Raw genomic sequence first — 57671 nt, forward strand, 5'->3', positions numbered from 1 at the left:
AGGCGCAGAAAAATCTAGCTTATGTTTATACTGGGCGAGAAGACGGCACTTACATTGAATGGCCGGGAAGTGTATTTAAAGCGCCTTTTGATCCTCGGGGAAGGCCTTGGTACCTAAAAGCCAAAGAGGCTGACGGTAAGACAGTGATGACCAATGCGTATTACTGGAAAGGGGATGATGCTACCTATATTGCGATTGCCAAGGCAATGAAAAATGGGCAGAACCAGATTACTGGCGTCATGAGTCTTGATGTATCGGTGAATGAACTTACCGAGATCGTCAAAAATATCACCATTGGTGACAAAGGTTTTATCGTTCTTATCGAAGATAATGAAAATATCTTGGTTGATCCACTTCAGCCTGACAACAATTTTAAGTCAATCACTGCCATTGATACGCCATTCTACAAGTTGCTCGCTTCCCATCCCAACGATCTATTTACGATTAAACGTGGTGATACTGATTACTTTGGGCAGGTGGTGACTTCTAAATATTTGGGTTGGCGGTTCGTTGCTTTGGTACCAAAAGCGGAAGTTTATGCTGCCGCGGTAAAACAAAGTTATGCCACTTTTGCTATCGCCATTCCTTTGGTGATTCTGTTTATCGCGGTGGCTTCTTATGTCGCAAAGGTGCTTACTTCCCAAATCAGCCGAGTGGCAGAGGTGTTGCGCCAAATTTCCCAAGGTCATGGCGATTTAACGGTGAACTTGGATGTATCGACTAATGATGAAGTGGCGGATTTGTCCCTAGCATTCAATGGGTTTGTGTCTAAGTTAAATAGCTTGATTCGTGAGGTGGTGAGTTTAAGCTCCCAATTGAAGAGCATGGCGGATACTGCAGCCAGTAAAGCACATCAGTGGCAGTCTGATTCGGGTAGGCAGCTAGAGAAAGTAACCTTAGTTGCCGAGGCCATTAACGAGATGTCAAAAGCCACTGCTGAAATTGCCTCCAATTCAGAACAAGCTGCGGTTGTGGCTGAGCAGGGCTCGACATCCTGTACTGAGGGTAAAACGGTTGTAGAATCAACCCGTAAGTCCATCGAAACCTTGTCGAAAGAAGTAGAAACGACCAGCAATATCATAGGTAAATTAAATACCAACACCCAACAGATCACGACAATCTTGACCACGATTCAAGGCATTGCTGAGCAAACGAACCTGCTTGCACTTAACGCTGCGATTGAAGCAGCACGGGCAGGTGAGCATGGGCGTGGATTTGCGGTGGTGGCCGATGAAGTTCGTAATTTGTCACAGAAGACGACCTCTTCGACAGAAGAGATCCAACAGATGATTCATGAGCTGCAACAAACCACGCAACAAGCGACATCGGTGATGGAAAACAGTCGAAGCATGACGGGGGATGCTGTAGAACAGGCCAATCTCGCTAGCGACAGTTTGATCAAGTTAGCGGGTTCCATTGATGAGATCAAAGGCACGTCTATTCAAATTGCCACTGCGACGGAAGAACAATCGTTTGTGTGTGATGACATTACTAAAAATACTCAACAAATCAATGAAATAGCTAACCAGTTAACGGAAGAGGCTAAAGGTCAGCTGAGTACGGCAGAAGAGTTTCGGGCCTTGGCGCTCAATATGCACGAATTGGTTGGGAAATTTAAGCTTTAACGACGAGGGGCTACCATTTGGTAGCCCCTTGAGGTTATATCCATTTCAACACTGAATTGACTGCTTAGTGCTGTGCATTGTCACTAAGAACAATCAATTCCACGTCATGTTGTTCAATTTGTTCAAGTAGATTTTGGGGCGGTTTTTTGTCGACGATTAGGCAATCAATATGCTCCCAGCCACAAGATTGATACATTAACTGGGTATTAAACTTAGTTGATGTGCTAATACAGATCACTTGAGTTGATTGTTCTGCCATGGCGAGCTTAAGCCGTGCATCCATCTCGCTATTGGTGGTAATACCCGCATCCGACAGTGCGCTGACGCCAATAAAGGCGCGATTGGTGCGATATTTTCGAATATGCTCAATGGTCATTTCGCCCAAAATAGTATGAGAATAATCATCAAATCCGCCGCCGAGTACGCATTTACGAATTTGCGTTTTGCTGATCAGTTCATTCACACACTCAAGAGAGTTGGTAATCACACTCGATTCCACATTGAGGTAACTGGCCAGCAAGCTATTGGTGGTGCCTGCGTCCAAGAAGACGATGTCATTTTTTTCAATAAGGGACGCGCCATATTCTGCCAGTTGTTGTTTGACTGGATCGGGTTCATTGCGTTGAGAAAAGGAGAGATAGCTTTTGCTTTCATTGAGAATCGCGCCACCACGAATACGTAAGATTCCTGGCTGAGAACCCAGTTTTACTAGGTCGCGGCGTGCTGAATCATAAGAGATATTAAAGTGCTCACAGATAAACTCTAAAGTCACTTTGCCATGATTACGAATGTAGGTTGCTAGTTCAATTAAACGCTCGTCTTGGGTCATCTTATTCTTACTCATCACTTACTTTTGCCGATTATCATAAGGTTTTGTAAGTGATTGTGCACTATTTTTATCTTTATACTGGTTTGTAAGTGGTGTTGATAACTTACATTGACTTATGCCTTAATATGTTGGATATTGGCACTTAACGTATCCGTGAATGTAAGTGAAGGTAAGTTTTTATGCGTATAGGTGTGGTAGGTGCAGGTAACATCGTCAACATGTGTTTGGATGCTTTGGCACAAATCGATGACGTAGTGTGTGAAGCGTTGTGCGTTCGCGAAGCGAGCAAAACCAAAGGACAACAGCTGTGTGATCAATATGCGATTAACAAACTCTATACCGATTACGCAAGCATGTTGACGGATAGCCAGATTGATTTTATCTACATCGGCATTCCTAATAACATGCACTTTGATTACGCCCTGCAGGCATTGAATGCCAATAAGCATGTGGTGTGCGAAAAGCCATTTACCACAACGGCGGAAGAGCTGACTATCTTGATGGATACGGCAAAACAAAAAGACTTGTTTTTGTTTGAAGCGATCACCAATATTCATTCACCGAACGTGAAGTTATTTAGAGAAAAGTTGCCACTGATTGGCGATATTAAATTGGTGCAAGGTAACTATTCACAGCTATCCAGCCGTTATGCCGCTTATTTGCAAGGGGAAGTCCACCCTGCGTTTGACCCGAAAGCATCGGGCGGTGCGTTGTATGATATCAATATCTATAACATCCACTTGGCTTGCTTCATGTTAGGAGCACCCACCTCGATTCAATACACCTTTAACCGCGGTTTCAATGGCATTGATATGTCGGGTGTGGTTGTGATGCAACACGAGAAAGCTATCTCGATGTGCGCTGGCGCGAAAGATTCTGATAGTGAAGGGCGTTTCGTGGTGCAGGGCGATAAAGGATACTTAGCTATCCAAGGTATACCGAATGTGGCGGCATCGTTTGAGCTTGGCTTAAAAGGTCAAGAGGTGCAGACATTTAACTTAAACCATGCAGATAATCATATGGTTTATGAGTTCCAAGACTTTAATCAGATGTTTAAAGAGAACGACTTAGCGCAATGTTATCGTTATCTTGAACACTCTCTGGAAGTGATGAAAGTCTTGCAAGCTGGGCGAGATCAGGTTAATGCCCAATAATCATAGTGGTTGCTGAAACCGCATCTTGAGGTTACTTGGGTATAGAAAGCGGCACCTAATAAGGTGCCGCTTTGTGCTTATTTCACCAGTGAATCCAAAAGCTGATGCCACTGCGCTTGTTTTCCATAGAATTGCTCATGGGGCAATTTAATGAACTGATTGTTGATATTGGCAATTAAGGTCGGGTAACCAGAGACAGACCAGTGTGCCATCAATTCATGGCTATCTATTATTTCTTGCTCAATGTGGTCGGCGCTCTCTTGCATTTTGCGTTGCCACTCTACCTCATTCAGCCCAAAGCGTTGCGCCAGTACAGCGAGGGTTGCTTCATCAGACACCACCAAACCTTCTTGATAATGAGCGTTTTGAATGGCTTTGATCATTTTGTATGCCTCAATGCCCATCGATTGAGCGATCGAGATGGCGCGAATCGGTAAGTAAGAATCCAAAATGAAAGGCTGCTCGCTTTTTAGACGTTCGATGTAGGCTTCACCGAAAGATGCCCCTGTTAAAGCGGCGATGCGGGGATCCGCTTGCAGGACATGCTGCTTAAAGCCCTCGGTGAGCGCTTTTCTTTCGATCATGCCGCCAGGGTGATACACCAAGGTAAATTGTGGATGTTCGGCAATGGCCTGAATCAACGAGGTTGCGCCGTAACACCAGCCACACATAGGGTCATAAAAATAATGGACTTCATTCATCTTGTTCTCTCCTTCAGATCGATACGCTCGCAGTATTGTGTTTTAGGCTTGGGAACCTGTTTTAGGTGCTGCGTTATGTCACTACTATAGAAAATTGATTCGCTCAGATAAATGCATCAATATAGACAATAGTGTTTCTTAAATCGTGCAAATAAGATGGATAGATTAACTGCCGCCAAGGTTTTTGTAGATGTTGCGCATTCTGGTAGCTTTACCGATACCGCAGACCGATTAAATATGTCTCGCCCGATGGTGACGCGCTATGTCGAAGCGCTGGAAAATTGGCTTCAAACGCGCTTATTGCACCGCACCACTAGACGAGTGACGTTAACGACGGCGGGGCAACAGAACCTTGAGAAAATCGAGAATTGGTTGAATGTGGGTGAAGCGCTTACTGATGTGGTTGGTGATGCGACCCTGTTATCAGGGCAGATTAAAGTCTCGACCAGTATGTCGTTTGGTTTTGCCCAGTTGGTGCCAGCAACCAAACATTTTATGCAGTTGCATCCTGAGATTAATATCGAAATATTTGTTGATGATTCCCATAACGATCTGGTTGAGCAGCAGATCGATTTATCCATTCGTATTGCCTCTAATCCAGACAGCTCGCTTATCGGTAAACCGATTGGGGTGTGTCGTTCCTTGCTGGTGGCTTCACCTGAGTATCTCAATCAATCAGCTCCCATTGAAAAACCGACCGATTTGTTGCGGCACTCTTGTTTGGGCTACAAACATTTTGAACGTCATACATGGCATTTAACCAATGGCGAACAGTATGAAGCGATTGAGATAAAACCAAGGTTGTCGGCAAATGAAGCGACGGTGTTAAGGCAAGCCGCCTGTGAAGGGATTGGTATCTCTTTACAGCCTACTTATTTGGTGGAAAACGAGCTGGCGTCGGGGCAATTAGTGCATATTCTTCCTGAGTGGAAACCCAATGACTTACAGATCTATGCGCTTTACTCCTCGCGTAAGCATCTTTCATCCACTACCAGAGCCTTTATTGATTATTTGGCGGACTATTTTCAACAATCGTTAGCTCACTGATCAGCAACAGTTTCGAGAGTGATCGACAGCGAATCATTGGCCTACAACGCTCGTTTTTTCTTATTTTTAATACAGAGGTCAAAACTGACTTATCTCTGTGGTCTTTTCTTATAAAACGGTGATGAGTTAACTAAAAATCATCCAGTTATAGACTATGTTTAACATAGTTTCATAGCTTTTCATTGGACACCAATCAGGTGTTTGTCTGTGAGTACAACGCTTAAAAGCGATTTGATTAGGTTCTCTTGAGAGTGTGTCGTATGAGTAGTTACTTTAACGCACTAAAATCGGGCGTGATCTTCATTCTATGTTTGTACGGTATTCTTTTTGTCGCGGCGGGATTCTTAGCACTAGAAGGTGACGAGAACTTTTACGCTGAATGCAGTCGTATTTTGAATATTGAAATGACTGTGGCCATTTTATTACTTGGTTGTATCGCTTCGGTTATCTCATGGCTTGGCCATGTCTGGTCATACCCAAATAGGCGACGAAAATAGCCTGCTATCCCGTTGATCAGGTTCCTATTTTCAGAAAAGAAAAGCCAGCGAAATCTATCGCTGGCCTATTGTGTTATCGATCCTTTCCTATTCAGGATCTATGCTAAACGTAGAGACTTAAAAGCACGCTTCTAGCACTTGTTGAATCTCTTCGGTGGTGATGGCATGGTAACCGCCACCGAGAATGATGGTAGATTCAGCAATTCTAGGTAGCATCTCTTTGGTTGCACCGAGTTCTTCTAGAGAGGTCACAATGCCACACTCTTTAGTGAAGGCTTCGAGTGCGTCGATACCTGCCAGTGCAATCTCTTCATCCGTTTTACCTTCAGCCGATACACCCCAAACTTGAGTTGCGAAACGGACGAATTTTTCTAGACCAAATTTGTAGATTAGGCGGTAGTAAGGCAGTGAAATTGCCGCTAGACCCATACCGTGTGCACAGTCAGTGTAAGCACCTAGTTGATGTTCAATCATGTGAACTTGCCAGTCTTGTGATTTAGACAGACCAGTTAGCGTGTTCAGTGCTAGGGTTGCGTTCCACATTAGGTTTGAACGAGCTTCGTAATCGTTTGGATCTTTTAGTGCAACACGGAGGTTGTCGATAGACGATTTTAGAAGACTTTCGATCACGTAATCTGTGGTGTTCGCGCCTTTATCCGAGAAGTATTGTTCCATGAGGTGCGACATCGTATCAAATACGCCACTTACCATTTGGTATTGAGATACAGTGAAAGTGTACTCTGGGTTTAGGATAGAGAATTTAGGGTACACGTGCGCAGGAAAAACACGGCCTGCTTTGTATTTGGTCTCTTCGTTAGTGATAACAGAACCCCCGTTCATTTCTGAGCCCGTACCAACCATGGTTAAGATAGACGCTACAGGCACGACTTCGTTATCCACGTCTTTGAATTCACACCAGTATTTTACGAATGGGTCTTGATCTTCACAGTATGCAGAAACCGAAATACCTTTGGCACAGTCAATCACAGAACCGCCACCGACTGCAAGGATAAGGCTTACGTTATGGTCACGTACGATTTGCACGCCTTCACGCATTTTTTCTAGAGTAGGGTTAGGCATCACACCGGATAGCTCAACCACTTTTTTGCCTGCTTGTTCAAGGATAGTAACCACTTTGTCGTAAAGACCGTTGGCTTTGATGGCATTACGGCCGTAAACCAACATCACTGTTTGGCCGTATTTTGGCGCTTCTTCTTTTAGTTTGGCTAGCGAGTCTTTACCAAAGTGAATGGTAGTTGGGTTGTAGTAAGAGAAATCTAATTGCATTGTCACACTCTTCTTGTTTGATGAGTTATCCGCCTTTTGGTGTGATGGTGTAAGCACATCACTAGCGACCTAAGGTGTCGTTATCAAGGCGTTATTATTGGATATATCGGTACTGGAGGTATCCGTTGTTGATGTGGGTATATTACGAACAACTAATGAATTGGTTAATATCCAATCATCCTTATTTATTGCCTAAAATTCCAAAATGATGGTTCTTGGTTTGAACAAAAAGCTGCTGATGGCTTGGTGACTCTACGTAACGGATTGTTTATTTGTCCGTTATTTTGAATTTGTGCTGTGGTTGAAAAAGGTCAACGGACGATATTTTCCAATTAACCAAGGTTTACTCAATGTTGATGGATGAAGGCTAGTAGAAATTTTGGATAAAAAAACAGGCCATACAGGCCTGCGTAATTGCTCATTCCATTGAACCAAATCAGTGGATTTAACATTATTTAGTTTGTAGCGCCGCCTGATACTCTTTATCTGAGACTTTCTCTTTCCAGACGACATTCTTACCTTGATCGTCAGAAGCGGTAACGACAAAGTGAGTCATAGCTGCGTTAGCAGTGGCACCGTGCCAGTGATCGACATCTGGTGGACACCAAACGGCTTCACCAGGATGAAACGCAAGGACTTTACCATCGCGGGTAACGGTCAGTGCGGTTCCTTGGGTCACTATCATATGCTGACCCGCCGGGTGCGAATGCCAAGAGGTTCTTGCACCCTGTTCGAAGGTAACAAAAGCACCTGAATAGTGGGCCACCTCATTGGCAGGAAATGCCATTTTTACATGTACTTTACCAGTGAAATACTCCGCTGGGCCGTCAAACTCACCTTGAGTTTCAGCAGTATAGAGAGATTGTTCTGCAGCCATTACTGCGGGTGTAGCGATGCCAAATAGGGTTGCTATGCCTGCCAGTAGCCATCCATTAAGTCGTCGTTGCATGATGATTCCTTATCGATTGATGAACTAGAACGTATCTCAACGTGTTGACTGCAGTCAGTTAAGACATAACTAGCTTAAGGGGTCATCAGGTAAGTCGTTATCTTGATAATCCACGATTGTTGCCTAATCGACTTAGCTTAGCGTTTGTTGTGTAACAAGATGTGGCAAAAGTGCTAGGTAGCAAAACAATGGCTAGATTCGCCAATGGTTTGCGTAGCAATCCTATTTAGCGGGATCTTGAGCCAACGAAGTTTGCGCGCGAAATAGCCATTTTCGCCATTGGATCGGCATCATTGGAATCACGATAAGCACAATACCGATACAGGTCAGCAGATCAGGCATTTCCGCAAACAAGACAAAGCCCAAAATGGTGGCAAAAACCAATCCAGAATACTCGGCCAGTGCAATGCGGTTTGCTTCGACAGGACGATATGCCATCACGACTAATGCATGATAGCCCAATACCAACAGGTTGATGAGTACGATCCAGCCCACTTTTGTCCAACGTATTGGCTCCCAATGTGGTAAAGCGAGTAGTAAAGAGATGGGTAAGGTCATTAGCCCAGTCCAAAACAGGGTTGATACTAAAGCTTGCTGTGCCGGAAGGCGGCGAATTAACAGGTTACATAAAGCATTAGAGAGGGCACAGCCTAAGCCAGCCACCGCCGCCCATTGAAATTGTTCTGGGCGTAACACAATCAGTACCCCAGCAAAGCCCAGCGACGTTGCCAATATCTGTTTTAGGGTTGGTTGCTCTTTTAGCAGTAAAAAGGTGAGTGGCAACATAAGTAATGGCGCAACATAAAACATTGCGTTAGCCGTTGCCAGTGGTAAGTAAGTGACCGCTATCATGGCACAAGCGCTGCCTAATAGAATGAGCTGAGCTCGAGAAAACGTAATCCAACTTAGTCCTTCTTGACGTTGCTCCTTCGGTAGTTTCCACCAAAAAGGAAACAGTAATCCCGTGCTTATCAGTTGACGGATAAATACGTATTCAAAAATCGGCACTTCACCGTTCAATACTTTTAACGTGACATCAGAAAAGGCGGCCAGAAGGTTAGCCCCAACAAGCAACAGAATTGAACGAGAAACGGCGTTAGACATCAAGATTACTCAACAGGGACAGAAGCGCCATTTTAGCGAATTTGTGTAAATTGAAAAGGTGTTTTAAAAAACAAATTGAGAGAGATGAGGGCGTTCAGAATTCTGTGTCAGGTTCATCTTCCTTTTAGTTTTATGAAATAGAATTAACAAGACCGTCCTCTTAAATAAAAACGTTTATGTTTGTTGGCCCAATGTAATCGAATGTTGTCCTTTTGCCTCATTTTGCCTTTTTGAGTGTCTTTTTATACTTACCTTAATGTTTTCTCGTACTAAGTACGCCACATCTTATTAGGAATATAATGAAAGTTACTCAAGTTAGAAACGCTACACTGTTAGTTGAAATTGCAGATACGACTTTTCTCATCGATCCGATGCTAGCAGAAAAGGAGTCTTGGGACGGTTTTGCTGAAACAGCGCGTTCGCACTTACGCAATCCAATGACGGAACTGCCTCTGCCTATAGATGAGCTGATTAAAGCTGATATTGTTATAGTTACTCATACTCACATGGATCATTGGGACGACGCCGCACAAAAGCAGCTTCCACCCAACAAGCTCATTTTTGCTCAAAGCGAAGAGGATGCGGACGTTATTCGATCCCAAGGATTTACCAACGTTCGAGTTCTACAAGATGAGAATAACTTTATAAATGGACTAACTATTCATAAAGTTGATGGTCAGCATGGTAGTAATGAAGCCTATGCTAATCCCGAGAAGGCTGAAGGGTTAGGTGACGCGTGTGGATTAGTATTCACTATGCATGACGAAAAAACGTTGTATATTGCTGGTGACACGGTATGGGTAAAACCTTATGTCTATACACTAAAAAAATATAAGCCTGACGTTGTTGTGATTAATGCTGGAGACGCACATATCGATGGATATGGCCCTATCATTATGGGGGCTGAAGACACGTTACGTACTTTACAGGTGCTACCAGACACCACCATTGTGGCTTCTCACTTGGAAGCTATCAACCACTGCCTATTGACTCGAAAAGAGCTACGCAGATTTACGCTAGAACATGGTATCGAGAACAAAGTGCTGATCCCTGAAGATGGCGAAGTGCTGAAATTCTAATTAATCTTACAAGGCTAGGAACAACCTAGCCTTTACTTTAAGTGCAATTCGAGGATTTTTATGTCTGTACTTTCTGTGGTTGTGGTTGCAACTCCTGGCGTCAGTTCCTTTCACTTATCAATCCCTTTCCAAGTCTTTGGGCAGCCCATTGATGGCCAGCATTATTTTGATGTTCAAGTATGTGCAGAGGAACCGGGTATTATTCAATCAGAAATGGGGCTATTCCTAGAAGTAGAACACGGATTAGAACTGTTACGACAATCTGACATCATTATCATTCCTTATTGGAATCACCCCGAAGAGAAGCCAAATCAATTAGTTCTGGAAGAAATTAGACGTGCATGGCATAGAGGTGCAGAAATTGTGGGATTATGTCTCGGAGCATATGTTCTTGCCTACGCGGGATTACTCGACAACCATCGGGCTGCAACGCATTGGGAATATGAGATAGATTTCAGGAGCCGATTTCCTAAGGTGCTTCTGGACAACAACTCACTATATACGTCTGATGAACGGTTAATCACCTCCGCTGGTACTGCCGCGGGTATTGATTGTTGTCTATACATCGTTAGATCTCACTGTGGAAGCAGCAAAGCTAATTATTTAGCAAGGCGCATGGTTGTTCCACCATATCGAGAGGGAGGGCAAGCTCAGTTTATTGAGCGGCCTGTTCCAGTGAACACCAGAGACGAAAAAATTAATGACCTTCTAGATTATCTTCGCCGTAACCTTGATAAACCTCATGATCTAGATACCCTCGCAGGGTTTACAAATATGAGTCGGCGTAGTTTTACCCGGCACTTCCATAAGGCTACAGGAATGACTGTCAGTGAATGGATTAATATTCAGCGTCTTCAGTTAAGCCAAGAATTGCTTGAAACGACTAGCATTAGCATTGAAAAAGTCTCAGAGCTAGCGGGATTCCAGTCTCCGGTATCATTTAGACAAAACTTCAAAACACAGTACAACGTTAGCCCAAGTGAGTGGCGACGTGCATTCCGTGGTCCTGAACCACTGTCTTGATATATTTGGTATGAACTAAATGTACGATTGGCCTGATTTCATCGAAAGATGACCAAGGTATGCTCACAACACATCCAAGCATTCCAATATGATTGTAGACAGTAACTGAGTACAAGTAGCTAATCATGAGCGCATCGATGAGATGCGTAAATGATTACTAACGAAAAGCTCTCAGTATTAATTATATTGGAGAAGTAAAATGCAACATATGCATAAACAAGTGCTGATACTTGCAGGCTCGCAAGCATTATTTCAGACAGTAACCATATTGTTAATGACCATTGGAGGTTTGGCAGGTTTGTATCTTGCCCCTAATCCATCACTAGCAACAATCCCTTTAGCTATGGGAAGTTTAGGGACGGCTCTTGTTATGTTTCCAGCCTCAATTTTTATGGGACGAAAAGGAAGAAAAGCTGGATTTTTGTTAGGAACTTTAGCTGGCGTGATCTCTGCAATCATCGCGATGTTATCGATGCAGGCACAGTCTTTCTGGTTATTATGTCTAGCCATGTTTATCTTAGGCGTTTATCAAGCATTTGCTCAATTTTACAGATTCGCCGCCGCTGAAATAGCGTCTGATGAGTTCAGAGCACATGCTGTCTCGCTAGTCATTGCCGGTGGAGTGGTTGCCGCGTTTGCTGGGCCATTTTTAGCAAAGGTAGGTAGTGATTTATTGTCAATTCCATACTCAGGTTCTTTTATTTTAATGGGCGTTGTGTCTCTAATAGGGATGTTTGCGCTATTGGGATTAAATACCCCTACAAAAACTAATAAAGCTAGTAATGACAATAGTGTTGGTCGCCCTTGGACACAAGTTATCACTCAACCCAGTTACTTAGTTGCTTTATTTTCTGCTGCATCCGCATATGGAATTATGGTTCTAGCTATGACGGCTACACCTATCGCTATGACAAATCATGGGTACTCTCTTGCAGATAGTTCAATAATTATACAGCTACATGTGTTAGGAATGTATGTTCCTTCTTTCTTTACAGGTCGCTTAATCTCACGCTTTGGCTCTATAAAAATAATGTTAACTGGAGTTGCCATGCTGTTGGGGTACGCATTGTTTTCTTCTCTTAGCACACAGATAGCATTTTTTGCTTGCTCGCTTATCCTAGTAGGCATTGGATGGAACTTTCTCTATATTGGTGCAACGGATCTATTGGCAAAAACATATAACAGTAAAGAGAAAAGTGTTGCTCAAGCTGTAAATGATATGAGTGTATTTGTTTTTACCTTGGTTTGCTCGGTCGCTGCTGGAACACTGCTCAATTTAGTTGGGTGGCAATCGATGAATAAAATGATTTTGCCTTGGATTATTATCTTAGCGTTACCTCTGTTATGGCTAATCATAAGAAACCACAAGAAAACCGTGGTAGTTGTAGTGGGTAAGTAAAATTAGCTAGTCGTATCTACGGCACAAATAAAAACGGCCTGGTTAAGGCCGTTGTTACAAAAATGAATCGCTAGAGCGTTATTTGATATAAATCCGTGGATTCGAATAACCCCAAATGGTGTAAAGCTCTGGGAAAATCACATCGGAGCTGCTTTCGATATCCGCAGCGATAATGGATTGTCCTTGCGAGTGACCAAAGAGGATCACTTCCATACCCGGTTTAACCCCTTTGATATTCGATACGTCTACCATGGTGGTGTTCATCGAAGCTACGCCAACCACTGGTGCCTTTTTACCGTTAATAATCACTTGTGCTTTATTGCCCATTTTACGTGGGTAACCATCAGAATAACCTACGGGCAAGTTCGCTAACACACTGTCATTTTTGGTGGTAAAAGTACTGTCGTAGCCTACTGTGTGATCTTTCGGTAAATGGTGAATAGACGCAATACGTGTTTTGAAAGAAACAATCGAAGGGTATTCTAAGTTGGTTGGCTGGTCACCATAAAGCGCGCCACCAGGGCGAACCATATCAAGTTGTGCCTCAGGAACATTCAACGAGGTAAATGAGTTGGCAACGTGAAGCGTGATTTCTTCTCGTTTCAAATTGGCCTCTTTCATCAGCCATGCTGAGTGCTCTTTAAATGACACCAATTTTTTACGCACATCGTCGGCTTCATAGGTTGGGAAGTGGGTCATAATGCCAACCACACGAATGTTTTTGTGGCTAGCAATTTGTACCGCTTCTTTTTTGCCTGCGTCGGTACTCATATCAATGCCGTTACGTCCCATGCCGCCATCGTTAAGAGCGATATGGACGCGAATTTCTTTGCCTGATTTTTGCGCTAGCTCTGCGAGAGCGTCGGCTTGTGCTTTACTGCCGATCAGCTCCTCCATATCGAGATGCAAAGCCGCTTTAATTTCGTTGATACTTGCGGAGCGTACACGCATCAACTCGCCTTTAAAACCACTATCGCGCACCATTTGGGCATCGGCATTACTCGCGACACCAACACACGGAATTTGCTGTTCGAGCACAATAGGCATAAGGCCTTGAATGCCATTTCCGTAAGCGTCTGCTTTCATGATGGCGCAAATCTTGGTGTGGTTATTCATCTTTGTTTTGAACTGTTCGATGTTCGAACGGAACTGACCAAGATTGATTTCGAGCCATGAGTTTGCAGATTCAATATCCGTTGCTTGTTTATCCACACCCAACAACGCCATAGGGGCGCTGTGCACTGGCATGATTGGGGCTAAAGTTGCAGCGGCAATGGAAAGGGCAAGTAAGGTTTTTTTAATGCGCATGAAAACTCCAAATAGGGTCGTTTTAGTTGTGCAATCTAGATTGGTAAAAATTCATGCTGTGGGTAAATACCACAGCATGAAGATAAGATTAGTTCAATTTGAAGCGTCGCATCGCTTCTTGTAGTGAAGAGGAGAGACGGCTCAACTCATGGCAAGCTTGAGAGGTCTTTTGTGAACCTTCTGCAACTTCTTGAGATGCCAAGTGAATTTGTTCAGTGCTGCGGCTTAGGTCTTCGGCAACTGAATCTTGTTGAGTACATGCAGTCGCAATTTGAGTACTGGTATCTGAAATATCAGCAATCGCTTGGCCTATGTGGCTCATCAGTTGTTTCGAACGCACACCTTGCTCGGCACATGCGGTGATATTGTTACGTGACAACTCAGATGCTTGCTGTGCTTTCTTGGCTAAAGATTGCAGTTGTTCGATGATTGCCGTGATTTCACTAGTCGAATGCTGTGTACGGCCCGCAAGTGTGCGAACTTCATCAGCTACCACCGCAAAGCCGCGACCCGATTCTCCTGCACGCGCTGCTTCAATGGCTGCGTTTAAAGCAAGAAGGTTGGTTTGATCAGCAATATCACGAATAACATCAAGGATCACGTTGATTTGACTTGATTGTTTTTCTAATTCAGTGACAGTGTCACCTGCGACACCGATAACTGTCGCCACTTCTTCAATCGAATCGATGATGCTTTGTGTTTCGCGCACGCCCATTTGAGTTTGGTCATTCGCGTGACTTGCTTTGCTCGCAGACGCTTGTGTATTCTCTGCCACATCAGCAACGGTGGCTTTCATCTCAGTCATTGCGGTCGCAATGTGCGTGATCTGCAATTGTTGCTCTTTCATTCCTGTTGCTGATTGTTGCGATATGTGAGTCATCTGTTCAACCGATTGACTCAGTTGGTTGACTGCATCGACCACATTATGAATAACGGTACGTAAATCATTTTGCATTTTTGAGGTGGCATCGGCTAACTCGCCGAGTTCGTCATTACCAATTGAGCTGCGGTCGAGTTTCTTAGATAAGTCTCCTTTAGCGATAGCATTGGCTTGCGCAACAACGATTTTGAGTGGACCACAAATTAGGCGAGCCAAAACAACGGTCATCACAACCATCAACAACAGGATGAAGGCATTACTTACAAATGCCGTGACATTCATATTATCCACAGATGACAGAATAGCATGTTTGTTACGATCCATTGCCTGTCTTAGGATGTTTGTCAGTTTGCCTAATTCAATGTCAATGCGGCCAAATGTTTCTAATGACGGCGCGATCGTTCCTCTTGCGGCGTTTCTGTCACCTTTAAGCATTGCTGCGTAGTAGGTTTCTACAATTCCTTTATAAGAGCCCCATTCTTTGATAAGGCGATTGAACGTTTCTTGCTCTTCACCGGGCCAAACCGTTTTGCCATAGGCAGCGATTTTTGCTTCAACGTTACGGCGTTTTTCTATGTTGTCATTAATACGTTGTTGAATATCTGCTGGGTTACCTTGGGTGTACACGGCGATTTGCCATGCACGTAGGCGAGATAAGTCGTAACGAATCGAGTTTACCGCATCAACAGCTGGCAAGGTGTCGTCGGCAAAATTGATGAGTTCTGCTTTGATGGAATTGAGTTTTAAATTCAAAAAAACGCCGAAAAGGATGTTAATCAGCGCAATGAGCAAAAAAGAAAGGGAGATCTTTTTTGCTATAGATAGGTTTTTGATCAGCATGGTGTTGTTTTGCCTTGTTTTCTTTAATTTGCAAAGAGTTACTTATCCCTAACTATAACCAGTATCCATGTGTTTACTGGGTTAATTATAACCTTGTCAATATAGTTTTGGATACAAAACAAAGCAAACCACGCGAAAAAAAATTGTTTAAGAACGTAAAAAAGCGAGCTTTATTTAGGCAATATTTTGATTTAGCTAAATAAAAGATGAATTGGTGAGCATGGGCGTTCTGAGAAACTAAGAATTAGCAATCGTTCTGAGCTTGCTTAGTCTCGAGGGGCAAGATCATGGCATTTTTCTAGAGCTCATCCAATTAGGAAAAACTGCTCAAAACTGGTAACGAAAACCGATGGATCTAACGAGAGTTTTCCATCAACCAAGCAGCGGCTTCTAAGCGGGAGTGTAAATCGAGCTTTTTCAGTAGATTTTTCACGTGGACTTTGGCGGTTGCTTCAGAAATCTTTAATTCAGTGGCGATAAGGCGATTACTCATGCCTTTAGTTAATAAAATGAGGGTTTGATGTTCGCGCTCGGTAAGGCTTGAAAGCTTGTTGGGTTGCTGCGTTTTGGGTTTATGCCATGACTGGGCGAGCACTTGCGTGAGCCGATCAGACAGCGCCAATTTGCCGAGCACGGCTTGTTTGATGTTGGCGACAATATCTTCGGGTTCCATATCTTTAAGTAGGTAGCCATCAGCACCATATCGCATGGCGGTAAGCACATCTTCTTCCGTATCAGAAACGGTGAGCATCACGATTCTTGCGGTGACGCCTTTCGCGCGCATTTGGCGCAGGGTTTCTAACCCATCCATCCCTTGCATGTTCAAATCAAGCAAAATTAAATCAGGATCATCTTGCAGCGCACTCTCTAACGCTTCAGCACCGGAGTGACATTCCTTGGTCACTTCTAAGTCTTCTTCATAGGCGATAAAACGCTGTAATCCTTTACGAAATAAGGGATGGTCATCGACGATCATGATAGTAGATTTCCCATTACTCATTTGGCTCTCCTTTGCTGCTTGAGTGAAAGGTGTTAGTAAACATCAAACGATGATGTTGTGGCATAGTCTACCCAAGTTCCTTGTTATTGTTGAGGTAATTCGGGGTAAACACCAAACTCACTTCGGTTCCGCCATCGAGTAAGGTGTTGATCGCCAATGTTCCTTTCAGTGAATGACAACGCTCTTGCATAATTTCAGTGCCGTAATGGTTAAGCACCCGCTCGGTTTGAGTAAAGCCTATTCCATCGTCTTGTACCAACAGGACGACGTTTTTCTCCTCGTTTTCCGTTAGAGAAATGGTGATGTGTGAGCCTTGCGAATGTTTGACGGCGTTCTGCACCGCTTCTTTGGTGATTTGTAATAGGTGAATTTCTTCATTGGGCTCAAAGGGCACATGGCGACAGTCGTAGTGCAGTTGGATTTGCATGGCACTGTGTTTTGCTAAGGTCTGCACGGTATCACTCAGTGCCGCTTGCAAGCCGCCACTGTCAATCTGTAAACGAAAGGTAGTGAGGAGCTCGCGCAGTTGACGATAAGCCGAGACGACACCTTCTTTGAGTTCATAAACAGGGGTAGTGACTCGCTCGCTCACTGGCTCTTTCTCAATGCCTTTTTCAATACACGCGACCTGAAATTTGAGGTACGAAAGGGATTGAGCCAAAGAATCATGCAGCTCACGCGCAATAATATTTCGTTCACTCAGTAGCGCGATGCGTCTCTCTTGGTTGAGTTGGTTCGAAAAACTCAGTGCAATGCCCAATTGATCCACCAAGGATTCCACCAAATCGCGCTGCCAATTTGCCATTGGCGATTGGGTAAATACACGGATGTCACCATAGTGGTTGTCATTGCGTTCTATTGGAAAGTGAACGGTTTGGCTCGATGCGCTATTTCCCAGCTCTGAACCAATGAGCACTTGGTGATAAGGCAGTTCAGGCTGCGAGGTAAAGAGTGTCAGCTGTAGGTTATTGAGTTGGCTAACGGCGCTTAATTGCTGCAAAATCGACTCAAAATCGAGTTGACCATAATGAGATTGGTTGACCTGTTGAGCTACGTTGTACAAGAACGTGAGCATCTGATTGCTCTGGCTGAGCGCTTGGGTCTTTTCAGCAATGCGCTGTTCAAGATCTTGATGAATCGACTGCATGCTTTGATTGGCTTTGTTGATGGTTTTGGCCAAAAGACCAAGCTCATCATCGCGATGCACCAAACAGCGTTGGCTCCAATCACCTTGTGACGAGCTTTCCGCCACGTCGGTTAGCTCGCGCAGCGGGCGCGCGATGTATTTGTGAATCGAGTAAATCGAGAGAAGAATAAGGCCCAATGTGATGGCTAGTGTAATGGTCTGAATGATTTTTAACTCTTGCAGGCGCTCTTCCAACACCTTTTGATAGCCATAGACTAGACGGTCAATGGATTGCACAAAGCTTTCGAGTTTGGGCAGAAACGGCCCTAGTTGAAATTGAGCGTTAGCGTTCGCCAGTGTTGGTTTAATCTCTTGGTTCCACGTGTGTGCGACTTGATCGTATTCATCTTTAATCGCCACCTGATGAAAGCGAATAAAATCCTTTTTTAACACAGGGTCGTTAAACAGGGTTTCAAACTGTTGAATCAGTTGCTGTACTTTGTGGCGATTCTCTAGGGAATCCTCGCTTTGTAGTAGCGTTACCTGAGTGGTGATGCGGTAACTCATCATGCGCAGAGAGCCAGAAAGGTTGATGGTTTTGCCATCGTACTCACTTATTTGCGACATATACATTGATGAGAAAATACTGACGAACGCCATCAAGATCAAACTGACCATGATCGCGGTGATCTTCATGACAATTGAGCGGCTAAGTTTGGGCAATCTAACGTCCTTTTTCTTTTAACACATCCATTTTCTCGCCGTTTTTTTCACTCTTTTTCTTTGACCGTCCTGATCGTTACGCACAGCGAGAACCTAGTGATTTAGCAAAAGCAGCGCCTCTACGATAGCGACAAACAGTGCTGCAAGGGAAATCATTTTCCAAAATAGCACAGGATTGCGAGTCATTAATGGTCGATTGCTTGGACTATTGATGAGTGCGGTATTGGGTGTGCTCAAATCGGTAACAAAATCGCCTAATGCTTGATAGCGCTGCTGAGGTGACTCTTCGGTTGCTTTGCGAAAGGCCAAATCGACCCAAAGCGGAATGTCGGCACGATGAGTTTGTAGCGACTGATAATGCCATTTGGTATGACGGGCACTTTGAATCGCTTGCGAGGTATTTTCTTTAAAGGGTAAGTAGCCGCTCAGCATCTCATAACCAATAACGGCAATGGAGAACAGATCCGATAAGGTGGTGGCGCGCCCTGTATTGATGTATTCCGGCGCAATGTAGTTCACCGTGCCAAGTGGGAACGGGTCATTTTGATGTGCTTGTGCTTCTTTGATTCCCAGTACGTCGACGGTACCAAAATCGATCAATTTCACTGTCCCTTCTGGCGTAATCATGATGTTCTCGGGCTTGAGATCGCAATGAACCATATCAGCGCGCTGCAACACTCGTACCGCTCGCACCAATTCGGTGAGTATTGTCCGAACCTCATTAAGAGAAGGATTGGGGTGATCAAATATCCATTGGCGTAGTGTTGCTCCGGGAATCCACTCACTGACTTGATAGAGAAACGGCGTTTCTGCTGGGGGGGCGTACATCTTCATTAAGCGTGGGCTATTGAGCTGTGAGGCAATCCAATATTCGTTAGCGAATCGGCGTAACGTCGGCAGATCATCGCTGGCATTGACTGATGGCGCTTTAAGTACTCGCTGCTCTTTTATGTGTGTATCTTCCACCAGATAGACATGACTACGCGAGCCTTCGTGCAAGGTGCGCAGCACTTTAAAGTGGTCGAGGCTCATTCCGGCTTTGAGTACCGGAGGAATGCGGCGGCTGAGAAGTTGCTGTTCCAGTTCGGGCAAGCTCTTTTCTGGCAACGCCATGATATCGAAAATGACACAGGTGCAGTTATCTTGACTGCCATTGTCAATGGCGAGTTGGCAAAGCTTAGCACTCAGAACTTCGGCACTGTCTTGCTGCGCTAACACTGCGCTTATTTGCTCAGGGGAGAGTGTTTGGTGGACTCCATCGGTGGTGAGCAAAAATCGATCATGTCGATTTACTTCCAGCGTTTGATAGTCCACATCGGCATTCTCATCCATGCCGAGAGCTCGGGTGAGATGGCCCGTTCCTTTGGCGGTCATGCGTTGATGGTCACGGGTCAATTGGGTGAGCTTGTGGCGGCGATAGCGATAGATACGGCTATCGCCAATATGAATCAAATGAGCGGTATTGGATTTGAGGATTAGCGAGCTAAACGTGGTAACCATACCGTTATGGCGCAGCGCATCTTGGCCTTGGGTATAAAGCCATTGATTGAGTTGACTTAAAAGCGAAGTAACAGAATGAGAGACGCTCCAACTATGAGGCGTGGCGTAATAGTCTTGGATAAATTGTGTGGTGACCGTGTGGCTGGCTTGCTGACCTTGGTCGCTGCAACTGACGCCATCGGCAATGCAGACAACGGTGCCTTTGAACGTCAGTTCATCTTGTCTTTGCGGGTGTTTAACAATAAAGGCATCCTGATTTTCAGCGCGAACACCGGTGAGCGATGTACCGCCGAAGGTGACCCGTTGGAGTGATTTATCCATTCTCAAACTGCTCCTTGTGGTGTGAACCATCAATAACGAAAGCTCCTCAGCCATCGACTGAGGAGCTAAGGGAACATCAACCTTAAGAGACTTTGATCAGAGTGACTGAACCGTCTTCGTTCACTTCAGTTATTTCACCTTTAGGCTCTTCCATAAAGAACAGCGTAGCAAAACCAACCACAGCGGTTGCTGCAATCACGTAGAAGAAGGTTTGGTAGCTCACAAAAGAGAGAATCGTCAGATAAACTACTGAACCCACATTACCGTAAGCGCCTGTCATCCCTGCAATTTGACCTGTCATGCGACGTTTAATCAGTGGAACGGTAGCGAAAACGGCCCCTTCACCAGCTTGGACGAAGAACGAACACGCCATCGCTGCCGCAACCGCCAGCCATAGTGGCCACGAGCCGTTCACTTGTCCCATCAAGAAGTAACCCACAGCCAAACCCGCAGTCAAAATCAGCAGTGTCATCTTACGACCGTATTTGTCTGACAAAAGGCCGCCACCAGGACGAGACATTAGGTTCATAAAGGCGTATGAAGAGGCTACCATCCCCGCCATTACGGGCGTCAGTTGGAATGTGTCGGAGAAAAACAGCGGTAGCATTGATACCACAGCAAGCTCAGAACCAAAGGTGGCAAAATAGAGTACGTTTAGCACTGCGACTTGTTTGAATTTGTATTGGTGTGCAGGTTCAACTGGAGTGGTGAAGATGGTTTTGTTCACTTTCCAAACTTGCAGCGCATCGAAAAGATAAAGTGCCGTTAGGCCAGCATAAATACTGATCACCATCCCTTCACTGAGCATATTGATGCCGCTTGGAGAGAGTTTCCATGCCAGTAAACCAAGCACAGCATACATGGGAATTTTCATCAGCAGTAGGAAAACAAAATCGCCTTTAGAAGTCACTTCCATCGCCGACAGATGTTTAGGACGAAAATAGGTGGCGCCTTTGGGTGTATCGGTGACGTTACGATAGAAAATAACAGAGAACACCAAACTCATTAAGCCCGTTAATGCAGTCGCATAGCGCCAGCCGTCATCACCGCCGAACGCTAAAGCTAAAGCAGGTAGAGTAAACGCGGCAGCGGCTGAGCCAAAGTTACCCCAACCGCCATAAATGCCCTCTGCTGTGCCCAGTTGGTTGTGCGGGAACCATTCAGAGACTAAACGAATACCCACCACGAAACCGGCACCGATAAAGCCAAGCAAGAAGCGGGCAATCGCCGCTTGAATAAAGCTGTCGGCAAAGGCAAAAGCAAAACAAGGAATGGAGCAGATGGCGAGAAGCGCTGAGTAAACTGCGCGTGGACCAAAGCGGTCGGTAAACATACCAATCAGCACGCGAGCAGGAATGGTTAGGGCGACGTTGAGGATCAGCAAGGTTTTGATCTCTTCCGATGAGAGCCCAAGGGAGGTTTTGACCATTTGCAGCATCGGCGCAAAGTTAAACCAGATAACAAAGGTGATGAAAAAGGCGATCCAGCTGAGGTGGAGGATCTTCATCTTGCCGCTAAATGAAAACAGCGAAAATTTAGTATTGTCCATAATCTAATTCCTAACTGTAGAGTGTGCTGGTCCGCACAGTGCTGTAGCCAGCACTGTGTGTACGAAATAGTGATAAACGATGTAAGTAACTAGATTCTTATTTGAATCTCATCATTGGCTTGCTGAACTTCATAGGTGGCGATGCTCAGTTCCGGCTTTTCTAAACAAGCCCCCGTCACCAAATTCCAGTGTTGTTTATAAAGAGGGGACGCCACATACAGTTGATCGTCGATTGAGCCGATGATCCCGCGCGACAGTACATTGGCTTTGCCAATCGGGTCATAGTTGCCAATCGCATAGAAGTGGTTGGTGCGTTGACTAAAGAAGATAGCGACCTGTTTATCGCCCACCTTGGCACAAACGCCACTGTTTGGTGCGATATCGCTGGTTTTACAAATGGTTTTCCATTGACTCATCTTGTGCTTCCTTCTTTAGCCAATTATTGAACTTGGGTGATTTCGATAGCGAGATCATCGCGGTGCGCTTTAGGGGCAATTTGTCCGCGAATATCGACAAACTGGACGTTATCATCACGGTCATCACTGTTGATGAAGTGGCTAAAGCGTTGCAATTTTTCGGGTGTTTCTAGGGTGGTTTTCCATTCGCATTGGTATTTGGCGATGTTGTCTGCCATGGCTTGCTCGAGTTCGGTGCAAAGACCAAGTTTGTCGTCAATCACCACCTCTTTTAGGTACGCTAGTCCACCTTCTAGGTTTTCTAACCAGACGGAGGTGCGTTGCAGGCGGTCGGCGGTACGGATGTAGAACATCAGCACGCGGTCGATGTATTTCACTAAAGTAGCTTGGTCGAGGTCGGTCGCGAATAGGTCTGCATGACGAGGGCGCATACCGCCGTTACCACAGATATAGAGGTTGAAGCCTTTATCGGTGGCAATCACGCCGATGTCTTTGGATTGCGCTTCAGCACATTCACGGGTACAGCCTGAGACGGCAAACTTGAGTTTGTGTGGTGAGCGTAGCCCTTTGTAGCGATTTTCTAAATCAATCGCGAGCCCCATGCTGTCTTGTACTCCGTAGCGACACCAAGTTTGTCCCACACAGGATTTGACGGTACGTAGAGATTTGCCGTAAGCATGACCGGTTTCAAAGCCTGCATCGACCAAACGTCGCCAAATTAGCGGCAAATCGTTAAGTTGTGCGCCGAACAGGTCGATACGTTGTCCGCCGGTGATTTTTGTGTATAAACCAAAATCTTTGGCGACTTCGCCCAGTACAATCAGTTTTTCTGCGGTGATTTCGCCGCCCGGAATCCGTGGCACAACTGAGTAAGTGCCATCTTTTTGCATGTTGCCCAAGAACAAATCGTTGGTGTCTTGCAGCTCAATGTGCTCTTGGCGCAGGATGTAATCGTTCCAGTAAGAGGCAAGAATTGAACCCACGGTCGGTTTGCAAATTTCACACCCTAAGCCCGAGCCGTATTGAGCAAGCAGTTCGTCGAAGGTTTTGATTTGATGGACACGAATCAAATCGCTCAGTTCTTGGCGTGAGTAGGCGAAGTGCTCACATACATGGTTGTTGACTTCGACGCCCAATTTCTCTAGTTCACTGTCTAACACTTGTTTAGCTAGAGCACTGCAGCCACCACAACCGGTCGAGGCATTGGTGGTCTCTTTCAGCTCTGCCATGGTAGTGCAGCCGGCTTTTACCGCTTCAACAATAGTACCTTTGGTGACATCAAAACATGAACAGATCACTGCGCTATCAGGCAGGGCGTCGACACCCATGGCAGACGATTCATCTTCTGCCACGTTCGGCAAAATCAGCACTGATGGGGTTTCTGGCAGCGTCATGTTGTTTTGACGCAGTTGCAGTAAGTTAGAGTAGCATTGCGCATCACCGACCAAAACGGCACCGACAATCGATTTCTTATCGTGAGAGAGAATCAGACGTTTGTAGACTTGCTCAATGTCATCTTTGTAGGTGTACGACAGCGCGCCTGCGGTTTTATCGTGCACTTCACCGATACTCGCCACATCGACCCCGAGCAATTTGAGTTTGGTACTCATATCTGCGCCGGTAAATTCTGCAGCTTGTTCAGGCGTTAAGATATGTTGCGCGGCGACTTTTGCCATTTGATAACCCGGTGCGACCAAGCCAAAAATTTGGTTATTCCACAGGGCGCATTCGCCAATGGCATAAATATCGTCATAGTTGGTTTGGCAGTGATTGTTGATCACAATCCCACCACGTTCACCGATGCTAATGGTGGAGTTGCGTGCCAGTTCATCACGCGGACGAATCCCAGCGGAGAAGACAATCATGTCGGTTTCAAGGTGTGAACCATCGGCAAAGTTCATGCGATAACGAGCCGATTCGCCTGCAACGATTTCCGTGGTCGCCTTTTCGGTGTGCACATTGACGCCCATGGCTTCAATTTTACGGCGTAATAATTCGCCACCATCGTGGTCAAGCTGTACTGCCATGAGGCGTGGAGCAAATTCCACCACATGAGTTGTAAGACCTAAATTCTTAATCGCATTCGCTGCTTCTAAACCCAACAAGCCACCACCGACAACCACACCGCTGGTGCTGGATTGGCTCGAGGCTTCAATGGCATCTAAATCTTCAAGAGTGCGGTACACGTGGCAGTGTTCGCCATCGTTACCCGTAATGGGGGGCACAAATGGGAATGAGCCGGTCGCTAAAATCAGTTTGTCGTAGGCTAGGGTTTCACCGTCAGTGAGTGTCACGGTGCGATCATCGGGATTGATCGTCGCTACCTTGGCATTAAGGCGATATTGAATGCCGTGAGTTTGATAATACTCTTCGGTGGTGAGCGCTAAATCGGCAGCCGTACTGCCTGTGAGATAAGAGGTTAAATGCACACGGTCATAGGCTAAACGGGCTTCTTCACAAAAGGTGATGATCTCATACTCATTGCTGCCAGATTGAATCACATTGTCGATAAACTTATGACCGACCATGCCGTTGCCTGCCACAATAATGCGTTTTTTGCTCATGATGATTTCCTTTTATTTGCTTCTCAGAGTCAGTTTTTTCATTACGCGGTGAGGCGAATAGTGGAGGTGTCTGACTTTGCTTCCCGTTCTGTTAATTGTTCTAGCCACTCCATTTGTGACGCCACTTTGACCACTTGACCGATGACGATCAAGGCAGGCGAACAGACTTGGTGGTGTGTTGCTAAATGGTGTAATTCGGTTAATTCGCCAGTGAAGGTGCGTTGGCGAGTGGTGCAGCCATTCTCAATAATCGCAACAGGGGTGCTTTGATCCATACCATGCTCGATTAAGGTCTCTTGAATCCATTGCGCTTTCGATAAGCCCATGTAAATGACTAAGGTTTGGTTCAGTGACGCCAGTGCGCCCCAATTCACATCGAGGGATTTATCTGCGTGGGCGGTGATAAAGGTGCAACCTTGTGCGAGCCCTCGATGAGTTAAAGGAATATTGGCGTAAGTGCTGCAACCTGAAGCGGCGGTGATACCCGGCACCACTTCAACTCGGATCCCTCTTTGAGCCAGAAACAGCATCTCTTCACCACCGCGGCCAAAGACAAACGCATCGCCGCCTTTGACTCGACACACTTGCAACCCCTGCATGGCATAGCTGGCAATCAGCTCGTTGATCTCTTCTTGCTTCATGCTGTGGTGGCCTTTGGCTTTTCCCACATAGACATGCTGAGCAGCATGCGGAAAGGTTGCTTGAATTTCACGACTCACCAAATTGTCGTAAATGATGACGTCCGCAGCATCAATGGCTTTGACCGCTTTCATAGTGAGCAAGTCTGGATCGCCAGGACCTGCGCCGACCAAAGCCACATTACCGAATGTGATCGTTGAGCTTGTGATTGTCTTCATCATTCCAGTGCCTCGTCATGGTGATTAAGTTTGGGCGTCGATTGTTCCGACTGTGCTTTTTTCCTCTAGAGCAAGTTGAATGCCAAATAGGTGAGGTAATGAGAGAAGACTTTTTAAAATACTATTTTTCAATATGTTAGATGAGGTGATTGCCAGAGAATTACCATAAATGAGTCACCAGCGAGAATGGGTGAGATTGAGAAAAATGGTCCATGAATGTGCGACGATTTCTTTTCATGGTGAAAAATACATAAAAGTGGGTAGTAGCCTTGGGTAACCATCTCTACCTAATAGTGGGTAGATAAATTATTTTATTTAATTAATTCAATTGGTTGGTTGGTTTATGTGAGGGTATTGGTCTATAAATTGCTTTTCTATGCTGAAAGTAGAAATAGTAAGGGGAATGTATGGTGACGCATGATGGATGGACCAAGTCAACGTGTGCTTACTGCGGAGTCGGTTGTGGTATTGAAGCCCGTGTTTTAGGCAGTGGAAAGCTAGAAGTGCGTGGTGATAAAAGCCATCCTGCCAACTTTGGCAAACTGTGCACCAAAGGCATAGCCTTGGGCGATACGGTCATTGAAGATGGTCGTTTACTCTATCCTCAGCAATGCGTTGCGGGGGAATGGCAAAGAGTGGCTTGGGATGAAGCCCTGACTACCGTTGCTGACAAATTTGCGCAAACCATCGCGGAATATGGCCCTGATTCCGTTGCTTTTTATGTTTCAGGTCAGCTCCTTACCGAAGACTACTATGTTGCTAATAAATTGATGAAAGGCTTTATTGGCAGCAGCAATATCGACAGTAATTCGCGTTTGTGTATGGCATCGTCAGTCGTAGGACACAAGCGAGCCTTTGGTATGGACACTGTGCCAGTAGTTTATGAAGATTTAGAACAAGCGGAAGTGGTGATTCTGGTCGGTTCGAACCTCGCATGGTGCCATCCAGTGTTGTTCCAACGTTTGCGTGTCGCCAAGGAAAACAATCCAGAGCTTAAAGTGCTGGTGGTGGATCCTCGGCGCAACGAAAGCTGCGATATCGCCGATCAACATTTGCCCATTCATTCCGGCTCTGATGTCGCGTTGTTTAATGGTTTATTGGGTTATCTTGCGGATCAGCAAGTGCTCGATATGGAGTTTATTACTAAGCACACCAACCAGTTTGAGGCTGCGTTAGCCGCAGCGCAGCAAGAAACCAATACGCAAGATGTGACGGGATTATCAAGCGGTGAACTGGAGCAGTTTTATCGAGCGTTTGCTGAACATAAAAGGGTAGTGACCATTTACTCACAAGGGGTCAATCAATCCACTCAGGGCTCAGATAAAGTCAATAGCATCATCAACTGTCACCTTGCGAGTGGCAAAATTGGCTATGCGGGGTGTGGCCCGTTTTCGGTGACGGGTCAGCCCAATGCGATGGGCGGACGAGAAGTGGGGGCTTTAGCCAGCACCCTTGCTGCGCATATGGTGTTTGATCAGCCGGAAGAGATGGCGGCGATTCGCGAGTTTTGGCACACCAACTCGCTCGCCACCAAATCGGGACTCAAAGCCGTGGATATGTTTGATGCGCTTGCTGAGGGAAAGATTAAAGTGATTTGGATTATGGCGACCAATCCGGTAGTGAGTTTACCGAACAGCGACAAAATCAAAACCGCACTGGAGAATTGCCCATTTGTGGTGGTATCCGACTGCATTGCCGATACCGCCACGACGCGCTGTGCGGATTTACTGCTACCTGCCCAAGGTTGGAGTGAAAAATCTGGCACGGTGACCAACTCTGAACGCCGTATCTCGCGCCAACGAAAATTGCTCGCCAGTCCGGGGCAGGCGAAGCCCGATTGGTGGATCGTCAGTCAAGTGGCGCAGCGTATGGGGTTTAAAGAGCAGTTCGATTATCACCACGAAGGGGAAGTATTTCGCGAATATGCAGAGATGACGGGGCTGAATCAGCATGTGAAACCACGGGATTTGAACTTGATTGGTTTGGCTAAACTGACCGATCAAGAGTATCACCACTTGATGCCACAGCAGTGGCCCGTGCTTGAGTATCAATCGGAGTTAGTTAATCAGCGTCTCTTTACCGATAAGCAGTTTTATACCGCTAATGGCAAAGCAAATTTTTTAGCGGTGAGTCATCGAGTGCCTCAACGGCAGATCTCAACGCAATATCCGTTGTTGCTCAATACCGGACGAACCCGGGATCATTGGCATACAATGACACGTACCGGATTATCAACGCGCCTAGCCTCATTTCACGGCGACCCTTACCTTATGATCCATCCGGATACTGCGCAGCAATATAAGCTCAATGACGGGCACATTGCGACAGTGAGTAATCAGCAAGGTAAAGTGCGGGCTAAGGTGATGTTTAACGATGGGATGAAACGCGGTGAGCTTTTTATGCCCATTCATTGGAATGAATTAACCGCTGCGGATGCCAAACCTTGCAGCTTAGTTGACCCACGAGTTGATGCCTATTCGGGACAACCGGAATTTAAATGTACTCCAGTCGAGATTGCTCCAGAGCTAACGCCCCATTCGGTCGTGGTTGCCACTGAAAATCCGCTAACGCTTGGCCGCAGCGACTATTGGTCGCGACAAAAAATCGCTGGTGGGTATCTTTACCATATCCGCAGTGGCCGAGACGTTGCGCAGATATTATCCGAGTTACCCAAGCAGGAAGGAGAAGAGGTCAGTTACCGTTCTGGCTCTTGGCATTTCAAAGCCACGCGGCAAGGTGCAAAAACAGTACGGTTAGTGGTGGTGAGTACTGTTGCCAACTTTACACCTGAGCACGTTTCTGATGTGGCAGAGCTTTTTGCGCAGACCGAGGAGAACATGTCGACTCAGCAGCGCTTTTATTGGTTAGAACAACGTTGGTAATTTCTCGGTTATCATAACAATTTATGTTGATATTTTTCGATGTGTTTTAGAGTATGAAGTAGGCTATCAATGATAAAAGTGACAAGATTAAGATGAAATATCCTCGTAAGGGCTGAAGATAAGAAAAAAAACTGCTACTATGTCACAAATTTAAAAGTTGGCTAATGCCAACTTTTTTTGTGTTTATCACGCTGTTTATTTAAAACGACATTAGGAATACTTGTGCTCTCAACTGCAAATATCACAATGCAATTTGGCGATAAGCCATTGTTTGAAAACATCTCCGTTAAATTCGGTGAAGGTAACCGTTATGGTCTAATCGGTGCGAACGGTTGTGGTAAATCAACCTTTATGAAAATTCTTGGTGGTGAACTAGAGCCTTCTGCGGGTACGGTGATGACCACTGATCCAAACGAACGTATGGCGAAGTTGGGTCAGGACCAATTTGCATTTGAACAGTTCACCGTTATCGACACGGTTATCATGGGTCACAAAGAGTTGTGGGCGGTGAAAGAAGAGCGTGATCGTATCTATGCGATGCCTGAAATGTCTGATGAAGACGGCATGCGCGTGGGCGACCTTGAAACTGAATTCATGGAGATGGACGGCTACTCTGCTGAAGCGCGTGCAGGTGAATTGCTGTTAGGTCTAGGTATTCCTGAAGAAGATCACTTTGGTTTGATGAGCCAACTTGCCCCTGGTCTAAAACTGCGTGTGTTGTTGGCACAAGTGCTGTTTGCTGAACCTGATATCATGCTGCTTGACGAACCAACCAACAACTTGGATATGGGAACGATTGCATGGTTGGAACAAACGCTATTGGCGCGTAACTGCACCATGATCATCATTTCCCACGACCGTCACTTCCTAAACACTGTATGTACGCATATGGCTGACTTGGATTACGGCGAACTGCGCATGTTCAGCGGTAACTACGACGAATACATGATTGCTGCAGAGCAAGCGCGTGAACGTCTATTGGCTGATAACGCGAAGAAAAAAGCACAGATTGCGGAACTAAAAACCTTCGTAAGCCGCTTCTCTGCTAACGCATCGAAAGCAAAACAAGCCACATCTCGTCAAAAGCAAATTGACAAGATCCAACTAGATGATGTGAAGCCTTCAAGCCGTCAATCTCCATTCATTCGTTTCGATCAAGCGAAAGAGCTGTTCCGTAACGCTCTTGAAGTGACTGAGATGAAACAAGGTTACGATGACAACATCCTATTCAACGATGTTAATATGATGGTTGAAGTGGGTGAGCGCATTGCGATTATCGGTGAAAACGGTATTGGTAAATCCACCATGTTGAACACCCTAGCCGGTGCGATGGAGCCGATGCACGGTGAAATCAAATGGTCGGAGAACAGTAATATTGGTTTCTACGCTCAGGACCATGCTTACGAATTTGCTGAAGACATGAGCCTTCTTGATTGGATGGGCCAATGGAAAAAAGAAGGTGACGACGAGCAAGTGGTACGCGGTATTCTTGGTCGCATGCTGTTCTCGCAAAACGACATTAAGAAATCGGTAAAAGTGATTTCTGGTGGTGAGCAAGGTCGTATGCTGTTTGGTAAGCTAATCATGCAACAACCTAACATCTTGTTGATGGATGAACCAACCAACCACATGGATATGGAATCGATCGAAGCACTGAACTTGGCGTTAGAGAACTACAAGGGTACATTGATGTTTGTTTCTCACGACCGTCAATTCGTATCATCTATCGCGACACGTATCATCGAAATCACCAAAGATGGTGTGAACGACTTCCACGGTACTTACGATGAGTACCTAGCGAAGAAAGGTTTGATTGCCTAATCGTTGAGTCAACATTGAAATAAAAAGCGGCTGGATAGCCGCTTTTTTTGTCTTAGCTTGAAGGTGCTAGCGCGCCCGAGTCTTTAAGCTGTTTTATATCTTTAACTGGTGGCGCTCCAAATAGACGACTGTACTCACGGCTAAATTGCGATGGGCTTTCATAGCCAACCTTAAACGTGGTTGCGAGAGCGTCTAAGTTCTCTGTCAGCATCAAGCGACGCGCTTCGTTTAACCGCAGCTTCTTTTGAAATTGCAACGGTGTCATTGACGTTATGGAACGAAAGTGATTGTAGAACGCAGACTTACTCATGCCCGCGTAAGAGGCGAGTTCGCTCACATTTAAAGGCCGAATATAGTTTCGTTTGATCCACTCGATAGCTCGTGAAATATGGTGTGTGTGACTGCCATTGGTGACCAGTTGATGTAATCGCTTACCCTGTTCTGTAGAGAGTAAACGAAAGAAAATCTCTCGCTTAATCATGGGGGCGAGAATAGCAATATTATTAGGCTCTTCAAGTAGGTCGACTAAACGAACAAATGCATCGAGAAGTGGTTCTGTAAGCGTTCCTATCCCAATCCCTTTTTCTAACGAGTTTGAGTTTGAATAGCTCATTTCCGTATCGACCATCAGTTGTGAGATCTCTTGTAGATCTAGCTCCAAGATCAAACCTAAATAGGGGGCCTGGGGAGAAGCTTCGATGATATTGGCAATAACCGGCAAATTCACCGAAGAAATTAAGAAATGATTGGCGTCGTAAATATAGCGCTCGTCACCCAACACAACCTGTTTTTTACCTTGGGCAATCAAACAGATACTCGCATTGTGGGTATAGCTGGTGGGGGGCGTAGTCGACTCCCAACTCGTTAAAGTTAATCCCGGTATTGTCGTTTCTGTGTGGTTTCTGCTACCGCTCCATTTAGCTAAACATTGTGCCAGTCTGGTGGATGTTGTGGCAGCATTTTGCCCCGATGTATATACGTTTTTTGAGGTCATTGTTACACCATGTGTCTATAGCCAGACGAGATTGTGATTCTATCATTATTTCTGATTAACGGAATATTAGGCAACTTTCTAAGTGAGAGTGACTTGAGAATATGCATTAACCGCTTATTGCGTGACAGCCTGTTTTTATTGACTTTATCATTGAATTTATGAGTTGTTTCGCTTAAATCAATGAGTTTTTATCACTAATTAAACATAGCGAAGTACGGGATAATAGGCAATCTTCGCGAGAGTGGTTTGGAGTTTTAGGCAAGGAATAAAGGCGATTAGGCTACCGTCATGATATGCGGATTCGTTAGAGTACTTCTTATGCAAAGGGGAATATGTCATGAAAAGTCTAATGCAGTCATCCACGTTTTTACGAACCATCACTGTCGCTTTACTCATGCTTATTGGATTAACGGAGGCATATGCTATGTCGGCATCTACCTTAGATAAAAGACAGATCGCTATCATTCCAATTGCTGCACAAACAGCAAGCGGAGACATCGAAGGATTAAAAGTGAGTTTGAATAAGGGGTTGGACGCAGGATTAACTGTCAATGAAATCAAAGAGGTTCTGGTTCAAATGTACGCCTACACTGGCTTTCCACGCAGCCTAAACGGATTAGGTGCCTTTATGGGAGTTATGCAAGAGCGTCAAGAAAAAGGCATTCAAGATAACGTGGGGAAAGAGGCGTCATCGCTTCCCGCCGATTACAACAGCCTTAAAGATGGTGCTGCAAATCAAACGACATTGATAGGTGTGGAAGTAAAAGGCCCTCTGTTTGACTTTGCCCCTGCCATTGATGAATACCTCAAGGCTCATTTATTTGGCGACATTTTCGCCCGTGATGTACTTAGCTGGCAAGACCGTGAGTTAGCCACTATTGCGGCACTGGCAAATCTGAAAGGTGCAGGTAGCCAGCTCGGTTCCCATTATGCGATTAGCATGCACAACGGGTTAACTGAACCACAGATTCGCGCTTTCATCGAAGTGTTACGTGAAGCGATTGGTGAAGAGACAGCTAACCACGCTACAGAAGTGTTTAACCAAGTTATCGCTGCTCGTCGTTAATCTTCAAACCGCGCTGTGTGCAATACGCAGCGCTCTCACTCTTTTCGTTCAGTTTACGCCGTATGGCGACACTATTTAGTGATATACCGCATTCATTATACCCAAGTAACCTCAAGATGCGGTTTCAGCGAGAATGTATTCGCTCTTAGGCAAGGCACTGATTTGAATACATAGTTATTCTACGTAGAAAATCAGTAACGCAGCATAGGAGCGAATACAACTCGCCCCTTGGGAGCTCATCAACAAGCCCATTTCCGCGCCCAATGACGTTGAAAGGGAATAACCATTCCTTCCGTCATTGAGCTTGACCTGTGCTCGTTGATGAAGCTCTGAAGTCTGCATCTTGAGGTCATTTGGGTATATAAGCATTGAGCATATTTCAATGCTTCAGCTCGTTATGGGCAACAACTATTCAAGAGGACACTTTCCAAATGACCGTTATGACGTTGGAAAAACAATTGATCAAAGAGACCTTTTTTGAAGGTGAACGCCCATTATTTGCGTGTGAAAATACCACTTTGGAAAAAGTTCGTTTTTATCCTGGGGAGTCTGCGCTTAAACACTCAAAGCATATGACCGCCAACGAGTGTGAATTTATGGGCAAATACCCATTCTGGCATAGCGAAGATGTGGTACTTGAAAACAGCGTATTCACGGTTTATGGCCGTGCTGCGATTTGGTACACCCACAATATGGTGATGCGAAATTGTCAGGTTGATGCTCCAAAAATGTTTCGTAAGGTGTCGCACCTGAAGGTAGAAAACACCGTATTTTCGTCTGCTGGTGAAACACTTTGGTGGTGTGACAACGTGACATTAAATACGGTAAACCTCAAAGGTGCAGACTACGTGTTTATGCATGGCGAAAATATCGAAATTGACGATATGAACATGCAGGGTAATTATTCATTCCAAGAAGCCAAAAATGTCGTGATTCGAAATTCCTATCTCGATTCAAAAGATGCCTTTTGGGAATCAGAAAATGTGACGGTGTACGATAGCGTGATTGAGGGGGAATACCTCGGATGGCATTCGAAGAACCTGCGCTTGGTGAACTGTACCATTCGTGGAGAACAACCTTTTTGTTATGCAGAGAATCTCGTGTTGGAGAACTGCATTATGGGCGAAGATACGGAGCTTGGGTTTGAGTATTCAACGGTAGAAGCGGATATCCAATCCCATGTTATGAGTATTAAAAACCCTAAAGGCGGTTATATTCGTGCGCTTTCCGTTGGTGAGATCATCATTGATCAACACTGCATCAATCCCGGTGCATGTGTGATAGACGTTGCGGAGTAAATGGTATGGCCAACTTCCATTTAAACCAAGAGACCGATTTAGACCAACTCGCCAGTTTTGATCAAGTGACAGAGCGAAGAGGAAGCGGGAGTTATAAATGGGACTCTATTGAACAGGCGGATGCTTTGCCCATGTGGGTTGCCGATATGGATTTTCCAACGGCTCCGGCGATTATTGAGGCTTTAACTCGTCGTGTTCAACATGGCATTTTTGGTTATGCCAAGGTGCCCGACGTGTACTATCAACACCTTATGGGTTGGTTTGAACGTCGTTATGACTTTGCCATAGAACGTGACTGGGTGCTGTACACTTCCGGTGTGGTGCCTGCGATTTCCGCTGTGATTAAAGCCTTAACTCTGCCCGGTAACGGCGTGATTGTGCAGACACCGGTTTACAACTGCTTCTTTAGTTCCATTCGTAATATGGGATGCCAAGTAATTGAAAATACGTTGATTAATCGTGAAGGTTACTACGAAATCGATTTTGATGATTTAGAAAAGAAGGCTCAAAATCCGAACAATACGGTGTTATTGCTATGCAATCCTCATAATCCTGTTGGACGAGTGTGGACTGAAGCTGAGCTGCGAAAAATAGGGGAGATCTGTTTTGCCAACGGAGTCAAGGTGATCAGTGATGAAATTCACTGTGACCTTGTGTTTCCTGAGCACCATCATCAACCTTTTGCGGCTTTAGGCTCCGACTATCTTAGCAATTCCGTGACATGTCATGCTCCCAGTAAGTCATTCAATATTGCTGGATTGCAAATAGCCAACATCATTGTACCTAACCAAGCTCTGCGCTTGCGCGTGGATAAAGCGCTCAATATCCATGAGGTATGCGATGTGAATCCGTTTGGTATTGAAGCTTTGCTCGCCGCCTATGGTGAAGGTGAAAGCGAGGCATGGTTAGATGCATTGGTTAGCTATCTTTATGGTAACTACCAATTCGTTGCAGAGTTTCTTCAACAGGAAATCCCAGTGCTTAAGTTAACCAAACAAGAGGCAACGTATCTTGCGTGGATTGATTGCCGAGCTTTGGGATTACCCGCTGAAAAGTTAGTTACTATATTGGCGCAACAAGCAAAGCTTATTTTGAACCCGGGAACCTTATTTGGTGAAGCAGGTGAGGGATTCTTACGTTTGAATATGGCCTGTCCGCGTAGTGTCTTGGAAGAGGGATTACACAGGCTAAAAATAGGACTTATGGCGTGTGGACAGGCCGAATAGAAGTGGTCAATAGTTCTGCCAATTTGTGTGTTGAGTAATCGCTTATGGATTAAAAATGTATTCATTGGGGGAGTAAAGCAGTGCGGTATTTTGACTCTCGGCTCCCCCTTATCTAGGAGGTATGGCGTGATATAAAGCAAAATTACGCTAAGTTATTTAGATTAAGCTGCTTTTCTACCGCAAGCTGTTCTAATACCCAATGGATAAAACTCTCTGCGTCATCTGAACAACCGACTTGGGATCGACTTAAGAAAAAGGCATTCTCATAACATTCAACGGGGGGAGTTAAGGCAATAAGTTGTTCGCTTTCTAGTAATTCCGCTATGTGCCAATCCCAAGCTAGCGCGATTCCTGCATCATTAATAGCGGCTTGAATAACGCCAATCTGGTCTTCCATTAACATCATTTGTGTTGGTGATTGATACTTAAGTTGGGTATTTTGGGCCCATGATTGCCAGCTTTCCCAAAAACTTGGTGCGTCTTTTATTCCTAGTAGAGGTTGTTGCCAAAGTTTTGATAAATCACGGCATTCCGGGTTTTTCGCTAGAAAATCAGGACTACAGACTAATAACATACGTTCGTCGAATAATAAGTAATTTTCTTTTTGTTCGGAATCTATTGGAGCGTAATAGAACGCGACGTCATAGCTTGGCAAACCATGTTGAGTCATATTCCTTTCGTTATTAATCGATATATTGAGGTTGATATTGGGAAAGCGTGAGCGAAAGTCATCCAACCTAGGGATCAGCCAAAAATGCGAAAAGCAAGTTCCAATTTCCAGATTAAGAGCTTGCGATTGGGATGGATGTTTCATGCGATGACCAGCATCGGAAAGGATGCTTAGTGCTTGAGTGACATGGACGAGGTATTGCTCTCCCTCGTTGGTCAGCTCCAAGCCACGTTTACGACGGTAGAAAAGAGTAACGTCTAAAAAGTGTTCTAATTGCTTTATCTGCTTGGCAACAGCGGTTGGAGATATATGTAACTCCTTGGATGCCTTGGTAAAAGTGCCTAATCGAGCCGATGCCTCGAAAAAAATCAGCGCAGAAAGAGAAGGGATCGATTTATGATGAATAGGCATTCCATTCCTTTTATTTGAACTTTTAGTTCAGTTACTTTAACAAAATAGAGTTTTACTCTCAAATTGAGCGCCCTAATATAAAACGTTCATTTTTTTAATGATTGGACGCTTTTAGATGAACGATATTCATGAAATTCACCATGCAATGCTCACTCTACCCGATGGCACTCAGTTGGCCTATCGAGCATGGATGCCTAAAGACGCCGAACAAAACCCTGTCCCTGCAATTTTGGAGTTTTTGCCTTACCGTAAAAATGATGGAACCATTGTTCGTGATGAAATTACTATGCCTCAAACAGCTAAGCATGGGTACGCATGTATTCGGGTTGATATTCGAGGTTGCGGCGAATCTCAGGGGCTATTTGATGATGAGTACTCCGCTCAAGAATTACAAGATGGGCAAGATACCATTGCTTGGATTGCGTCTCAGCCTTGGTGTGATGGCAATGTCGGCATGGTAGGGATTTCTTGGGGAGGATTTAACTCTCTCATGTTAGCTGCGCTTAACCCGCCAGCATTGAAAGCGATTATTACACAATGTTCTACGGATGACCGTTATCGCGATGACATTCACTTTATGGGGGGCTGCCTATTAAATGACAATTTAGATTGGGCATCATTCTTTTGGGCTTATGCTCAGGGGCGAGCTCCTGATAAAGCACTGGTTGGTGACGATTGGAAAAAACTGTGGCTTAAGCGGTTTGAGAACATGCCATTTTTGGCCAAGCCTTGGCTTACAGAGCAACTTCGTAACGATTATTGGAAGCATGCTTCAGTGTGTGAAGATTATTCTAATATTAAAATTCCAGTTTATGCGATGAGTGGATGGGCTGATAACTATCGTAATACGGTATTTAGTTTGCTGGCTAATTTGGATGGACCACGCAAAGGTCTTGTTGGTCCCTGGGCTCATAAATACCCAAATATTGCGTATCCAAACCCTAAAATGGATTACGTTAAAGAGTCAGTTCGCTGGTGGGATCGATGGTTAAAAGACATTAAAAACGGTATTGATGAAGAACCACAACTCACATACTACTTGCAAGATAGCGTACGTCCGCAGACGGATTATGATCATCGTCCGGGACAATGGATAAGTGAGCCGACATGGCCATCGCCACGCACTCATACCCTATCGTTCTATTTAGACGATGGGCGTTTGGTTCAGACTCTTAACCCGGCAGCGCCAAAACAATCAATTTGTTCACCTCAATCTACCGGACTTAATGGTGGGCGTCTATGTGTCGGTATTCGTCAAGACATGGAGCAACCCGCAGACCAGCGTGCAGACGATGCTGGTTCGTTAACCTTTGATACTGCACCATTAGCAGAGCCATTAGCGATAACTGGTCAGGTGCTGGCAAAGTTGAGGATCATGGTCGATAAGCCTACTGCGCAACTCGCTATTCGTGTATGTGATGTTCATCCCGATGGCGCATCAACTCGCATCAGTGTTGGCACTTGGAACTTAAATCATCAAGATAACCATTCCCGATTTGAACGGTTAGATAATGATAGGGCTTATGACGTTACAGTGCCTGTTAATAATGTTGCTTATTTAGTTCCTGCTGGACATCGTCTTCGTATTTCCATTTCTACGGCTTATTGGCCTTTGATTTGGCCATCTGCTGATCGACCAACTGTCACGCTTGACCCTGCAGGGTGTGAAGTTACGGTGCCCTCTCGTTCTGAATGGACCAGTGAAATTACGCCGCCTAGTTATGATAAACCTGTTAGCTATGCTGGCCAAAGTTTACGTCCATACGATAGCCAACGTGTTGTTCATCATGATTACAAAAGTGGGAAAGTGTGCTTAGAAACTACGGATGATTTCGGGCGTCAACATTTTGATTCTTGTGATACTGAGATCGATTTACGGATGAAGCAACTGCAAACCATTCACCCTGAAAACCCGTTATCTGCTGAATCAGAGCTGTTTTATGAACTAGATATGGGGCGTGAAGGTTGGTGGACTGGTCTTACAGCTCATTATCATATGCGATGTGACTATAACTTTTTTTATATCACTGCTCATTGGCAAGCCCTAGAAGACGATCAAGTGGTATTCGAAAAGCAATTTGAAGAAACCATTAAACGAACGGGTGTTTAATTTAACCAATAAGGGATTATTAGGATGTTGAAATCACTTCGACCGTTGGTCTTCTTTCCAACATTTTTGATATTAGTCGGTGCGTTGATATTTAGTTTGGTCGACCTAGACGAGTTTCTTCACTATACCAACTTAGCGAACGGATTTGTTCTAGAGCATTTTTCATGGCTGTTTAGTTTAGGTAGTTTCTATCTGCTGCTATTAATCGTGGTTACCTACTGTTCAAAGCTAGGGGATATTCGGATTGGAGGTGACAATGCAAAGCCTCGGATAGGGAAAATACGTTGGTTCATGATTGTATTGTGTACCACTTTGGCTGTTGGCGTGCTGTTTTGGACTACGGCCGAACCACTTTATCACCTGCATACGCCACCGAAGAGTTTAGGTATTGAGCCGAATAGTCCTAATGCGATTCTATTTGCGCTTTCAGCAATGTTTTTACATTGGGGGCCGACACCGTATGCTATTTATGCTGTTCCTGGGTTGATTTTTGCCTTGGCGTTTTACAATCTAAAAATGCCATTTTCGATCACCAGTTCACTTAAACCTGTGTTGGGTAATCTAGTGAATGGCAAGCGCGGTGACATCATCGATGCTTTGGCGCTGTACTCGTTGGTTGTTGGTATGGCCTCTTCGTTGGGAACTGGTGCTTTAACTCTGGTTGGTGGGATCAGTCAATTCTTACCAATCGAACGCAATGCATGGTCATTAGGCATTGTGATCGCCATTATTGTTGCGGTGTTCGTTTTCTCTGCCGCGAGTGGCTTAATCAAAGGAATTGCACGCCTTTCGATGGTGAACTTTTGGTTGTTAATTGCTCTGTTTACGTTTGTTTTTCTCTTTGGCCCAACTCAATATATTTTGGGTATTGGTGTGGAAGGGTTTGGGGCTTACCTAGAAAACTTCTTCCGATTAAGTTTGTTTACAGGGCAAGCTGCAAATGACCCTTGGCCACAATCATGGAGTGTTTTCTATTGGGCTGTATGGTTTGCATGGGCACCGATTACCGCAATGTTTTTAGGGAAAATAGCGCGCGGTTATACAGTGCGTGAGTTCATCATGGTGAATGTGATTTTACCTAGCTTGTTTATTCTACTTTGGATTGCGGTTTTTTCCGGTACAGCAATTTTCATGGACCAAAGTTCAGGTGGTGCTTTATATGCAATTTTAAACGAGGAGGGTATTGAACAACTCCTTTATCATATTTTTGGTAAGCTGCCATTAGGCCTAGTGTCCACCCTTATTCTGGTATTTGTCTCGTTTGTTTCGTATGTCACTGCAGCAGATTCAAGTACTGATGCCATTGGCGATTTATGTGTTAAGGATTTCAATTCTGAATCTCAAGATAATACAGGCATGGGAATCAAAGTTCTTTGGGGGGTATTGATTGGTTTGGTCTCTTGGATCATGGTCAGTACCGTAGGAGTATCAGGAGTTAAATCTTTGTCCAATTTAGGTGGGCTACCAGCAACACTGATTATCTTATGTTGTAGTGCAACTTTGATTAAGTGGATTAAAAAGCCAGAGCTATTGAGTCGTTAATTGTATGACTTCAAAAACCGTGAAGATCAATATTCACGGTTTTTCATTTTCGAAGCTCTGTTGTCCTGCAATGAGCTTGCGGTTCAATATTTGACGTGTTCCAACTCATGCTTAATCGCGGTAAGAGCCTCAGCAACGAGAGCGTGATCGTCTTCGGCGCTTAATGCGGATGTGGTAATGGTTCCGATAAGGCCGCTACCCTGAATGCGGATTGGGAAAGCGCCACCATGGGCACAATATGTTTGATTGTCTATGTGTGGCATTTCTTCAAAAATGCGCTGTTTAGATTGATTGTATAACGCCAGTTGATAACTGCTTTTGTTGTAGCGTAATACCGTGTTGCGCTTACGTTGCATCCAGTCTAAATGATCCGCACAGGTGCCTTGCATCGCGTATTGAAAAAGTGTTTGTCCAAAAGCATACACTTCAATCACCACCGCCTGTTGACGAGATTCTGCCAGCTCTTTGATTTTCAACCCTAGCTGCCAAGCTATGTCGTTATTGAAACGAGGCAGTTGCAATTGCTGTTCTTGTTCTATTACTTCATTTAACGTCATCATTCTTTGTTACCTAAACATGTGTGTGAACGTATTCATCACAGCCTTTATACCCAAGTAACCTCAAGATGCTGTTTCAACGAGAAGGTATTCGCTCATAGGCAAGGCACCGATTTGAATACATCGACTCTAACACAATAACTACAATCACTTAAGTGTTTGTAGTTTTTTCTATGTGAATGTGCCTGTTTTTTTGTGTTAAAAACGCTCAAAATAAAGAGTTTAATGACAAAAAAGCCACCCTAGATTCGGTGGCTTGCTTTTTCTTAATGCGGTTTTTGGCGGCTTAACAAGACGTTAAGTGGTTAACTTTACTTAAGAGAATAGACCAGATGAAAGGTAGCGATCACCACGGTCACAAATGATAGCGACCACAACAGAGCCGGGGTTTTGTCTTGCGATTTGTAGCGCCGCATAAACTGCACCACCAGAACTTACCCCCGCACTAATACCTTCTTCGCGAGCGAGTTCACGGGCGGTTTGTTTGGCGTCGGCTTCTTCTACATCAAGCACTTGGTCAACGCGAGCTGCATCAAAAATACCGGGCAGATACTCTTTGGGCCAGCGGCGAATTCCTGGAATTGAACTGCCTTCTGCTGGTTGTAAGCCGACAATTTGCACTGCTTCACTTTGCGATTTTAGATACTTAGAAACCCCCATTATTGTGCCAGTGGTGCCCATGCTGGAAACAAAGTGAGTGATAGTCCCTTCGGTTTGTTGCCAGATCTCTGGCCCTGTAGTTTTGAAATGGGCATCTGGGTTATCTGGGTTATTAAATTGGTCTAGCACTTTTCCTTTGCCCTCAGCTTGCATTTGCAAGGCGAGATCACGAGCAACTTCCATGCCTTCAACCAGAATCAGCTCTGCACCGTAAGCTTTCATGGAATCAACCCGTTCTTGGGTTGAATTCGACGGCATGATCAGAATCATCTTGTAGCCTTTGATTGCCGCTGCCATGGCTAAAGCAATACCCGTGTTACCGCTGGTGGCTTCGATGATGGTGTCACCTTGTTGAATTTCACCTCTTGCTTCGTCTTGTAGAATCATATTAAGCGCCGGACGATCTTTTACCGAGCCTGCTGGGTTGTTGCCTTCCAGCTTGACCAAAACGGTGCTAGTGGGTTCGGTATTTAATCGTTGCAGACGTACCAGAGGCGTGTTGCCAACAAAAGATTCAATGGAGGGAAATTGTGCCACGTTAGGGTTCCTTTATTCCGTTGTTAAGGGAGGGATGCAAAGCACCAATAATAAAGCGGTCGATCGTGAGAGTACACCCTGTCAGTGGCTTTAAATCCGAATTTTCCTAATCATTTGTTACTTAAGAATACAATTAATAAGCTGAAAATATTCCAAAAGGTTATATTGATTCGTTTTATTATTCTATTCATTTACCATAATCTATCTCTCTGTTATCGCACTATTTTACCGTGATCACGGAGTAATCATGAAAAGTCATTTTGCCAAATCCCTTTTAAGTGCAGTGTTATTTGCAGGAAGCATGACATCTGCTTTTGCTGCAGACCAAACTCTGCTCAACTCCTCTTATGATATTGCTCGTGAATTGTTCGCAAGCTATAACCCTGTGTTCCAAAAGCATTGGCAGGAAAAGACCGGTAAAACGGTGGAGATCAAGCAATCTCACGCAGGTTCATCGGCTCAAGCTCGTTCAATTCTGCAAGGGTTACGTGCTGATGTTGTGACGTTTAACCAAGTAACCGACGTGCAAATTCTGGCTGACCGTGGTCACCTCATTCCAGCTAACTGGAAAGAACTATTGCCAAACAGCAGCTCACCTTACTACTCCACAACGGCATTTTTGGTGCGTAAAGGTAATCCCAAACACATTCAAGACTGGGGCGATTTGGCTCGAGATGATGTCTCTTCCGTTTTCCCTAATCCAAAAACATCCGGTAATGGTCGTTATACTTACCTTGCTGCTTTGGGTTATGCGCAAAAAACCTTTGGTAAAGACAATATTGCTCAACAGGATTCATATCTCAAAACCTTCTTAAAACATGTGGCTGTGTTTGATACCGGCGGCCGCGGTGCCACTACTTCTTTTGTTGAGCGTGGTATCGGTGATGTGCTGATTACTTTCGAATCAGAAGTTAATAACATTCGCAATCAATACGGTGCGGATAAATACGAAGTTGTGGTACCTAAAACCTCAATTTTGGCAGAGTTTCCAGTCGCTGTGGTTGAGCGTAACGCAAAACGTAATGGCACATTGGATGTCGCAAAAGAGTATCTATCTTACCTATACAGTGAAGATGCGCAGCGTCTACTTGCGGGTTTCAACTACCGCGTGCACAACGACAAAGTCGTGAGCGAATTTGCCGATCATTTTCCTAAAGTGGAATTGCTGACCGTTGAGCAAATTGCTGGTAGTTGGAACAATGCAATGAAAACCGAATTTGCCAATGGCGGCCGTTTAGACCAATTGCAACGTCGCTAATTTATATTGGTTACCTTCCCCGCTTATGATCTTAAGCGGGGATATTTTATTCTTTGGTATAGAAAAAGAGTGATTATGAGTCAATCCATTTCATCAGCCTCCCGCCCTAAAACGATGCGAGTGTTACCTGGGTTTGGGTTGAGCCTTGGGATTTCACTGCTGTTTGTTAGTTTAATTTTACTTCTTCCCATCACAGGACTGATTGCCCAAACCAGTCAGATGACGTGGTCGGAATATTGGTTTGTCATTTCCGACCCTCGAGTGGTTGCCAGTTATAAAGTGACTGTGTGGGGCGCGTTAATTGCTTCTGTATTTAACGGCTTCTTTGGTTTGTTATTGGCTTGGGTTCTTGTACGTTACGATTTCCCTGGCAAACGTCTATTAGATTCGTTGGTTGATTTACCTTTTGCTTTGCCAACGGCGGTGGCTGGGATCACGCTTGCAACTCTTTATTCAGCCAATGGCCCTTTAGGGCAGATGCTTGCAGCGATTGGCATCAAGGTCGCCTACACGCCACTTGGTATTATCGTGGCCATGGCGTTTACCAGTATTCCGTTTGTGGTTCGCACTGTGCAGCCTGTTCTTGAAGAACTCTCTATCGAGGAAGAAGAAGCAGGAATGACGTTGGGCGCTTCCGATTGGCAGGTATTTCGCCGTGTTATTTTCCCGTCTTTGTGGCCCGCTTTGCTGGTGGGGGTTGCACTGTCATTTACCCGTAGCCTTGGAGAGTTCGGTGCAGTTATTTTCCTTGCGGGCAACATGCCTTACGTCAGTGAAATTACCTCGCTAATGATCTTTGTTAAGCTCCAAGAGTTTGATTTTGCGGGCGCTAGTGCCATCGCTTCTGTAGTTCTGATGGCATCTCTCCTGTTGCTGTTTGCTATAAACTTGTGGCAGGGACGCTACCTGCGTCGGATTCATGGGCGTTAGGAGAGTAAAAATGAAGACCTTTTCTGTTCAGCGTGTGGGCGATAAACCTGTTGTTAAATGGACTTTGATAGCGCTTGCGTTAGTGCTCTCCTTTGTCCTGTTACTATTGCCCCTGTTAAGCATTTTTCAGCACGCTTTTTCCAGTGGATTTGCTGCTTATATTGATAATTTATCTGATCCCGATACGCGTAAGGCGATATTGCTAACGTTATTGGTGGCGGTCTTGACTGTTCCGGTCAATTTGGTGTTTGGTGTTTTGCTTGCATGGGCTGTAACGCGCTTTGAATTTGCTGGTCGCAAGGCTCTTATCACTCTGATCGATATCCCATTCGCCGTTTCTCCCGTCGTGGCGGGTTTACTCTACCTGTTACTGTATGGCAGCAGCGGTTGGCTAGGGGAGTGGATGTTTGAACACGACATCCAAATCATGTTCGCATGGCCGGGGATTGTACTGGTGACGGTATTTGTAACGTGTCCGTTTGTTGCTCGTGAATTGATTCCACTGATGCAACAACAAGGACGTTCCGACGAAGAAGCTGCCGTGATTTTAGGCGCTTCATGGTGGCAACTGTTTCGTAAAGTCACCTTACCTAATATTAAATGGGCGTTGATTTATGGCGTTATCCTAACGAATGCTCGTGCGGTTGGAGAATTTGGTGCCGTATCGGTGGTCTCTGGGCATATTCGTGGCGAAACCAACACATTGCCACTGCATGTGCAGCTTTTGTACGAGGATTATCAATCAGAAGCAGCGTTTGCCAGCGCATCACTGCTGGCCTTCATTGCCTTAATTACCCTAGGTTTAAAGACCTTTGTTGAATGGCGTCAACAGCGCGCCAAACTTGTCGATAACGAAAATTAAGTAGTGGCACCATGAGCATTTCAATTGAGAATCTTTCAAAAACGTTCGGTCAGTTTCAGGCGTTAACCCCATTATCGCTTGATATTCATGATGGTGAAATGATCGGCTTATTGGGGCCATCTGGCTCAGGTAAAACCACGTTATTACGTATTATTGCCGGTCTTGAGCACGCGAATTCAGGTACGATTAAATTCGGTGACCGTGATGTGACTAATCTGCATGTGCGCGATCGCCGAGTGGGTTTTGTCTTTCAAAACTATGCGCTGTTTCGTCACATGACGATTGAAGATAACGTCGCCTTTGGGCTACGTGTTATGGAACGCAAACAGCGTTTAAGCAATCAAGAGATCAATAAACGTGTGGCAGACTTGCTTGACATTGTTCAGTTAGGTCATGTGGCAAAACGTTATCCCGAGCAACTGTCCGGTGGGCAAAAACAACGTATTTCTCTAGCTAGGGCGTTAGCGACGCAGCCGGAAGTGTTATTGTTGGACGAACCTTTTGGCGCTTTGGATGCAAAAGTGCGTAAAGAGTTACGCCGTTGGCTACGCAGTTTGCATGATGAACTGAACTTTACTAGCGTGTTTGTAACCCATGACCAAGATGAAGCGATGGAATTATCAGATCGTGTGGTGGTGGTGAGTAATGGTCGCATTGAGCAAGTCGATACACCTGCACGTTTGTATGACCAGCCTAATAGCCGCTTTGTATTTGATTTCTTGGGTGGCGTGAACGTGTTTAAAGGTGAATGGGACAATGCAGAGCACTGGAGTAATGGTTCAGCTTTCATTACTCCCCATGATCAAGCGTCATTTAAGCACACTGGACTACTGTATGTTCGCAGTCATGAATTGACGCTTTCTGATAAAGAAAACCAACAAGCATCGTTGCCTGGTAAAGTGATGTCAGTAACGCCCATTGGCGCAGAGGTTCGGGTTGAAGTGGCACCAGTGGGTTGGGAGTCTGATGAATATTGGGAAGTCAGACTTTCCCATCGCCATTTTGATACTCACCAAATTAAGCGCGGCGATAGGGTGTATATGGTTCCTCAGGCTGGTTATTTCTTTGCTGAAAACACTCACCAAAACCCACATAAACTGTCGTGGCCGTTCTTAGAGCGCGATGCGGTGATGTTTGAAATTTAATTGAATCAATATACCCCAATAGCGTCTTGAGGTTACTTGAGTATAAAAACGCCCTTTCATTTTGGAAAATGAAAGGGCGTTTATTCAAATGGGTAGTTAAATCAACAGGCTATAGGTGTTGGCTGTTGGTTCTAATGCAGCACTCGCTCAGGAACCAAAGTAACACGAAACTGAGCCACAACATCTTTAATGAAATGGGCAGTGTATTCAATATTGATACTAATAGAACGCCAGCAAATATCGGTTATCAAGTCTTGCAGTTTCTTCTCTCTTAGGTGAAACCTTTTTATATCCGCTTCAGTTAACTGGTTTACTTCATCCTCAAACAGCAGGATGAAATCATTTAGCGCAGGCAATTCTTGCTTTGCCATAACGATAAAAGCTGAGACATCATCTCTAAACATGCTGAACCCTTACTGTGCGGTATTTATTAACCTGTAGTTTGACTCTAATTATTGTTACTATTTTGTGAAAATCTATAAAAAGCTCAATATACAGCACAACATTTGGTACTGTGTCACACTCTTACACTTGGACAACTGCAGGTTAAATTTGGTTCTCAAAAGTGGTATGAATTTTATCAATAACCCTATTTAAAGTGTCTCTATTTAAGTGATTATTTTATCCATGAATCCCAAATTCATTACAAAGTGCTGGTTGAGCGAGAATGTGCTGAGGTTCTCTTAAGTCTCGAATCTTCCTCTGAAGTTCAACTGTATTTAGTCGATATAACTAGATATTTGCATTTTGTGTGCACATACTGCCATTTATATGCACTATATAACGAGATGTGAATAGAATGGCGTTGCTCATAATTTTTATTCCATTAGTAGATATGAGCGTTAATGTATAATGGTGTCTTGGTTTTACACAGGCAAGGTATCATGGCTATCAGCATTATTATCAATCAAATTATTGTGTTATTTCTTCTCATGGGTCTAGGCTACGGGCTAGTCAAATACAAAGTATTGGACAAAACGATCTGTGATCGACTGACGTGGTTGTTGTGTTATGTCGTGATGCCTTGTTTGATTTTTAATGCGTTTCAAATTCCCTTTACCGATGAACTTTGGCACAACTTTACCCTAATGGCTGGCTTAACGGTTGGCATTCACCTGCTTTACATTGTGTTAAGCAAGCTATTACTTAATGGGCAGCATTTAAAGAAAAAGGCCATCGCCGAACAAATTCAATTTACTGCCGTTTACTCCAATTGCGGCTTTATGGGGTTACCTTTGGTGATGGCTTTGGTTGGAAGCGCTGGGGCATTTTATGGTTCGGTTTATATTGCCGTAAATGGTCTTTTTGTTTGGACGCATGGTTTGCTTACCTATTCGGGTCGTTTTGACCGTAAAGCCCTTATCAACGTCTTAACCAATCCAAACACCATAGCTTCTGTTGTCGGTTGTTTGTTCTTTCTCTTTTCTATTCGATTACCAGCACCGATTCATTCTGCTTTAGGGCACGTTGGTGGGATGAATACCGCACTTTCGATGATTTTGGTGGGAGCGGCAATGGCGCAAGTCGAAATTCGTAAAATCTGGGTGAGCAGTTATGCGTGGTTAAGTGTTTTTATGCGTAATTTGTTGTTTCCGGGTATTGTACTGATTGCGTTATTTTCACTTAACATTCACGGTAATCTCCTGATTATTGCTGTTGCATTGAGTGCCTGCCCTGTGGCTGGTATGTCAGTACTCTTTGCCCAATTAACAGGTAAAGATACGGATTTCCCATGCAAAAGCCTTACTTTGTCGACCATTGCCAGCTTGGTGACACTGCCATTGATGCTTTCATTGGCATCAATGTAAATACCCATCGAGGGCGCCATTAGCTAGGTTTAATTTATGAATTATCGTTATTCTAATAATGAACTATACTCATAAATAATCTGAGTAATGATTGATATCTATATAATAATCATAAGGTTACATGGGGTTCTTTTTGGTAAGTTCAGTATTTATCGTAAAGATGGCGAAAATGTCAGCAGTAATACGCTATTTTGTCGATAGTGTGATTTTGGCGTCGCTTTAAGTTTCGTTAATATACCCATTTCCGTGCTCAATTACGTTGAAAGGAAATGGCCTTCCTTCCGTTATTGAACTCGACTTGTGCTCGTTGCTCGTTGCTCGTTGATGAAGCTCTGAGCTCTACATCTTGAGATCATCTGGGTATTTGCATAAGTCGAACGAATATTAGGTCATTGTTATGGCAAGAGAAAATTATAGTGACATCATCGCTTTTATTGCTGTGGCGCGCGAAAGTAGTTTCACTCGCGCTGCAGCGAAACTTGGCGTGTCTCAATCTGCATTAAGTCATACTATTCGAGCGCTAGAAACACGACTCGGTGTTCGGTTATTAATGCGTACGACTCGTAGTGTGTCCTTAACCGAGGCTGGTAAAACCTTATTTGATGATGTCGCTGATATGTTTACGGCGATTGACTCAAGCATCGCTTCGGTGAGTGACTGGCGAGAGAATCCAACAGGGACGATTCGTATAACGGCTAATGATCATGCTGCTGATACGTTGTTATGGCCGCGCTTGGCTCCTTTATTAGCGCGTTATCCCGATATTAAACTCGAGATTAATATTGACTATGGTTTGACCAATATTGTTGAGCAGCGGTTTGATATAGGGGTTCGTATTGGTGATCAAATCGCAAAAGATATGATTGCGGTGAAAATTGGCCCTGATATGAGCATGGCGGTAGTGGGTTCTCCAGGTTATTTTGCCAAACATCCTCAACCAGAGGCGCCAGCTGATTTAGTCCATCATCAGTGCATTAATTTGCGGCTACAAAGTCATGGCGGGCTTTACGCTTGGGAGTTTGATAATGGTGATACTCAGGTCAATGTTCATGTCGAAGGTCAACTGACTTTTAATACCACCAACCAAATGCTTCAAGGTGCCTTGGATGGTTTTGGGTTAGCTTATGTACCTGACGACATCGTTAAAGAGCATGTTGCGCAGGGAAGGCTCGTTCGAGTGCTAACAGATTGGTGCGAGCCTTTTCCGGGCTATCATATTTACTATCCTAATCGGCGTCAGTCATCAGCAGCGTTCAATTTGGTTGTGGATACGCTTCGTTATTCTGCCAATGTGTAATGTCTCTCTGCGGTAGGGTAAGGGGACAGAATTTGTACCTGATCCATAAAAAATATGCCTTAAATATGAATGAATTGCTCTTATCTTCAGCCTTAGGTACGGTAACGGTGTATGCTTAAAGGAGCATAAATCCTTGGTGTCATTTGGGTATATATATGGATAGGAGAATCTATGAGCTCGGTGTTTGTAATTGGAGCTGCTGGTAAAGTAGGGCATTGGCTTGTGCCAAAGTTGGTCGCAAATCAGCACAAAGTGATGGGCATGTGTCGTCTCTCAGAGCAAAGTGAGCAGTTACTTGAATGCGGCGCTCACCCGGTGAAAGGCGATCTGCTAGAGCTGGATGTGAATAGTTTGGCTACCTTAATGAAAGGGAGCGATTGCGCAATCTTTACTGCCGGAGCTGGTGGTAGAGGGGGCGAAGAGATGACAAACGCCATTGATGGGCGAGGTTTGGAGTTGGCAGTTGATGCAGCTATACAAGCTGGTGTATCGAGATTCTTGTTGGTGTCAGCGTTTCCAGAGGCGGGAAGAGCTAACTTTATCTCTGAGACATTTGAAAACTATATGCGAGTGAAAAAATTGGCGGATGTTTATCTTGCTGAATCGAGCCTAAATTGGGTTATTCTTCGTCCCGGAACGTTAACCGATACATCGGGAAAAGGGTTGGTTAAAGCGGGCTTGGCGATACCTTATGGCAAAGTCTCTCGAGAAGATGTCGCGAGTATGTTAGTTGCTTTGGTTGAGCACACTCAGATCAATCGAATGATCATTGAGCTTACCGAGGGCGAAACTTATATCGAGCAGTCTATTCGTCAGCTAAATGGCTAATCTGATTAGATAGCCAAATTGGGTACGCAGGGAAATAGATGATGGAGCTAACATGTCATTGTGGAAACATCGAGTTGTTGTTATCTGCGGTGCCAACAGAAGCAAAAAAGTGTGATTGTTCTATTTGCCATCGGTATGGTGCACTCTGGAGTTACTTTCCTAAAAGTGAAGTCACCATCACAGCGCATGTGCAATCGACCCAAGGTTATATCTGGGGCGACAAAGAAGCAGAGTTTATGCACTGTCCTATTTGCGGCTGTGTGACTCATTATGAAACTACTGAACGTTGTGATAGTCAGTTTATCGTGGTGAATATGAGTATGGCGGATATTGAAGTCATTGAAGACTTACAGATTACATATAAAGCAGATAGAAAGAGTTAAGGGAAAGCGTGCGCTTTCCCTTATTTATTCTTCACGACAATCCGTTTTACTTGGTGAATTGAGTTTTTGCTTTGATATAGAGATTTTTGGAGTAAATTTTCCCCTCAGCGTTGTGCATAGGGAAGCCTCCGACGGTCGGGCGAACCAGTCTTGGTTGCATGTAGTAGTAAATTGGTGCGATAGGCATGTCTTTGCTTAATAGTGCTTCAGCATGATCGTTGGAATGATTACGTTCACCCACATCTGTCGCTTTCTGCGCTTTGTTTATTGTGGCGTCGTACTCCGAATTTTTGTAAAAAGCGTAGTTGCGTTCATTATCGGTAGTAAAAAGATTCAAGAACGTCGAGGCTTCGTTGTAATCGCCACACCATGAGGCACGCATAATATCGAAATTGCCTGATTTTCGAGATGATAGATAAGACTTCCATTCTTGATTTTCTAAAGTGATATCTGCACCTAATGTCTTCTTCCACATTGAAGCAATGGCTACGGCAATTGCTTTGTTACTTTCATTGGTGTTGTAGAGTAATGTTCCTTTCAAAGGATGTTTTTCATCAAAACCGGCCGCTTTAAGTAGCGTCTTGGCCTTTTCATCCCGTTGTGCTTGGGTCATCGTTGCATAAGCTGGTTGGGTTGCCTTGAATCCAGCAACATCTTTATGCGCAAAAGTGAAGGCAGGTATATTTCCCACATTGGTAATGCCATCTGTAATGACATTACGCATGATAGTGTAGGAGAGTGCTTGTCTTACTCTAGGATCATCAAAGGGTTTATGCTGGAGATTAAACGCGTAGTAATAGGTGCATAAAAGAGGCGTTACGCGATAATCCTGAGGATGATCTTGCTTTAATTTCGTCGCCATTGGCGCAGGAACATTAGAGGTAATATCGACTTCGCCAGTAAGATAACGATTCATCTCGGAGGTTTGGTTTTCAAATGGAATATAAACCACTTTGTTAATGACGGTATGGTCGTTATCCCAGTAATTTTTGTTACGTTTGAGTTCGATACGCTCGTTGATCACCCACTTAGTGAGTGTGTATGCACCATTGGATACCATATGTTCAGGACGCGCCCATTTTTCACCGAATTTTTTTATCGCGGCTTCAGGTACTGGCATCATCGCTGTATGTCCGGTCATTGCGATAAAGTAGGGGACTGGCTTATCTAAGGTAAACTGCAACGTTTGAGGATCAAGTGCTGTGACGCCAAGGGTATCAACAGGTTTCTTGCCTGAAATAATATCTGCTGCATTTTCTATCGATGCCAATTTTAGGTACCAAGCATTAGGCGATGCCGATGCAGGATTTGCGACTCTTCTTAATGCATAAACGAAATCTTGGGCGGTGACTGGCGTTCCATCAGACCATTTTGCGTTTTTGCGTAAATAGAAGGTATAAACTTGGTTGTCCTTGTTTTCCCAACGAGATGCGACACCTGGTACCACTTTCCCATTTTCATCTTGTATCACTAGGCCTTCAAATAAGTCGCGGATAATGTGCATTTCTGTCAACCCTTCGGCCTTCATAGGGTCAAGAGTGGCTGCTTCAGCGTCATTACCTCGAACAATGGTTTGTTCTTTAGCTAAAATGGTATTCTCTGGAACATTGGCTGCTAAAGATGAGTAGCTGGCTAGGCTAGTTGAAAGAGCGACTAGTGTGGTAAAAGAAAGTTTGAGCTTGGGATTCATAACACGTCCTTGGCTGGGTAGGACCCAAAAATATGCATAGTGGGCATACTATACCCTGATATGACAATAAGTTGCAGCAGATCGGCTACGATTAATTGTCATTACATATCATTTGCGACATTAAGGAAGATGCCATGCGGCAATTGATTCATCGGACAGAAAGAGGTTTTTTTTATGATATGCCAACCCAATACGGACAGTCGGCGTTTGGGGCTCCATTGCTCTACTTTTCTGCAGGAAAAGTAACGGAGAGTACGGGGCTAATTTTGGCAGGCACACATGGTGATGAAACCGCATCAATTGCACTTTTATCCGCGGCGCTGCGTTCGTTACCTAAAAAAGAGTTACGCCACCATGTGATTCTGTCAGTGAATCCAGATGGAAATCAACTTGGCACTCGCAGTAATGGGCGTGGAGTTGATTTGAACCGCAGCTTCCCAACGCAAAATTGGTCTGATGCTGGAACGGTATATCGATGGAATCAGCATGCTAATGAGCGCGATGTTAAACTCTTGACTGGTGAAACTGGAAAATTGGAACCAGAAACGCGTGCATTGATTGAACTTATCGATGAACTAAACCCTAATTTTGTCGTTAGTTTTCATGAACCATTAGCCTGTGTTGATTCGGCTGACCACTCACCATTAGGGCAGCAGCTGTCTGCGTGGTTTTCGTTGCCTTTAGTCGATAACGTTGGATACAGCACTCCGGGGTCGTTTGGTACTTGGTGTGATGAACGGCAATTATTGAATGTGACTATGGAGCTTCCTCCCATATCTGTTGATGAGGTGACTGAACGGTATCTTGATGCCACCTTAAAGTTACTAACGATGGAATAAATGAATAAGGAAGTTGCCCACAGACTCTGGGTATATAGTTTGTGGTGACTCGCAAATTATTGATGAATTTGTCGAATGAGAATGCGTTCGGTTAGACAGGTATTCCAAATTACGTAATGTTTAGAATTGAGTGATTGCTTTAATTCTTAAGATTGATAGGATGCGTTTCGTTCTCACGAGCAACCAAATACAGGGGGAATAACCCCACACATCAAAAGATAAAAGTTATTGATTTTATTCGGCTTAATAGAATCAATACCTGGCTGAATTTATCTTCTGGTGTGCAACTATGCCGTGAGTAAAAACAATGATATGCAACTAATGACGTCAGTAGATCTATCTATTAAGAGAGAAAATTAAATGAATTGGTATATTTTGGCTATAAAAAACGGCTTTAATTTTAATGGGCGAGCACGCCGCAAAGAATATTGGATGTTTGGCTTATTTCACGCCATCGTTATGGTCCTATTTTTTATGCTAATGATGATTACAAATGAAAATGCCATCATTGCGTTTTTATCTTTAGGCTACACTTTGGCAATGGTCTTGCCAAACTTTGCAGTAACGGTTAGACGCTTACATGATATTGATAAATCTGGCTGGTTCTCATTGATTATGTTTATTCCGTTTGTTGGTCCATTTATTCTGCTATATTTTATGGTGTTAGATAGCAAAGGCCATACTAATCAGTATGGTGCCTCACCTAAGTTGGAAAATAAATAATTTAGCGAATGAATAGAAAAGCATAGCTTCGGCTATGCTTTTTGCTATTTGGTCGCAATCAATTTAAGGATTGTGTTATTAAGGGCGAATAACCGAGTTGCCATCGTCCTACAGCTTTCCAAATTACAACGGTTAGTATAAATCCCAAGTAACCGTCACCCGCATAGTGCCAACCGAGATGGATTGAGCCGATAAAAATAATAAGAAGATAGAGCCAAGCAATAATTCCCCAATTTTTATTGATTTTACTTACCGACAGAGCGATAAGTGTTGTCGCTGAAACATGAACACTTGGCATGGCTGATATGCCTGCTCCAATCGCGAGCGTCTGACTGCTATACGAATCCCAAAGCATCTGCTGAGTATTTAGCGACCAAACATAGAAAAAATCGTTATGTTGCAGTAGATATTGGTTCTGTTGTTCAAGCAGTAACATTAAGTCTTTATATTGGCTCATGTCAGGAAATAGTCGTTGTGCATATACAGGTCCACCCGAGGATAAAAGTATCGCAAGTATGCCACCGTTGATAAACCAAACTAAGCATATGGATATGAGCATCTGTTCTCTTTGAACCGGATTTTTAAACTGGCAAGCTGAATATGAGAAAAAAATCCAAATGACAAAAAACCAAATATTATAAAAGAAATTTATGATTGCTGTTGCCCATTCTGAAGAGAATAGGAAATGGGTAATCTCCCATGGTGGTATTCCAAAATGAATCTTAAGATCGATTTGTGATAACAAAGGATCTAAGTAGTATGGGTTGATTTGAGATATCGCCGTTTTAAGGGATGTAAAACAGGATAAAACAAAAGAGAGAGAAATAAATATAAGCACAAGGTTAATGATTTCATGTTTATAGATACGTAATTGTATTATTTTCTCTTTGAATTTTCTGAAAGGGTTTGGCGTTAAATTAAAAGCCAAATAAAAGTAATAAAAGAGCAAGTATAGGAACGCTGTTGCCATTAGTGCATAGAGCATATATTTAGAATATATGCTGATGGTGAAGTACTGCATAACATCAAAGTAACTACAGATACCATAAGTAGTTAAACATAGTATCAAAGAGAGAATGTAGATATAGCGATCTCTTATGATAGGTTGAATATATTCTTTCATAGGCAACGTTTATTATTGATGAGAGTGTAATTATAACATAAAAATGAATAATTCAAGGTAACACCTAACATTGCCTCACACTGCTTTATTCCAACGAGATATCTTAATTTTGTTTGGTTGAGTTTTGTTTCAGTCGTTCAACGATCTGAGCTGCTTTGGTTGCGAGAATCGGACCAAAAATCAACATAAAAAATAGACGGCAGGTTTGCATGGCCATAACAAAAGAGACATTAACGTTATGCGATGTTGAGGCAATGATCGCGATCGAATCTGCGCCACCTGGACTCATCGCTAAATAGGCTGTTAGTGGGTCAATATCGAAGTAACGAACTAGCGCAAGTGATAGTAGTGAGCAAAAGCCGATCAATAGCAGGATGGAAATGCAGATGTTTGGCATGATTTTTATCGCATAGCGAGTGGCTTCACCTGTGAACCTAGCACCAATATTCCAACCAATAATCGCGTAACAGAAAAAGAGATAAGGGGTAGGCAATACAATAGTAAACAGACCAAGATAATTGACCGTAATGGCTAACACAATAGCGATGATCAATGGACCGGATGGGAGTTTAAGGTACTTGCTTACTATGACACTGACACTAATGAGTATGAGTGTATTGATAAAGTCTGGCCATACAATAGGTTCATAAAGATGGATGTGATGTTCTGTTGGTAAGCCGCTGACAGGCATAAAAAAGTGGGTTACCAACGCCGCGGCTAGGGAAACCATAATGACGCGTAAATATTGCATTAAAGCAACCAGCCTTACATCCGCTCCGTGGTCTTGGGCCATGAGTGTCATAACGGTCGCAGCGCCAGGACTGCTCCCCCAAATGGCAACTGTGCCCGGCACCACTCGACGGTAGGCGAGTATTCCACTCAGTACGGTACTGGCAATTAACACCGAAAATACCCCGCCAAAGAACAGCATCAAGTGCTGGCTAATGTTACTTAACGCTTCTATTGGTAGCGCCAAAGAAATCATAACGCCGATCGTACTTTGACAATAGCGAATAAGAGGTCTGGCTGGTTGCATTACCCGGTTTTTTTGGGCAAATAAAATGGCCGCAAACATAGGCCCAAGTAGGAATGCCGCCGGAAAAGAAAAATATTGCATTCCCACAGAGATAACAAATGAGAGTACAGCGAGCTCTAACCAATAACGCTCTTTTTTTCGATCAAAATAGTGAGTTGATAGTAAAGACATAAAGCTCTCTGCTGCGATACTGCTCGTTGTATAAGTAATGACGGCGGTATGGTGAATGATACGTTTTGAATGAACGCTATGATAAACAAGGTGACGACAAGAGACCATAGCCGGAATCAAATTAACGTTCGTATAAGAGCTAACATGTTATCAAAGAGATCTGTTGGGTAGATAAATTTCACGTTGATGAAGCGATGAACTCTAATTGTCTATGGGGCATTTGTTAGCGGATACAACAAAAAAATGTGAGGTGGGTCTGGTTGGTTGTCGCATATGGTGAGAATTTGTTAGGTAAATTCTACAAAGATTCTCATTGGGTGGGATTCTATATCAAATTTATTGCGTAATAAGCTTGGTGATTGAAAAGGTTCGTGCTATTAAAATAGTAACCAATATAACTAATGGACCTCAACATGCAGAGCTCGCTGTTTGAACGATGGGGTCTGACCAAACTCAATAACGGAAGAAATGGACATTCCTTCGCACTGTTATTGAATAACGTATTCGAGAGTTTTTAACGTGAATGTATTTTGGCAAGGAGCAGACGATACAATGAAAAACTTATCGATGGCAGTTGTCATAAAAGGCAGCACGGTCTTAGTTCAACAACGTTATCGTGTTGCTAAAGGAATGGTTTACGAGTTTCCCGGTGGCTGTGTAGAAGATGATGAATCTGGTGAATTTGCTGCAATTCGTGAACTATGGGAAGAAACCGGTGTGTCTGGTGTGCGTAAATTGGGAGAATATACGTGCAAAAACCAGTTCGGTGGGGATAGCTATTACGTGGTGATGGAACCTGCGGCAGAGATCTTCCCTACGGCTAATGCACCAGAAAAAAGTTTACACTGGGTGCCAATTAGCGATATTCCTCGTGATAACTTATACCCTGCAGATAAAGAATTTGTTGAGCAGTATTTGCCTGACTATATGTAATTAGATCAATGCTGGAATAAAGAAAGGGAGCAAGAAGCTCCCTTTTGTGTTTCTATACGCAAATGACCTTCTCGCTGAAACCGCATCTTGAGGTTACTTGAGTATATCTGTTAGCCACTTTTAAAGAGAGGCGGAATCTGCCGGATGAGAATCGTCGGGTTTGTTGTGATCTTCAACCAATGTTTTTATGAACCAATTTACCACTAGCTGTATTACTGAATCTTGATACCAGCTTAAGTCACCATGTTCAGCACCTTCGATCAGGTAATAATCGGCCGGTACACCATCTTCTTGTAATGTCTGGTAAAGTTGAGAGCTTTGTACTGGAGAGACGAGAGTGTCTTGGCTTCCGTGCATGATTAAAAATGGCGGCAAACCGGGGCGGATATGTCCCATTGGTGAGGCGTATAGGGCTTTGGCTTTATCACTATTAATAGTGCCCCCTAAATGATCGGAAAACGCAACGCCATTGACAAGCAGTGCTTCAGTGACATTATCTTGTAAATGGGTTCGATAATGTTTCCCTTCATAACCCTCACCAATATTGAGTAGATTTGAAATACCATAAAGAGTGGCAGCGGCTTGCACATCAGAAGTGTGTTCGCTAAACCAGCCTTGATCAAACTCCGTTATTTGATTGGTTGTTCCGAGCATTGCGGAAAGCCATCCCCCGGCTGAATTACCCAGCACACCAACTCGAGTGACATCAATACCAAACTCTTTGGCGTTAGCTCGCAAAAAGCGTACAGCCGTTTTGCCATCAATGACTGGGGCTGGAAACACATCAGGCACTACTCGATATTCAGCAGATGCAACGACGAAACCGGCTTGCGCTAATGCCAATCGTAATTCCAACAGTTTTCCCCGTTCGGAAGTGGTAAAACCACCGCCTGGGAAAAATAGAATAGCGGGTTTGGGTTGGTCAGTTCTTGGAATAAGAAGTGACATTCTTAATAATGTGTTATCGGTTAGCTTTTTTACCTGTGAGTAAACGACATCGCTAATGGAGTCAATTTGAACTCGCTCTGGCTTAGCCATTTGTAGGACTTGTACACCATCGATGTATCCTGGAAGGCTCTGTGTTTCAAAATTA

General features: G+C 44.3%; 50 protein-coding genes (2 of these 50 only partly in view). 25 read left to right on the top strand and 25 right to left on the bottom strand.

Annotation, left to right across the window (positions count from 1 at the left end; genetic code table 11):
* A protein-coding gene (locus JCM16456_RS16465) for a methyl-accepting chemotaxis protein (RefSeq protein ID WP_068716523.1) crosses the window boundary here: on the top strand, positions 1-1625 show its 3' portion. 337 nt of this gene lie to the left of the window's left edge; only the last 1625 of its 1962 coding nucleotides appear in the window; its start codon lies beyond the left edge, outside the window; the stop codon is at positions 1623-1625.
* Between the two features lie 64 nt (positions 1626-1689).
* On the opposite strand, the gene JCM16456_RS16470 is transcribed toward JCM16456_RS16465, so the two are convergent.
* Entirely contained in the window at positions 1690-2469 is a 780-nt protein-coding gene (locus JCM16456_RS16470) for a DeoR/GlpR family DNA-binding transcription regulator (RefSeq protein ID WP_231894468.1), read from the bottom strand.
* Positions 2470-2633: 164 nt separating this feature from the next.
* Between JCM16456_RS16470 and JCM16456_RS16475 the strand changes: the two genes are divergently transcribed.
* The gene (locus JCM16456_RS16475) at positions 2634-3608 is read left to right on the top strand and encodes a Gfo/Idh/MocA family protein (RefSeq protein WP_068716527.1); all 975 of its coding nucleotides are present in this window, start codon (positions 2634-2636) and stop codon (positions 3606-3608) included.
* A gap of 77 nt (positions 3609-3685) precedes the next feature.
* Here JCM16456_RS16475 and JCM16456_RS16480 read toward each other — a convergent pair whose 3' ends face one another.
* Positions 3686-4309 carry a DsbA family protein gene (locus tag JCM16456_RS16480; protein ID WP_068716529.1) on the bottom strand — a complete coding sequence of 208 codons (624 nt, stop codon included), beginning with the start codon at positions 4307-4309 and terminating at the stop codon, positions 3686-3688.
* A 156-nt stretch (positions 4310-4465) separates the two neighbouring features.
* Here JCM16456_RS16480 and JCM16456_RS16485 point away from each other — a divergent pair, with 156 nt between their 5' ends.
* Positions 4466-5356, top strand: coding sequence for a LysR family transcriptional regulator (locus tag JCM16456_RS16485; protein WP_068716531.1), 891 nt, complete (start codon positions 4466-4468; stop codon positions 5354-5356).
* 260 nt (positions 5357-5616) lie between these two features.
* On the top strand, positions 5617-5853 hold the full coding sequence (locus JCM16456_RS16490) for a hypothetical protein (RefSeq protein WP_068716533.1): 237 nt from the start codon (positions 5617-5619) through the stop codon (positions 5851-5853).
* 117 nt (positions 5854-5970) lie between these two features.
* Here the strand turns inward: JCM16456_RS16490 and JCM16456_RS16495 are convergent, their stop codons facing one another.
* The 3 genes from JCM16456_RS16495 to JCM16456_RS16505 form a co-directional block, all read right to left on the bottom strand.
* Positions 5971-7140 (bottom strand): iron-containing alcohol dehydrogenase, encoded by a 1170-nt coding sequence (locus JCM16456_RS16495; protein ID WP_068716535.1) that lies wholly within the window; start codon positions 7138-7140, stop codon positions 5971-5973.
* A gap of 451 nt (positions 7141-7591) precedes the next feature.
* Entirely contained in the window at positions 7592-8089 is a 498-nt protein-coding gene (locus JCM16456_RS16500; RefSeq protein ID WP_068716537.1) for a (R)-mandelonitrile lyase, read from the bottom strand.
* A gap of 222 nt (positions 8090-8311) precedes the next feature.
* Positions 8312-9193 carry a DMT family transporter gene (locus JCM16456_RS16505; RefSeq protein WP_068716539.1) on the bottom strand — a complete coding sequence of 294 codons (882 nt, stop codon included), beginning with the start codon at positions 9191-9193 and terminating at the stop codon, positions 8312-8314.
* Between the two features lie 299 nt (positions 9194-9492).
* On the opposite strand from JCM16456_RS16505, the gene JCM16456_RS16510 reads away from it, so the two are divergent.
* From JCM16456_RS16510 to JCM16456_RS16520, 3 genes are all read left to right on the top strand, one after another.
* Positions 9493-10272 carry an MBL fold metallo-hydrolase gene (locus tag JCM16456_RS16510; protein WP_068716541.1) on the top strand — a complete coding sequence of 260 codons (780 nt, stop codon included), beginning with the start codon at positions 9493-9495 and terminating at the stop codon, positions 10270-10272.
* 60 nt (positions 10273-10332) lie between these two features.
* Positions 10333-11295: a GlxA family transcriptional regulator gene (locus JCM16456_RS16515; RefSeq protein ID WP_068716543.1), complete on the top strand. Its 963-nt coding sequence runs from the start codon at positions 10333-10335 to the stop codon at positions 11293-11295.
* A gap of 199 nt (positions 11296-11494) precedes the next feature.
* Positions 11495-12694 carry an MFS transporter gene (locus JCM16456_RS16520; protein ID WP_068716545.1) on the top strand — a complete coding sequence of 400 codons (1200 nt, stop codon included), beginning with the start codon at positions 11495-11497 and terminating at the stop codon, positions 12692-12694.
* A 78-nt stretch (positions 12695-12772) separates the two neighbouring features.
* On the opposite strand, the gene alr is transcribed toward JCM16456_RS16520, so the two are convergent.
* The 9 genes from alr to cobA form a co-directional block, all read right to left on the bottom strand.
* Complete coding sequence (gene alr, locus JCM16456_RS16525; protein ID WP_068716547.1) at positions 12773-14002, bottom strand: alanine racemase; 1230 nt, start codon at positions 14000-14002, stop codon at positions 12773-12775.
* An 88-nt stretch (positions 14003-14090) separates the two neighbouring features.
* Positions 14091-15722 carry a methyl-accepting chemotaxis protein gene (locus tag JCM16456_RS16530; RefSeq protein WP_068716549.1) on the bottom strand — a complete coding sequence of 544 codons (1632 nt, stop codon included), beginning with the start codon at positions 15720-15722 and terminating at the stop codon, positions 14091-14093.
* Positions 15723-16077: 355 nt separating this feature from the next.
* A complete protein-coding gene (narL, locus tag JCM16456_RS16535) occupies positions 16078-16722 on the bottom strand; it encodes a two-component system response regulator NarL (protein WP_068716552.1) in 645 nt (214 codons plus the stop codon).
* A 67-nt stretch (positions 16723-16789) separates the two neighbouring features.
* A complete protein-coding gene (locus JCM16456_RS16540; protein ID WP_156430578.1) occupies positions 16790-18571 on the bottom strand; it encodes a type IV pili methyl-accepting chemotaxis transducer N-terminal domain-containing protein in 1782 nt (593 codons plus the stop codon).
* 93 nt (positions 18572-18664) lie between these two features.
* On the bottom strand, positions 18665-20392 hold the full coding sequence (locus tag JCM16456_RS16545) for a bifunctional protein-serine/threonine kinase/phosphatase (RefSeq protein ID WP_156430579.1): 1728 nt from the start codon (positions 20390-20392) through the stop codon (positions 18665-18667).
* 82 nt (positions 20393-20474) lie between these two features.
* Positions 20475-21941, bottom strand: a complete 1467-nt coding sequence (locus JCM16456_RS16550) for a NarK family nitrate/nitrite MFS transporter (protein ID WP_068716556.1) — start codon at positions 21939-21941, stop codon at positions 20475-20477.
* 89 nt (positions 21942-22030) lie between these two features.
* Entirely contained in the window at positions 22031-22357 is a 327-nt protein-coding gene (gene nirD / locus JCM16456_RS16555) for a nitrite reductase small subunit NirD (RefSeq protein WP_068716558.1), read from the bottom strand.
* 23 nt (positions 22358-22380) lie between these two features.
* Positions 22381-24921, bottom strand: coding sequence for a nitrite reductase large subunit NirB (gene nirB, locus JCM16456_RS16560; RefSeq protein ID WP_068716560.1), 2541 nt, complete (start codon positions 24919-24921; stop codon positions 22381-22383).
* Between the two features lie 41 nt (positions 24922-24962).
* Positions 24963-25781 carry a uroporphyrinogen-III C-methyltransferase gene (gene cobA, locus JCM16456_RS16565; RefSeq protein ID WP_068716562.1) on the bottom strand — a complete coding sequence of 273 codons (819 nt, stop codon included), beginning with the start codon at positions 25779-25781 and terminating at the stop codon, positions 24963-24965.
* Positions 25782-26185: 404 nt separating this feature from the next.
* Here cobA and JCM16456_RS16570 point away from each other — a divergent pair, with 404 nt between their 5' ends.
* A complete protein-coding gene (locus JCM16456_RS16570) occupies positions 26186-28660 on the top strand; it encodes a molybdopterin oxidoreductase family protein (protein ID WP_068716564.1) in 2475 nt (824 codons plus the stop codon).
* Positions 28661-28882: 222 nt separating this feature from the next.
* Positions 28883-30481 carry an ABC-F family ATPase gene (locus tag JCM16456_RS16575; RefSeq protein WP_068716566.1) on the top strand — a complete coding sequence of 533 codons (1599 nt, stop codon included), beginning with the start codon at positions 28883-28885 and terminating at the stop codon, positions 30479-30481.
* A gap of 52 nt (positions 30482-30533) precedes the next feature.
* Here the strand turns inward: JCM16456_RS16575 and JCM16456_RS16580 are convergent, their stop codons facing one another.
* Positions 30534-31475, bottom strand: a complete 942-nt coding sequence (locus tag JCM16456_RS16580) for an AraC family transcriptional regulator (protein WP_068716568.1) — start codon at positions 31473-31475, stop codon at positions 30534-30536.
* A 198-nt stretch (positions 31476-31673) separates the two neighbouring features.
* Positions 31674-31814, bottom strand: coding sequence for a hypothetical protein (locus JCM16456_RS23800; protein ID WP_156430580.1), 141 nt, complete (start codon positions 31812-31814; stop codon positions 31674-31676).
* Here JCM16456_RS23800 and JCM16456_RS16585 point away from each other — a divergent pair.
* The gene (locus JCM16456_RS16585) at positions 31813-32541 is read left to right on the top strand and encodes a carboxymuconolactone decarboxylase family protein (protein WP_068716570.1); all 729 of its coding nucleotides are present in this window, start codon (positions 31813-31815) and stop codon (positions 32539-32541) included. The genes JCM16456_RS23800 and JCM16456_RS16585 overlap by 2 nt on opposite strands.
* Positions 32542-32715: 174 nt before the next feature.
* Here the strand turns inward: JCM16456_RS16585 and JCM16456_RS23805 are convergent, their stop codons facing one another.
* Positions 32716-32883, bottom strand: coding sequence for a hypothetical protein (locus JCM16456_RS23805; RefSeq protein WP_156430581.1), 168 nt, complete (start codon positions 32881-32883; stop codon positions 32716-32718).
* Positions 32884-32972: 89 nt separating this feature from the next.
* Here JCM16456_RS23805 and JCM16456_RS16590 point away from each other — a divergent pair, with 89 nt between their 5' ends.
* Positions 32973-33839, top strand: a complete 867-nt coding sequence (locus tag JCM16456_RS16590) for a DUF3737 family protein (RefSeq protein WP_068716572.1) — start codon at positions 32973-32975, stop codon at positions 33837-33839.
* A gap of 5 nt (positions 33840-33844) precedes the next feature.
* Entirely contained in the window at positions 33845-35065 is a 1221-nt protein-coding gene (locus tag JCM16456_RS16595; protein WP_068716574.1) for a MalY/PatB family protein, read from the top strand.
* A 142-nt stretch (positions 35066-35207) separates the two neighbouring features.
* On the opposite strand, the gene JCM16456_RS16600 is transcribed toward JCM16456_RS16595, so the two are convergent.
* Positions 35208-36146, bottom strand: coding sequence for a LysR substrate-binding domain-containing protein (locus tag JCM16456_RS16600; RefSeq protein WP_068716576.1), 939 nt, complete (start codon positions 36144-36146; stop codon positions 35208-35210).
* Between the two features lie 115 nt (positions 36147-36261).
* Here JCM16456_RS16600 and JCM16456_RS16605 point away from each other — a divergent pair, with 115 nt between their 5' ends.
* The gene (locus JCM16456_RS16605) at positions 36262-38256 is read left to right on the top strand and encodes a CocE/NonD family hydrolase (RefSeq protein ID WP_068716578.1); all 1995 of its coding nucleotides are present in this window, start codon (positions 36262-36264) and stop codon (positions 38254-38256) included.
* A 24-nt stretch (positions 38257-38280) separates the two neighbouring features.
* Entirely contained in the window at positions 38281-39798 is a 1518-nt protein-coding gene (locus JCM16456_RS16610) for a BCCT family transporter (RefSeq protein WP_068716580.1), read from the top strand.
* Positions 39799-39881: 83 nt separating this feature from the next.
* Here JCM16456_RS16610 and JCM16456_RS16615 read toward each other — a convergent pair whose 3' ends face one another.
* Positions 39882-40358 carry a heme-degrading domain-containing protein gene (locus JCM16456_RS16615; protein WP_068716582.1) on the bottom strand — a complete coding sequence of 159 codons (477 nt, stop codon included), beginning with the start codon at positions 40356-40358 and terminating at the stop codon, positions 39882-39884.
* 312 nt (positions 40359-40670) lie between these two features.
* Complete coding sequence (gene cysM, locus JCM16456_RS16620; RefSeq protein WP_068716584.1) at positions 40671-41552, bottom strand: cysteine synthase CysM; 882 nt, start codon at positions 41550-41552, stop codon at positions 40671-40673.
* Positions 41553-41799: 247 nt separating this feature from the next.
* Between cysM and cysP the strand changes: the two genes are divergently transcribed.
* The 4 genes from cysP to JCM16456_RS16640 all read left to right on the top strand — a co-directional run bounded on the left by cysP (position 41800) and on the right by JCM16456_RS16640 (position 45747).
* Positions 41800-42810, top strand: coding sequence for a thiosulfate ABC transporter substrate-binding protein CysP (gene cysP, locus JCM16456_RS16625; protein ID WP_068716586.1), 1011 nt, complete (start codon positions 41800-41802; stop codon positions 42808-42810).
* 75 nt (positions 42811-42885) lie between these two features.
* Positions 42886-43740 carry a sulfate/thiosulfate ABC transporter permease CysT gene (gene cysT, locus JCM16456_RS16630; protein ID WP_068716588.1) on the top strand — a complete coding sequence of 285 codons (855 nt, stop codon included), beginning with the start codon at positions 42886-42888 and terminating at the stop codon, positions 43738-43740.
* A 10-nt stretch (positions 43741-43750) separates the two neighbouring features.
* The gene (cysW, locus tag JCM16456_RS16635) at positions 43751-44602 is read left to right on the top strand and encodes a sulfate ABC transporter permease subunit CysW (RefSeq protein ID WP_068716590.1); all 852 of its coding nucleotides are present in this window, start codon (positions 43751-43753) and stop codon (positions 44600-44602) included.
* A gap of 11 nt (positions 44603-44613) precedes the next feature.
* Positions 44614-45747 (top strand): sulfate/molybdate ABC transporter ATP-binding protein, encoded by a 1134-nt coding sequence (locus JCM16456_RS16640; protein ID WP_068716592.1) that lies wholly within the window; start codon positions 44614-44616, stop codon positions 45745-45747.
* A 131-nt stretch (positions 45748-45878) separates the two neighbouring features.
* Here the strand turns inward: JCM16456_RS16640 and JCM16456_RS16645 are convergent, their stop codons facing one another.
* A complete protein-coding gene (locus JCM16456_RS16645) occupies positions 45879-46151 on the bottom strand; it encodes a hypothetical protein (protein WP_068716594.1) in 273 nt (90 codons plus the stop codon).
* 480 nt (positions 46152-46631) lie between these two features.
* Here JCM16456_RS16645 and JCM16456_RS16650 point away from each other — a divergent pair, with 480 nt between their 5' ends.
* The 4 genes from JCM16456_RS16650 to JCM16456_RS16665 all read left to right on the top strand — a co-directional run bounded on the left by JCM16456_RS16650 (position 46632) and on the right by JCM16456_RS16665 (position 50063).
* The gene (locus tag JCM16456_RS16650) at positions 46632-47555 is read left to right on the top strand and encodes an AEC family transporter (protein WP_162266552.1); all 924 of its coding nucleotides are present in this window, start codon (positions 46632-46634) and stop codon (positions 47553-47555) included.
* Between the two features lie 397 nt (positions 47556-47952).
* Positions 47953-48852, top strand: coding sequence for a LysR family transcriptional regulator (locus JCM16456_RS16655; RefSeq protein WP_068716598.1), 900 nt, complete (start codon positions 47953-47955; stop codon positions 48850-48852).
* Positions 48853-49023: 171 nt separating this feature from the next.
* Positions 49024-49680: an NAD(P)-binding oxidoreductase gene (locus tag JCM16456_RS16660; protein WP_068716600.1), complete on the top strand. Its 657-nt coding sequence runs from the start codon at positions 49024-49026 to the stop codon at positions 49678-49680.
* A gap of 38 nt (positions 49681-49718) precedes the next feature.
* Positions 49719-50063, top strand: a complete 345-nt coding sequence (locus JCM16456_RS16665; protein ID WP_231894469.1) for a GFA family protein — start codon at positions 49719-49721, stop codon at positions 50061-50063.
* 46 nt (positions 50064-50109) lie between these two features.
* Here JCM16456_RS16665 and JCM16456_RS16670 read toward each other — a convergent pair whose 3' ends face one another.
* Positions 50110-51753 (bottom strand): peptide ABC transporter substrate-binding protein, encoded by a 1644-nt coding sequence (locus JCM16456_RS16670; RefSeq protein ID WP_068716604.1) that lies wholly within the window; start codon positions 51751-51753, stop codon positions 50110-50112.
* 134 nt (positions 51754-51887) lie between these two features.
* Between JCM16456_RS16670 and mpaA the strand changes: the two genes are divergently transcribed.
* Together mpaA and JCM16456_RS16680 are read left to right on the top strand one after the other, a co-directional pair.
* On the top strand, positions 51888-52592 hold the full coding sequence (mpaA, locus tag JCM16456_RS16675; RefSeq protein ID WP_068716606.1) for a murein tripeptide amidase MpaA: 705 nt from the start codon (positions 51888-51890) through the stop codon (positions 52590-52592).
* Positions 52593-52952: 360 nt separating this feature from the next.
* Entirely contained in the window at positions 52953-53315 is a 363-nt protein-coding gene (locus tag JCM16456_RS16680; RefSeq protein WP_068716609.1) for a DUF805 domain-containing protein, read from the top strand.
* A gap of 58 nt (positions 53316-53373) precedes the next feature.
* On the opposite strand, the gene JCM16456_RS16685 is transcribed toward JCM16456_RS16680, so the two are convergent.
* A complete protein-coding gene (locus JCM16456_RS16685; protein ID WP_082712347.1) occupies positions 53374-54438 on the bottom strand; it encodes a phosphatase PAP2 family protein in 1065 nt (354 codons plus the stop codon).
* Between the two features lie 103 nt (positions 54439-54541).
* Entirely contained in the window at positions 54542-55753 is a 1212-nt protein-coding gene (locus tag JCM16456_RS16690) for an AbrB family transcriptional regulator (RefSeq protein WP_068716613.1), read from the bottom strand.
* 444 nt (positions 55754-56197) lie between these two features.
* Here JCM16456_RS16690 and JCM16456_RS16695 point away from each other — a divergent pair, with 444 nt between their 5' ends.
* Entirely contained in the window at positions 56198-56578 is a 381-nt protein-coding gene (locus JCM16456_RS16695) for an NUDIX hydrolase (RefSeq protein WP_068716615.1), read from the top strand.
* Positions 56579-56698: 120 nt separating this feature from the next.
* Here the strand turns inward: JCM16456_RS16695 and JCM16456_RS16700 are convergent, their stop codons facing one another.
* Positions 56699-57671, bottom strand: the 3' portion of a protein-coding gene (locus JCM16456_RS16700) for an alpha/beta hydrolase (protein WP_197655234.1). It continues 65 nt past the right edge of the window; only the last 973 of its 1038 coding nucleotides appear in the window; its start codon lies beyond the right edge, outside the window — the gene reads right to left on this strand; the stop codon is at positions 56699-56701.

Origin of the sequence: Vibrio tritonius, from assembly GCF_001547935.1 — a bacterium.
Lineage (GTDB): Bacteria > Pseudomonadota > Gammaproteobacteria > Enterobacterales > Vibrionaceae > Vibrio > Vibrio tritonius.

What these genes read in the sequence shown, in the direction of transcription:
- JCM16456_RS16660 (WP_068716600.1), top strand. Translation starts at nt 49,024, where the DNA reads ATGAGCTCGGTGTTTGTAATTGGAGCTGCTGGTAAAGTAGGGCATTGG.
- JCM16456_RS16570 (WP_068716564.1), top strand. Translation starts at nt 26,186, where the DNA reads ATGGTGACGCATGATGGATGGACCAAGTCAACGTGTGCTTACTGCGGA.
- JCM16456_RS16550 (WP_068716556.1), bottom strand. Translation starts at nt 21,941, where the DNA reads ATGGACAATACTAAATTTTCGCTGTTTTCATTTAGCGGCAAGATGAAG.
- JCM16456_RS16510 (WP_068716541.1), top strand. Translation starts at nt 9,493, where the DNA reads ATGAAAGTTACTCAAGTTAGAAACGCTACACTGTTAGTTGAAATTGCA.
- JCM16456_RS16485 (WP_068716531.1), top strand. Translation starts at nt 4,466, where the DNA reads ATGGATAGATTAACTGCCGCCAAGGTTTTTGTAGATGTTGCGCATTCT.
- JCM16456_RS23800 (WP_156430580.1), bottom strand. Translation starts at nt 31,814, where the DNA reads ATGACATATTCCCCTTTGCATAAGAAGTACTCTAACGAATCCGCATAT.
- JCM16456_RS16670 (WP_068716604.1), bottom strand. Translation starts at nt 51,753, where the DNA reads ATGAATCCCAAGCTCAAACTTTCTTTTACCACACTAGTCGCTCTTTCA.
- JCM16456_RS16640 (WP_068716592.1), top strand. Translation starts at nt 44,614, where the DNA reads ATGAGCATTTCAATTGAGAATCTTTCAAAAACGTTCGGTCAGTTTCAG.
- JCM16456_RS16515 (WP_068716543.1), top strand. Translation starts at nt 10,333, where the DNA reads ATGTCTGTACTTTCTGTGGTTGTGGTTGCAACTCCTGGCGTCAGTTCC.
- JCM16456_RS16615 (WP_068716582.1), bottom strand. Translation starts at nt 40,358, where the DNA reads ATGATGACGTTAAATGAAGTAATAGAACAAGAACAGCAATTGCAACTG.
- JCM16456_RS16505 (WP_068716539.1), bottom strand. Translation starts at nt 9,193, where the DNA reads ATGTCTAACGCCGTTTCTCGTTCAATTCTGTTGCTTGTTGGGGCTAAC.
- JCM16456_RS16600 (WP_068716576.1), bottom strand. Translation starts at nt 36,146, where the DNA reads ATGCCTATTCATCATAAATCGATCCCTTCTCTTTCTGCGCTGATTTTT.
- JCM16456_RS16655 (WP_068716598.1), top strand. Translation starts at nt 47,953, where the DNA reads ATGGCAAGAGAAAATTATAGTGACATCATCGCTTTTATTGCTGTGGCG.
- cobA (WP_068716562.1), bottom strand. Translation starts at nt 25,781, where the DNA reads ATGATGAAGACAATCACAAGCTCAACGATCACATTCGGTAATGTGGCT.
- JCM16456_RS16685 (WP_082712347.1), bottom strand. Translation starts at nt 54,438, where the DNA reads ATGAAAGAATATATTCAACCTATCATAAGAGATCGCTATATCTACATT.
- JCM16456_RS16665 (WP_231894469.1), top strand. Translation starts at nt 49,719, where the DNA reads ATGATGGAGCTAACATGTCATTGTGGAAACATCGAGTTGTTGTTATCT.
- JCM16456_RS16595 (WP_068716574.1), top strand. Translation starts at nt 33,845, where the DNA reads ATGGCCAACTTCCATTTAAACCAAGAGACCGATTTAGACCAACTCGCC.
- mpaA (WP_068716606.1), top strand. Translation starts at nt 51,888, where the DNA reads ATGCGGCAATTGATTCATCGGACAGAAAGAGGTTTTTTTTATGATATG.
- JCM16456_RS16500 (WP_068716537.1), bottom strand. Translation starts at nt 8,089, where the DNA reads ATGCAACGACGACTTAATGGATGGCTACTGGCAGGCATAGCAACCCTA.
- JCM16456_RS16590 (WP_068716572.1), top strand. Translation starts at nt 32,973, where the DNA reads ATGACCGTTATGACGTTGGAAAAACAATTGATCAAAGAGACCTTTTTT.
- JCM16456_RS16545 (WP_156430579.1), bottom strand. Translation starts at nt 20,392, where the DNA reads ATGGATAAATCACTCCAACGGGTCACCTTCGGCGGTACATCGCTCACC.
- JCM16456_RS16680 (WP_068716609.1), top strand. Translation starts at nt 52,953, where the DNA reads ATGAATTGGTATATTTTGGCTATAAAAAACGGCTTTAATTTTAATGGG.
- JCM16456_RS16490 (WP_068716533.1), top strand. Translation starts at nt 5,617, where the DNA reads ATGAGTAGTTACTTTAACGCACTAAAATCGGGCGTGATCTTCATTCTA.
- JCM16456_RS16520 (WP_068716545.1), top strand. Translation starts at nt 11,495, where the DNA reads ATGCAACATATGCATAAACAAGTGCTGATACTTGCAGGCTCGCAAGCA.
- JCM16456_RS16650 (WP_162266552.1), top strand. Translation starts at nt 46,632, where the DNA reads ATGGCTATCAGCATTATTATCAATCAAATTATTGTGTTATTTCTTCTC.
- JCM16456_RS16530 (WP_068716549.1), bottom strand. Translation starts at nt 15,722, where the DNA reads ATGCTGATCAAAAACCTATCTATAGCAAAAAAGATCTCCCTTTCTTTT.
- nirD (WP_068716558.1), bottom strand. Translation starts at nt 22,357, where the DNA reads ATGAGTCAATGGAAAACCATTTGTAAAACCAGCGATATCGCACCAAAC.
- JCM16456_RS16605 (WP_068716578.1), top strand. Translation starts at nt 36,262, where the DNA reads ATGAACGATATTCATGAAATTCACCATGCAATGCTCACTCTACCCGAT.
- JCM16456_RS23805 (WP_156430581.1), bottom strand. Translation starts at nt 32,883, where the DNA reads ATGCAGACTTCAGAGCTTCATCAACGAGCACAGGTCAAGCTCAATGAC.
- nirB (WP_068716560.1), bottom strand. Translation starts at nt 24,921, where the DNA reads ATGAGCAAAAAACGCATTATTGTGGCAGGCAACGGCATGGTCGGTCAT.
- JCM16456_RS16475 (WP_068716527.1), top strand. Translation starts at nt 2,634, where the DNA reads ATGCGTATAGGTGTGGTAGGTGCAGGTAACATCGTCAACATGTGTTTG.
- JCM16456_RS16690 (WP_068716613.1), bottom strand. Translation starts at nt 55,753, where the DNA reads ATGGTCTCTTGTCGTCACCTTGTTTATCATAGCGTTCATTCAAAACGT.
- cysT (WP_068716588.1), top strand. Translation starts at nt 42,886, where the DNA reads ATGAGTCAATCCATTTCATCAGCCTCCCGCCCTAAAACGATGCGAGTG.
- JCM16456_RS16610 (WP_068716580.1), top strand. Translation starts at nt 38,281, where the DNA reads ATGTTGAAATCACTTCGACCGTTGGTCTTCTTTCCAACATTTTTGATA.
- narL (WP_068716552.1), bottom strand. Translation starts at nt 16,722, where the DNA reads ATGAGTAATGGGAAATCTACTATCATGATCGTCGATGACCATCCCTTA.
- JCM16456_RS16645 (WP_068716594.1), bottom strand. Translation starts at nt 46,151, where the DNA reads ATGTTTAGAGATGATGTCTCAGCTTTTATCGTTATGGCAAAGCAAGAA.
- JCM16456_RS16495 (WP_068716535.1), bottom strand. Translation starts at nt 7,140, where the DNA reads ATGCAATTAGATTTCTCTTACTACAACCCAACTACCATTCACTTTGGT.
- alr (WP_068716547.1), bottom strand. Translation starts at nt 14,002, where the DNA reads ATGCGCATTAAAAAAACCTTACTTGCCCTTTCCATTGCCGCTGCAACT.
- JCM16456_RS16585 (WP_068716570.1), top strand. Translation starts at nt 31,813, where the DNA reads ATGAAAAGTCTAATGCAGTCATCCACGTTTTTACGAACCATCACTGTC.
- JCM16456_RS16695 (WP_068716615.1), top strand. Translation starts at nt 56,198, where the DNA reads ATGAAAAACTTATCGATGGCAGTTGTCATAAAAGGCAGCACGGTCTTA.
- cysP (WP_068716586.1), top strand. Translation starts at nt 41,800, where the DNA reads ATGAAAAGTCATTTTGCCAAATCCCTTTTAAGTGCAGTGTTATTTGCA.
- JCM16456_RS16470 (WP_231894468.1), bottom strand. Translation starts at nt 2,469, where the DNA reads ATGAGTAAGAATAAGATGACCCAAGACGAGCGTTTAATTGAACTAGCA.
- JCM16456_RS16480 (WP_068716529.1), bottom strand. Translation starts at nt 4,309, where the DNA reads ATGAATGAAGTCCATTATTTTTATGACCCTATGTGTGGCTGGTGTTAC.
- cysW (WP_068716590.1), top strand. Translation starts at nt 43,751, where the DNA reads ATGAAGACCTTTTCTGTTCAGCGTGTGGGCGATAAACCTGTTGTTAAA.
- JCM16456_RS16580 (WP_068716568.1), bottom strand. Translation starts at nt 31,475, where the DNA reads ATGACCTCAAAAAACGTATATACATCGGGGCAAAATGCTGCCACAACA.